Annotated in this window: 63 protein-coding genes and 4 pseudogenes (1 of these 67 running past the window's edge); 51 read left to right on the top strand and 16 right to left on the bottom strand. The window is 33.9% G+C overall.

The window, feature by feature from the left end:
* A protein-coding gene (locus GFJ36_RS18160; RefSeq protein WP_098230511.1) for a DUF4003 domain-containing protein crosses the window boundary here: on the top strand, positions 1 to 723 show its 3' portion. 315 nt of this gene lie to the left of the window's left edge; only the last 723 of its 1038 coding nucleotides appear in the window; its start codon lies beyond the left edge, outside the window; the stop codon is at positions 721 to 723.
* A gap of 83 nt (positions 724 to 806) precedes the next feature.
* On the opposite strand, the gene GFJ36_RS18155 is transcribed toward GFJ36_RS18160, so the two are convergent.
* Positions 807 to 1571, bottom strand: coding sequence for a DUF817 domain-containing protein (locus tag GFJ36_RS18155; RefSeq protein WP_098230510.1), 765 nt, complete (start codon positions 1569 to 1571; stop codon positions 807 to 809).
* 275 nt (positions 1572 to 1846) lie between these two features.
* On the opposite strand from GFJ36_RS18155, the gene GFJ36_RS18150 reads away from it, so the two are divergent.
* The 5 genes from GFJ36_RS18150 to GFJ36_RS18130 all read left to right on the top strand — a co-directional run bounded on the left by GFJ36_RS18150 (position 1847) and on the right by GFJ36_RS18130 (position 5924).
* Positions 1847 to 2881 carry a FecCD family ABC transporter permease gene (locus tag GFJ36_RS18150; RefSeq protein WP_098230509.1) on the top strand — a complete coding sequence of 345 codons (1035 nt, stop codon included), beginning with the start codon at positions 1847 to 1849 and terminating at the stop codon, positions 2879 to 2881.
* Complete coding sequence (locus tag GFJ36_RS18145) at positions 2882 to 3898, top strand: FecCD family ABC transporter permease (protein ID WP_098230508.1); 1017 nt, start codon at positions 2882 to 2884, stop codon at positions 3896 to 3898. It begins immediately after the preceding gene.
* 21 nt (positions 3899 to 3919) lie between these two features.
* Positions 3920 to 4828, top strand: coding sequence for an iron-hydroxamate ABC transporter substrate-binding protein (locus GFJ36_RS18140; protein ID WP_098230507.1), 909 nt, complete (start codon positions 3920 to 3922; stop codon positions 4826 to 4828).
* Positions 4829 to 5045: 217 nt separating this feature from the next.
* On the top strand, positions 5046 to 5597 hold the full coding sequence (locus GFJ36_RS18135; protein ID WP_087984077.1) for a GNAT family N-acetyltransferase: 552 nt from the start codon (positions 5046 to 5048) through the stop codon (positions 5595 to 5597).
* 99 nt (positions 5598 to 5696) lie between these two features.
* Positions 5697 to 5924, top strand: a complete 228-nt coding sequence (locus GFJ36_RS18130; RefSeq protein ID WP_001047302.1) for a coiled-coil domain-containing protein — start codon at positions 5697 to 5699, stop codon at positions 5922 to 5924.
* Between the two features lie 71 nt (positions 5925 to 5995).
* Here the strand turns inward: GFJ36_RS18130 and GFJ36_RS18125 are convergent, their stop codons facing one another.
* Positions 5996 to 7321: an ArsB/NhaD family transporter gene (locus GFJ36_RS18125; protein WP_098146448.1), complete on the bottom strand. Its 1326-nt coding sequence runs from the start codon at positions 7319 to 7321 to the stop codon at positions 5996 to 5998.
* 262 nt (positions 7322 to 7583) lie between these two features.
* On the opposite strand from GFJ36_RS18125, the gene GFJ36_RS18120 reads away from it, so the two are divergent.
* A complete protein-coding gene (locus GFJ36_RS18120; RefSeq protein ID WP_000407039.1) occupies positions 7584 to 7934 on the top strand; it encodes a YojF family protein in 351 nt (116 codons plus the stop codon).
* 15 nt (positions 7935 to 7949) lie between these two features.
* Positions 7950 to 8612: a bacillithiol biosynthesis deacetylase BshB2 gene (gene bshB2 / locus GFJ36_RS18115; RefSeq protein ID WP_046957847.1), complete on the top strand. Its 663-nt coding sequence runs from the start codon at positions 7950 to 7952 to the stop codon at positions 8610 to 8612.
* A gap of 83 nt (positions 8613 to 8695) precedes the next feature.
* Here the strand turns inward: bshB2 and GFJ36_RS18110 are convergent, their stop codons facing one another.
* Together GFJ36_RS18110 and GFJ36_RS18105 are read right to left on the bottom strand one after the other, a co-directional pair.
* Entirely contained in the window at positions 8696 to 9124 is a 429-nt protein-coding gene (locus GFJ36_RS18110; protein ID WP_098230506.1) for a cytidine deaminase, read from the bottom strand.
* A gap of 105 nt (positions 9125 to 9229) precedes the next feature.
* A complete protein-coding gene (locus GFJ36_RS18105) occupies positions 9230 to 9781 on the bottom strand; it encodes a DUF5823 family protein (RefSeq protein ID WP_098230505.1) in 552 nt (183 codons plus the stop codon).
* Positions 9782 to 10144: 363 nt separating this feature from the next.
* On the opposite strand from GFJ36_RS18105, the gene GFJ36_RS18100 reads away from it, so the two are divergent.
* Together GFJ36_RS18100 and GFJ36_RS18095 are read left to right on the top strand one after the other, a co-directional pair.
* Positions 10145 to 11344, top strand: a complete 1200-nt coding sequence (locus GFJ36_RS18100; protein WP_098230504.1) for a multidrug effflux MFS transporter — start codon at positions 10145 to 10147, stop codon at positions 11342 to 11344.
* A gap of 570 nt (positions 11345 to 11914) precedes the next feature.
* Positions 11915 to 13306 (top strand): amino acid permease, encoded by a 1392-nt coding sequence (locus tag GFJ36_RS18095; RefSeq protein ID WP_142314823.1) that lies wholly within the window; start codon positions 11915 to 11917, stop codon positions 13304 to 13306.
* Positions 13307 to 13354: 48 nt separating this feature from the next.
* Here the strand turns inward: GFJ36_RS18095 and GFJ36_RS18090 are convergent, their stop codons facing one another.
* Positions 13355 to 14374 carry a zinc-binding alcohol dehydrogenase family protein gene (locus tag GFJ36_RS18090; protein WP_098230502.1) on the bottom strand — a complete coding sequence of 340 codons (1020 nt, stop codon included), beginning with the start codon at positions 14372 to 14374 and terminating at the stop codon, positions 13355 to 13357.
* A gap of 310 nt (positions 14375 to 14684) precedes the next feature.
* Between GFJ36_RS18090 and GFJ36_RS18085 the strand changes: the two genes are divergently transcribed.
* The 4 genes from GFJ36_RS18085 (at position 14685) to aiiA (ending at position 17511) form a co-directional block, all read left to right on the top strand.
* Positions 14685 to 15014, top strand: coding sequence for a PadR family transcriptional regulator (locus tag GFJ36_RS18085; RefSeq protein ID WP_001102638.1), 330 nt, complete (start codon positions 14685 to 14687; stop codon positions 15012 to 15014).
* Positions 15001 to 15564, top strand: coding sequence for an HAAS signaling domain-containing protein (locus tag GFJ36_RS18080; RefSeq protein WP_098230501.1), 564 nt, complete (start codon positions 15001 to 15003; stop codon positions 15562 to 15564). The genes GFJ36_RS18085 and GFJ36_RS18080 overlap by 14 nt, the downstream gene beginning before the upstream one ends.
* Complete coding sequence (locus GFJ36_RS18075) at positions 15554 to 16423, top strand: DUF4097 family beta strand repeat-containing protein (RefSeq protein WP_098230500.1); 870 nt, start codon at positions 15554 to 15556, stop codon at positions 16421 to 16423. The genes GFJ36_RS18080 and GFJ36_RS18075 overlap by 11 nt, the downstream gene beginning before the upstream one ends.
* A 335-nt stretch (positions 16424 to 16758) precedes the next feature.
* Complete coding sequence (gene aiiA / locus GFJ36_RS18070) at positions 16759 to 17511, top strand: quorum-quenching N-acyl homoserine lactonase AiiA (protein WP_098230499.1); 753 nt, start codon at positions 16759 to 16761, stop codon at positions 17509 to 17511.
* 40 nt (positions 17512 to 17551) lie between these two features.
* Here aiiA and GFJ36_RS18065 read toward each other — a convergent pair whose 3' ends face one another.
* From GFJ36_RS18065 to GFJ36_RS18055, 3 genes are all read right to left on the bottom strand, one after another.
* Positions 17552 to 18046 carry a hypothetical protein gene (locus GFJ36_RS18065; protein WP_142314822.1) on the bottom strand — a complete coding sequence of 165 codons (495 nt, stop codon included), beginning with the start codon at positions 18044 to 18046 and terminating at the stop codon, positions 17552 to 17554.
* 89 nt (positions 18047 to 18135) lie between these two features.
* Entirely contained in the window at positions 18136 to 18600 is a 465-nt protein-coding gene (locus tag GFJ36_RS18060; RefSeq protein WP_000965807.1) for a DMT family transporter, read from the bottom strand.
* 13 nt (positions 18601 to 18613) lie between these two features.
* Entirely contained in the window at positions 18614 to 19060 is a 447-nt protein-coding gene (locus GFJ36_RS18055) for a DMT family transporter (protein ID WP_142314821.1), read from the bottom strand.
* Positions 19061 to 19169: 109 nt separating this feature from the next.
* Here GFJ36_RS18055 and yeiL point away from each other — a divergent pair, with 109 nt between their 5' ends.
* From yeiL to GFJ36_RS18035, 4 genes are all read left to right on the top strand, one after another.
* The gene (yeiL, locus tag GFJ36_RS18050) at positions 19170 to 19862 is read left to right on the top strand and encodes a transcriptional regulator YeiL (RefSeq protein WP_016118364.1); all 693 of its coding nucleotides are present in this window, start codon (positions 19170 to 19172) and stop codon (positions 19860 to 19862) included.
* A 12-nt stretch (positions 19863 to 19874) separates the two neighbouring features.
* Positions 19875 to 20228: a glyoxalase superfamily protein gene (locus GFJ36_RS18045; protein WP_088609571.1), complete on the top strand. Its 354-nt coding sequence runs from the start codon at positions 19875 to 19877 to the stop codon at positions 20226 to 20228.
* Positions 20229 to 20432: 204 nt separating this feature from the next.
* Positions 20433 to 21476, top strand: a complete 1044-nt coding sequence (locus GFJ36_RS18040; protein ID WP_098230496.1) for a flavin-containing monooxygenase — start codon at positions 20433 to 20435, stop codon at positions 21474 to 21476.
* Between the two features lie 265 nt (positions 21477 to 21741).
* Entirely contained in the window at positions 21742 to 21990 is a 249-nt protein-coding gene (locus tag GFJ36_RS18035; protein ID WP_000666938.1) for a hypothetical protein, read from the top strand.
* Between the two features lie 36 nt (positions 21991 to 22026).
* Here GFJ36_RS18035 and GFJ36_RS18030 read toward each other — a convergent pair whose 3' ends face one another.
* Positions 22027 to 23064: a serine hydrolase domain-containing protein gene (locus tag GFJ36_RS18030; RefSeq protein ID WP_098230495.1), complete on the bottom strand. Its 1038-nt coding sequence runs from the start codon at positions 23062 to 23064 to the stop codon at positions 22027 to 22029.
* A 111-nt stretch (positions 23065 to 23175) separates the two neighbouring features.
* Positions 23176 to 23370 (bottom strand): hypothetical protein, encoded by a 195-nt coding sequence (locus tag GFJ36_RS18025; protein WP_098230494.1) that lies wholly within the window; start codon positions 23368 to 23370, stop codon positions 23176 to 23178.
* 133 nt (positions 23371 to 23503) lie between these two features.
* On the opposite strand from GFJ36_RS18025, the gene GFJ36_RS18020 reads away from it, so the two are divergent.
* Positions 23504 to 23785 carry a hypothetical protein gene (locus GFJ36_RS18020; protein WP_087984092.1) on the top strand — a complete coding sequence of 94 codons (282 nt, stop codon included), beginning with the start codon at positions 23504 to 23506 and terminating at the stop codon, positions 23783 to 23785.
* Between the two features lie 29 nt (positions 23786 to 23814).
* Here the strand turns inward: GFJ36_RS18020 and GFJ36_RS18015 are convergent, their stop codons facing one another.
* The gene (locus GFJ36_RS18015) at positions 23815 to 24105 is read right to left on the bottom strand and encodes a DUF3784 domain-containing protein (RefSeq protein ID WP_087984093.1); all 291 of its coding nucleotides are present in this window, start codon (positions 24103 to 24105) and stop codon (positions 23815 to 23817) included.
* Positions 24106 to 24217: 112 nt separating this feature from the next.
* Here GFJ36_RS18015 and GFJ36_RS18010 point away from each other — a divergent pair, with 112 nt between their 5' ends.
* The 8 genes from GFJ36_RS18010 to GFJ36_RS17975 all read left to right on the top strand — a co-directional run bounded on the left by GFJ36_RS18010 (position 24218) and on the right by GFJ36_RS17975 (position 30811).
* A complete protein-coding gene (locus tag GFJ36_RS18010) occupies positions 24218 to 24499 on the top strand; it encodes a MazG nucleotide pyrophosphohydrolase domain-containing protein (RefSeq protein ID WP_087984094.1) in 282 nt (93 codons plus the stop codon).
* 143 nt (positions 24500 to 24642) lie between these two features.
* Positions 24643 to 25416, top strand: a complete 774-nt coding sequence (gene bla2 / locus GFJ36_RS18005; RefSeq protein WP_087984095.1) for a BcII family subclass B1 metallo-beta-lactamase — start codon at positions 24643 to 24645, stop codon at positions 25414 to 25416.
* A gap of 609 nt (positions 25417 to 26025) precedes the next feature.
* Positions 26026 to 27312, top strand: coding sequence for a hydroxylamine reductase (gene hcp, locus GFJ36_RS18000; RefSeq protein WP_098230493.1), 1287 nt, complete (start codon positions 26026 to 26028; stop codon positions 27310 to 27312).
* Positions 27313 to 27734: 422 nt separating this feature from the next.
* Positions 27735 to 28055 (top strand): PadR family transcriptional regulator, encoded by a 321-nt coding sequence (locus GFJ36_RS17995; RefSeq protein WP_000429483.1) that lies wholly within the window; start codon positions 27735 to 27737, stop codon positions 28053 to 28055.
* Positions 28056 to 28130: 75 nt separating this feature from the next.
* Positions 28131 to 28472: a DUF1048 domain-containing protein gene (locus GFJ36_RS17990; RefSeq protein WP_000889650.1), complete on the top strand. Its 342-nt coding sequence runs from the start codon at positions 28131 to 28133 to the stop codon at positions 28470 to 28472.
* Positions 28473 to 28628: 156 nt separating this feature from the next.
* Entirely contained in the window at positions 28629 to 29390 is a 762-nt protein-coding gene (locus GFJ36_RS17985) for an ABC transporter ATP-binding protein (RefSeq protein WP_157349694.1), read from the top strand.
* The gene (locus GFJ36_RS17980; protein ID WP_087984098.1) at positions 29391 to 30140 is read left to right on the top strand and encodes an ABC transporter permease; all 750 of its coding nucleotides are present in this window, start codon (positions 29391 to 29393) and stop codon (positions 30138 to 30140) included.
* 299 nt (positions 30141 to 30439) lie between these two features.
* Positions 30440 to 30811 carry a DUF805 domain-containing protein gene (locus tag GFJ36_RS17975; RefSeq protein WP_087984099.1) on the top strand — a complete coding sequence of 124 codons (372 nt, stop codon included), beginning with the start codon at positions 30440 to 30442 and terminating at the stop codon, positions 30809 to 30811.
* A gap of 187 nt (positions 30812 to 30998) precedes the next feature.
* Here the strand turns inward: GFJ36_RS17975 and GFJ36_RS17970 are convergent, their stop codons facing one another.
* On the bottom strand, positions 30999 to 31958 hold the full coding sequence (locus tag GFJ36_RS17970) for a helix-turn-helix transcriptional regulator (protein WP_098230492.1): 960 nt from the start codon (positions 31956 to 31958) through the stop codon (positions 30999 to 31001).
* A gap of 110 nt (positions 31959 to 32068) precedes the next feature.
* Here GFJ36_RS17970 and GFJ36_RS17965 point away from each other — a divergent pair, with 110 nt between their 5' ends.
* Complete coding sequence (locus tag GFJ36_RS17965) at positions 32069 to 32548, top strand: GyrI-like domain-containing protein (RefSeq protein ID WP_087984101.1); 480 nt, start codon at positions 32069 to 32071, stop codon at positions 32546 to 32548.
* Between the two features lie 143 nt (positions 32549 to 32691).
* Complete coding sequence (locus tag GFJ36_RS17960) at positions 32692 to 32949, top strand: DUF3963 domain-containing protein (protein ID WP_087984102.1); 258 nt, start codon at positions 32692 to 32694, stop codon at positions 32947 to 32949.
* Between the two features lie 284 nt (positions 32950 to 33233).
* Here GFJ36_RS17960 and GFJ36_RS17955 read toward each other — a convergent pair whose 3' ends face one another.
* On the bottom strand, positions 33234 to 33824 hold the full coding sequence (locus GFJ36_RS17955) for a TetR/AcrR family transcriptional regulator (protein ID WP_157349693.1): 591 nt from the start codon (positions 33822 to 33824) through the stop codon (positions 33234 to 33236).
* A gap of 672 nt (positions 33825 to 34496) precedes the next feature.
* On the opposite strand from GFJ36_RS17955, the gene GFJ36_RS17950 reads away from it, so the two are divergent.
* The 7 genes and pseudogenes from GFJ36_RS17950 to GFJ36_RS17920 all read left to right on the top strand — a co-directional run bounded on the left by GFJ36_RS17950 (position 34497) and on the right by GFJ36_RS17920 (position 42540).
* Positions 34497 to 35150, top strand: coding sequence for a CPBP family intramembrane glutamic endopeptidase (locus GFJ36_RS17950; protein ID WP_157349692.1), 654 nt, complete (start codon positions 34497 to 34499; stop codon positions 35148 to 35150).
* A gap of 121 nt (positions 35151 to 35271) precedes the next feature.
* A pseudogene (locus GFJ36_RS17945) lies at positions 35272 to 35394 on the top strand (glycosyl transferase family 2); the annotation flags it as partial.
* 533 nt (positions 35395 to 35927) lie between these two features.
* Entirely contained in the window at positions 35928 to 36650 is a 723-nt protein-coding gene (gene sigI, locus GFJ36_RS17940) for an RNA polymerase sigma factor SigI (RefSeq protein WP_087984105.1), read from the top strand.
* Positions 36640 to 37712: pseudogene (locus tag GFJ36_RS17935) on the top strand (anti-sigma factor domain-containing protein); the annotation flags it as partial. The gene sigI and the pseudogene GFJ36_RS17935, both read left to right, overlap by 11 nt.
* Before the next feature lie 223 nt (positions 37713 to 37935).
* The gene (locus tag GFJ36_RS17930) at positions 37936 to 41283 is read left to right on the top strand and encodes a trifunctional glycoside hydrolase family 18/polysaccharide deacetylase/glycosyltransferase family 2 protein (protein ID WP_098082276.1); all 3348 of its coding nucleotides are present in this window, start codon (positions 37936 to 37938) and stop codon (positions 41281 to 41283) included.
* Positions 41284 to 41530: 247 nt separating this feature from the next.
* On the top strand, positions 41531 to 41797 hold the full coding sequence (locus tag GFJ36_RS17925) for an ArsR/SmtB family transcription factor (protein ID WP_087984108.1): 267 nt from the start codon (positions 41531 to 41533) through the stop codon (positions 41795 to 41797).
* A 362-nt stretch (positions 41798 to 42159) separates the two neighbouring features.
* Entirely contained in the window at positions 42160 to 42540 is a 381-nt protein-coding gene (locus tag GFJ36_RS17920; RefSeq protein WP_087984109.1) for a hypothetical protein, read from the top strand.
* A 230-nt stretch (positions 42541 to 42770) separates the two neighbouring features.
* On the opposite strand, the gene GFJ36_RS17915 is transcribed toward GFJ36_RS17920, so the two are convergent.
* The gene (locus GFJ36_RS17915) at positions 42771 to 44231 is read right to left on the bottom strand and encodes an FAD-dependent oxidoreductase (protein WP_098082277.1); all 1461 of its coding nucleotides are present in this window, start codon (positions 44229 to 44231) and stop codon (positions 42771 to 42773) included.
* 1129 nt (positions 44232 to 45360) lie between these two features.
* Positions 45361 to 45684: a winged helix-turn-helix transcriptional regulator gene (locus GFJ36_RS17910; protein ID WP_073515730.1), complete on the bottom strand. Its 324-nt coding sequence runs from the start codon at positions 45682 to 45684 to the stop codon at positions 45361 to 45363.
* Positions 45685 to 45808: 124 nt separating this feature from the next.
* Between GFJ36_RS17910 and GFJ36_RS17905 the strand changes: the two genes are divergently transcribed.
* The 6 genes and pseudogenes from GFJ36_RS17905 (at position 45809) to GFJ36_RS17880 (ending at position 51060) form a co-directional block, all read left to right on the top strand.
* A complete protein-coding gene (locus GFJ36_RS17905; RefSeq protein WP_137035964.1) occupies positions 45809 to 46342 on the top strand; it encodes an NAD(P)H-dependent oxidoreductase in 534 nt (177 codons plus the stop codon).
* Between the two features lie 132 nt (positions 46343 to 46474).
* Positions 46475 to 47974: a class I adenylate-forming enzyme family protein gene (locus GFJ36_RS17900; RefSeq protein ID WP_097889813.1), complete on the top strand. Its 1500-nt coding sequence runs from the start codon at positions 46475 to 46477 to the stop codon at positions 47972 to 47974.
* A 144-nt stretch (positions 47975 to 48118) separates the two neighbouring features.
* Positions 48119 to 48682, top strand: a complete 564-nt coding sequence (locus GFJ36_RS17895; protein WP_087984112.1) for a GNAT family N-acetyltransferase — start codon at positions 48119 to 48121, stop codon at positions 48680 to 48682.
* Positions 48679 to 49383 (top strand): SDR family NAD(P)-dependent oxidoreductase, encoded by a 705-nt coding sequence (locus GFJ36_RS17890; RefSeq protein WP_087984113.1) that lies wholly within the window; start codon positions 48679 to 48681, stop codon positions 49381 to 49383. The genes GFJ36_RS17895 and GFJ36_RS17890 overlap by 4 nt, the downstream gene beginning before the upstream one ends.
* A pseudogene (locus tag GFJ36_RS17885) lies at positions 49380 to 50149 on the top strand (GNAT family N-acetyltransferase). Before GFJ36_RS17890 ends, GFJ36_RS17885 begins: the two are co-directional and overlap by 4 nt.
* Positions 50150 to 50160: 11 nt before the next feature.
* A complete protein-coding gene (locus tag GFJ36_RS17880) occupies positions 50161 to 51060 on the top strand; it encodes a PhzF family phenazine biosynthesis isomerase (RefSeq protein ID WP_087984115.1) in 900 nt (299 codons plus the stop codon).
* A gap of 33 nt (positions 51061 to 51093) precedes the next feature.
* Here the strand turns inward: GFJ36_RS17880 and GFJ36_RS17875 are convergent, their stop codons facing one another.
* The gene (locus GFJ36_RS17875) at positions 51094 to 51303 is read right to left on the bottom strand and encodes a hypothetical protein (protein WP_000801641.1); all 210 of its coding nucleotides are present in this window, start codon (positions 51301 to 51303) and stop codon (positions 51094 to 51096) included.
* Positions 51304 to 51478: 175 nt separating this feature from the next.
* Here GFJ36_RS17875 and GFJ36_RS17870 point away from each other — a divergent pair, with 175 nt between their 5' ends.
* From GFJ36_RS17870 to GFJ36_RS29800, 9 genes and pseudogenes are all read left to right on the top strand, one after another.
* Positions 51479 to 52318 carry a phosphotransferase family protein gene (locus GFJ36_RS17870; protein WP_087984116.1) on the top strand — a complete coding sequence of 280 codons (840 nt, stop codon included), beginning with the start codon at positions 51479 to 51481 and terminating at the stop codon, positions 52316 to 52318.
* Between the two features lie 27 nt (positions 52319 to 52345).
* Positions 52346 to 52906 carry a DUF7010 family protein gene (locus GFJ36_RS17865; protein WP_087984117.1) on the top strand — a complete coding sequence of 187 codons (561 nt, stop codon included), beginning with the start codon at positions 52346 to 52348 and terminating at the stop codon, positions 52904 to 52906.
* A gap of 25 nt (positions 52907 to 52931) precedes the next feature.
* On the top strand, positions 52932 to 53756 hold the full coding sequence (locus GFJ36_RS17860; protein ID WP_087984118.1) for an MBL fold metallo-hydrolase: 825 nt from the start codon (positions 52932 to 52934) through the stop codon (positions 53754 to 53756).
* 17 nt (positions 53757 to 53773) lie between these two features.
* Entirely contained in the window at positions 53774 to 54340 is a 567-nt protein-coding gene (locus GFJ36_RS17855) for an SGNH/GDSL hydrolase family protein (protein WP_087984119.1), read from the top strand.
* Positions 54341 to 54697: 357 nt separating this feature from the next.
* Positions 54698 to 55093 carry a transcriptional regulator SpxA gene (spxA, locus tag GFJ36_RS17850; RefSeq protein ID WP_000236196.1) on the top strand — a complete coding sequence of 132 codons (396 nt, stop codon included), beginning with the start codon at positions 54698 to 54700 and terminating at the stop codon, positions 55091 to 55093.
* A gap of 30 nt (positions 55094 to 55123) precedes the next feature.
* A complete protein-coding gene (locus tag GFJ36_RS17845) occupies positions 55124 to 55258 on the top strand; it encodes a BA3454 family stress response protein (protein WP_000573513.1) in 135 nt (44 codons plus the stop codon).
* Positions 55259 to 55452: 194 nt separating this feature from the next.
* Positions 55453 to 55866: an Rrf2-family transcriptional regulator SaiR gene (saiR, locus tag GFJ36_RS17840; protein WP_001083471.1), complete on the top strand. Its 414-nt coding sequence runs from the start codon at positions 55453 to 55455 to the stop codon at positions 55864 to 55866.
* Positions 55867 to 55990: 124 nt separating this feature from the next.
* Positions 55991 to 56326, top strand: a complete 336-nt coding sequence (locus GFJ36_RS17835; RefSeq protein ID WP_000987459.1) for an IDEAL domain-containing protein — start codon at positions 55991 to 55993, stop codon at positions 56324 to 56326.
* 1156 nt (positions 56327 to 57482) lie between these two features.
* Positions 57483 to 57671 (top strand): annotated as a pseudogene (locus GFJ36_RS29800) (septum formation initiator); the annotation flags it as partial.

Below are 57671 nucleotides of genomic sequence, written 5' to 3'. Positions count from 1 at the left end.
AAAGCTTTTCGGAAGTTTTTAGATTTATATGAACAATTAGTCGCTGGTGGTTTTAGCCGGAGTATATTTACTTATCTCGCAGCAGCTGTGCTTTTAACAGAAGAAAATGAACAGCATGGCACGCACATTCAGCGTTCGATGCAAGTATATAAACGGATGAAAGAGGATCATCTTTTTCTTACAGGTACAAATGATTATCCGCTCGCGGTTTTACTAGCAGGACAATTAGAGAATGTAGAAACACTTATGGACCGAGTGGAACGTCTGTATCAGAAACTAGCGAAAGCTGGTTTGCGTAAAGGGAATGATCTTCAGTTTTTAAGTCACATTCTTTCACTAAAGAAGGATGTCCGTGAAGAAATGTTAGTTGCAACATGTACAAACATATGGAATTCGTTAAAAAAAGAAAAGGTAAAAGTGAAACAGATGCATTATCCAGCAGTTGGGCTACTAGCGTTACTTGAGGATGGAGAAAAAGAGATTCATTCTATTAAAGCATTGATTGAAAAGTTGCAGGGGGAGAAATTATTCCGTTGGCATACAGATGCGAATATTCTTATTGCTATTCAATTGTTCGTAAGTCAGAAAGGTGAGGAAAGTAAAGCTACCAACACAGGTTTACAAACTATGATAGAAGTCCTCATACAAGCACAACAAGCAGCTATGATGGCAACGATTGCCGCTTCATCTGCAGCGACATCTTCTGCTAGTAGTAGCTCATAATGTGTAACTCCTTTAATAAGGAAGGTAAAAAAGCCCATCACTTTTTAATGAGTGATGGGCTACCTGTTTTTACATAATCAGCGTTATCTTTTCAACGCCTTCAAATGTTTAAGTTGTGTAACAATCATAATGCTAATAACAACGAGTAAAAACCAGGAGCTAATTTTGCTTAAGTGAACGAGATTCCACGCTTCCCGCTGATTTGGATATTGCCATGCTCCGAAAAATGTTGCGATGTTCTCTGCAATCCAAATAAAGAAACCAATAAGGAAAAAGGAGAGAACGAGTGGCATTTTATATGTAACGCCTCGTAATGAAAATTCCACAAATGTCCGAAAGAAAACGATGAATAATAGTAAAGTTAATACCCATCTAAAGTCATATAGAAAATGATGTGTGAAAAAATTAAAGTAAATCATTGCTCCTAAAGGTATTGCAAAAATAGCCCTTGGCCAATGATGCATTTGTAAATGCAATCTTCTCCACGCTTGGCATATGTAACTGGCAACACTTGCATACATAAAACCACTGTAAAGCGGAACTCCAAAAACTTTTGAATATGCTTCTTCCGGATAACTCCATGAACCGAAATGTACTTTATATATTTCTAGTAGAAGGCCGATGAGATGGAAGACAGTAATTACTTTTAATTCGTCTTTTGTTTCAAGTCCAGTTTTGTACATAATCCACTGCATAAGAAGACATACGATGAGTATGAAATCGTAGCGGTATAATCCTGGGATAGAAATGATTTTTGATAGGGCTAGTGTTAAAAAAATAACGACTGGGAATAAGCAAGATAACGCTTGCTCGTAAGTGAAGTATAGTAGTTGTTTTATATAGAACATTGTGTCACCTTCGATATTTTTGTTAGAAAACTCAAAATAATGATTAAGTATACTACAATTTTAAAAATAATCCAGTAGTCTATTTTGCATGTATTTGTAAGTTTTGGATAGAAATCGTAATAAGTATTTTAATATTTAACAAAGTAAAAAAATAGTTTGCTATTTAAAAAAAGTGGGGATATAATATCTAAATGAAAATGATAATTATTATCAATAATAATTATAAATTAAAAGTAATTATAAAAAACAACTGAATATAAAGGATGAAATGAAACATGTTACATAAGTCTGCTGTACATGCCGGCAATAATCGCTGGATACATATTAAGTTCATATGTTTCATGAGCTTAACAATTTTATGTTTAATCGGATCTATATTTTTAGCTATTGCATTCGGTGCAAAAGATATCCATTTGCAAACTGTATGGGCAGCGGTTTTTGATTATAATCCGAAAGTAACGCAGCACCAAATTATTTATGAATTAAGGCTCCCGAGGGTAATTGGCGCAGTAGTGGTAGGAGCAGCTTTTGCAGTCGCAGGGGCAGTTATGCAAGGAGTAATGCGAAACCCTTTAGCTGATGCAGGTGTGCTTGGGATAAATGCAGGTGCGATGTTTGTAGTTGCACTTAGTTTTGCCTTTTTCCCGCATATGCCATATTCCTATTTAATGATTGTTTCCTTTATTGGAGCGGTTTTAAGTACAGTACTCATTTTTATTATTGGATCAGCAACATCAGGCGGATTAACACCGATGAGGTTAACGATTGCAGGGGCAGTTATGGCCGCGCTTTTGCATTCGTTAAGTTCAGGTGTCGCGATTTATTATGACTTAAGTCAAGATTTAGCTTTTTGGTACGCTGGTGGTGTTGCAGGGGTTAAGTGGGAACACTTGGAATTTTTAGTTCCTATTATTCTCATAACCATTCTTTTTGCGACAGTGATAGGGCGGTCTATTTCACTCATATCAATGGGGGATGACGTCGCTACGAATTTAGGAGTAAAAACGAACCGAACGAGAATACTAGGGATGATTATAGTAGTCATTCTTGCAGGTGTATCTGTTTCAGCTGTTGGTTCTATCGGATTTGTAGGACTTGTTATTCCGCATATTGCTAGAAAATTAGTTGGTGTGAATTATCGACTCATTATTCCTATGTCAGCGTTATTAGGGGCTATGTTATTAGTTTTAGCTGACTTAGGGGCAAGAACAGTAAATCCTCCTAAAGAACTTGCGATAGGAATTATGGTAGCTCTTGTTGGAGTTCCGTTCTTCCTCTATATAGCACGTAAAGTTGGGAGGGAGCTATAAGTGAAGGATCTTTTGAACACAGATAAAAAGAGAGCTATTACTGTAACTACAATTTTTGGTTGTATTAGTATCGCTGTCATTTTAATTAGTTTAAATACAGGGACACTAAGCATAGCACCGCTTAAAGTAATTCAAACACTTTTCGGTTATGGTGATTTTGAGAGTGCAACAGTGCTATACGATTATCGTATGCCAAGAATTATAATCACAATATTAGCTGGTATTGGGCTTGGGATTTCCGGTGCGATTTTACAAGGATTATCACGTAATGCACTTGCAGACCCTGGTATCTTAGGATTACATTCAGGTGCATCTTTCGGGCTAATTATATTCGTTACTTTCTTTCATTCGATTAATGAGAATGCATCGATTTTAATACCGTTATTTACATTTGGTGGGGGAGTAATAGCTGCATTTTTAATTATTATACTTGCGAGTGATCGATCACAAGGCTTACTTCCTATTAGACTTATTCTCGTTGGTATTGCTGTTTCAGCTGGCTTTAGTGCGATTTCGTTATTTTTCTCCCTCAAGTTAAATGATGAGACATATACATTCGCTTCTAGATGGTTAGTTGGTAACGTGTGGGGAAGGGATTGGATTCATGTCCTAGCATTATTACCTTGGATTTTCATACTAACCCCGTATGCATGGCTAAAATCTAAAACGTTAAATGCATTGTCACTAGGTGATAGTGTGGCAGCAGGACTTGGTGTTTCTGTTCAAAAAGAACGGTTACTTCTTTTAGCTACAGCGGTTGGATTATCTTGCGCGAGTGTATCGATGGCAGGGGGAATTGGGTTTATCGGTTTAGTTGCTCCGCATATTGCAAGAAAGTTAGTAGGTAGTACCTATCAACATTTCCTTCCACTAGCTGGCATTATCGGAATGATTATTTTAGTACTAGCAGATACGATAGGTCGTTCTATATTCGAGCCAAATTCTATTCCAGCTGGTGTAGTAGTGGCAGCTTTAGGAGCACCGTATTTTCTTTATTTACTTACAAAAACAAAATAAATACTTCAAAGAGGAGAACATATGAAAAAGAAACTTACTATTTTATTTAGCATGATGTGTATTTTAGTATTAGCAGCATGTGGTCAAACGAAATCTAATGAAGAGGCAACGAAAAAAACTGAAAAAAGTAATAATCCGAAAATCGCTTCTATGTCCATTCACTTAACGAATAATTTACTGGCATTAGGAATTACACCTGTAGGCTCTGTTATTGGTGGAGATTTAAAAGATTTCTTACCACATGCAAAAGAGCAGTTGAAAGATACGAAGAAACTTGGTGTTGTAACGGATCCGAATATGGAAGCATTACTTCAATTGAAGCCAACTGACATTTATGTGGATGAAAAATACGCGGGAAAAGATTTAGCGAAATACGAAAAAATTGCAAAAACACATTCTTTCAATTTAGATGAAGGTACGTGGAGAGATCAGTTAAAACAAGTTGGTAAACTTGTAAACCGTGAGAAAGAAGCGGATACATATATTCAAGATTACGAAGAGCAATCAAAACGAGTAAAAAGTTTAATAGATAAAGAATTAGGTAATAACGAAAAAGTAATGGCAATTCGTGTTACTGCAAAAGAATTACGTGTATTTAGTACGAAAAGACCGATGGGACCAATTTTATTCCAAGACTTAGGATTACAACCTGCAAACGGTGTAGAGAAAATTGATGGAAACCGTCCTTTCGAAATTATTTCACAAGAAGTATTACCTGACTTTGATGCAGATGCTATTTTCGTTGTTGTAAATAGAGATGATAAGGCAAAAGCTGCATTTAAACAACTTCAAGAAACACCAATTTGGAAAGACTTAAAAGCTGTTAAAGATAAGCACATATACATTATTAATGACCAACCATGGCTTGACTATTCTGCTTTAGGTAACAAAATGGCAATGGATGAAGCGGAGAAAATGTTTACGAAATAATATCGATTCGTCGTTAGGAAGATCCTCTAAATTTTGAGGGTCTTTTTTTATTGTTAGAATAAATGAAAAATTATACAATGAATGTAATTTAATGTAGAGGAGATGTGCCAATGTCAGCGCTTATTGTAAGTATCCCGTGTATAAATCAGTTTATAGAACAAGGGGATAAATAGGCTAGAATAATTATCCCCGTTACTTAATAAAGGGGGAGTTTGAAATGACAATGAATCTTTTTCAAAATAAATCAATTAAATTATCAGCTATGAGAGAAGCTGATGCTGCAGTAATGGCTATGTGGCAAGAAGATAGTGAGTATTTAAGGAATGTAGATACAGATGTAGCATTCCCGCAATCGATACAACAAATAGCAAGTGATGGTCTATTAAAGGGGCGAAGATCGAATAGTGTTTCTTTCATGGTAAGGACAGTTCAAGATGATCGCTTAATTGGTTTTGTTGCAATTCATGGTATAGAGTGGAATAACAGAACGGGTTTATTAGCAATTGGTATAGGAGATGCGAATGATAGGGGGAAGGGATATGGAAGAGAAGCGATCTATCTTATCTTAAAATATGCTTTTTATGAATTGAATTTACACCGCGTCGGTCTTGATGTTATTTCTTATAATAAAGCTGCTATTGAGTTGTATAAAAAGATGGGTTTTCAGATGGAAGGCTGTATGAGAGAAGCGGTTCAAAGAGATGGGAAGTGTTTTGATCGTATCATTATGGGGATATTGCGGGATGAATGGATTGAGCTGCAAGGTTAGAAAGTACATTCAAAATTATATATGTAGTATGCAGGAGATATAATGATAATTGGCGAATTTTTACAATGTACTGATTGAACTTATAAGGAGTCATGAAAAATGAATTTAGAAAAAGCAAAACCAGTAAATGAAGAAGTCGCTGAATTAAAGGAACTAATTAAAGAATTACACGGAAGTGTACATCAACTGCAAAGTGAAGTGCAGCAACTAAGGCACGAAAGACCGGTTGTTGAAGTAAGAAAAGGTGTTCAATTATCACCAGCAATCGTTGGACAAATTGGTGGTATGATATTAGGTGGATTAGCAATTATAGGTATATTTTGGTGATAAAAAAAGGTTTGCAGCATAGTGCTGCAAACCTTTTGTATTTGACGATATAATTTTACGCACTACAACTTTTACATTAAATAACGTAAATATATATAAGCGTGTGATAACAATAGCGCAATAATTGTTAACGGTAAACCAATTTTTAAGAAGTCCATATACGAGAATCCATGTCCTTCACGTTTTGCAATACCAGCAACGACTACGTTTGCGGATGCTCCGATTAATGTTCCGTTTCCGCCTAAGCAAGCTCCAAGTGATAACGCCCACCATAGTACTTCGATTTGTGGAGAGTCTACAGATAGTCCGAGTCCTGTAGCTAAATCTTGAATAAGCGGAATCATCGTTGCGACAAAGGGGATATTATCAATTGTCGCAGATGCGATGCCTGATACCCATAAAATAAGTACCGCAGCGAAACCGATATCGCCATTTGTTACGTCGAGTACTTCTTTTGCGAGTGAAGAAATAAGCCCGATATCAATTAACCCGCCAACGAGAACGAATAGTCCAGCGAAGAAGAAAATAGTTACCCATTCAACGTGGGCAAATACATCTTCAATATCGTGTTCTTTTACTCCAATTAGCATAAGAATTGTAGCGCCTGTCATCGCGATAACGGCAGCGTCTACATGAATAATCGAATGAAGTACAAAGCCTAAAATAGTTAGTCCTAAAATTGAAATGGATTTTAAAAGGAGGCTTTGATCTTTAATATAATCTTTTTCGTTCAATGCCATTAATATTTTAATTTGCTCAGTTGTTGTTTTTAGTTTGTTACGATACATGAAGTAAATAATGCCAAGTGTAACGATAGAAATAATAATTACGATTGGAGCTAAGTTTAGTAAAAAGGCATTAAAATCTAAATGTTTATTTGCTGATCCAATCATAATATTAGGTGGATCACCGATTAATGTTGCTGTTCCGCCTATATTTGAAAATAGCACTTCTGAAATCAAATAAGGAACAGGGTTTACTTTTAAAATACGTGTAATGGATAGTGTAACAGGTACGATTAGTAAAACGGTCGTTACGTTGTCCAGAAAGGCAGAACCGACAGCAGTTAATAGGGATAGTAATAATAAAATGCGGATTGGTTTTCCGCCAGCTGCTTTTGCCGCTTTAATGGCTACAAATTCAAATACGCCTGATTGACTCGTAATATGTACGAGAATCATCATCCCAATTAAAAGGGTAATCGTTTCCCATTGAATATGTGATGTGAAAGCAGTATGTAAATCTACAACGCCAAAAATAATCATAATAGCAGCGCCGAATAGTGCGATTACAGCACGATTCAATTTCTCAGAAATAATAAATCCGTACGTGATTAAAAATACGGCAATTGCAAAATAATATTGCCAATTTGCTACTTCATGTGCTGATTGTTCCAATCATGTCACCTTCTTTAAAGTATGTATTCAATTGTCAAAATATATCTCGCTGCATAAATACGGGATAAAATATATTGTAGCAAATTCAAAAAAGAAAGAAAACTATTTAACAAAGTGAAGGAAAAAATGATGATTTTACATATGATATAAAAAAATAAAGAAACACAGTGCAAATTATTAGGAAAAGTGGGCGCTGTCCTCTAATATAGAGATAGCAATTTACATTATTTTTGCGTAAAATGGTTTAAAGAGGTGAATTCCGATGGAAATAGTAAAAGATAGTTCTCTTATTCAAAATGAAATTGAACGTTTTGTAAATAAAGATGTATATATTCATTTAGAAACAACGAACGGAGCGTATGCATCACACTTTAACGAAAAGATGATGACAGTTGGAGCATTCATTCGAAATGCAATTATTCGCTTTGAACGTGGGAAGATTACTGGAACAAATCCATACCGAGTTGGTTTAAAAATGGATCATGGCTGGGTATATGCAGAAGGTATTACGCACTGGGAAGTAGACGATAAAGAGCGTTTATTACTTGCAGGGCATGATAACCAAGGCCGCTTAGCAGTTGCACTTGAGTTAAGCTTAACGCCATTTAAGTAAGAAGGAGGGAAACTTATGGAGAGACATGTACTTGTTGTATTTCCGCATCCAGATGACGAAGCATTTGCGGCGGGAGGAACAATTCGCTTATTAACAGATCAAGGAGTACCTGTAACGTATGCATGTGGTACTTTAGGACAAATGGGACGTAACATGGGGAAAAACGTATTCGCTAACCGTGAAACGATTCCAAATATCCGTGAAAAAGAATTAAAAGATGCATGTGAAGCGATGGGGATTCAAGATTTAAGAATGCTTGGTTTCCATGATAAAACATTAGAATTTGAAGATGTTGATTTCGTTGCAGATAAAATTGAAGCAATCATTCAAGAAGTAAATCCGTCTCGAATTATTACATTTTATCCAGAGCACGGCGTACATCCAGATCATGATGCATTTGGCCGCGCAGTTGTTCGCGCTGTATCACGTATGTCAAAAGAAGAACGTCCAGTTATTCATGCAGTTGCGATTACGAGAAATCGCGAAGCTGTATTAGGTGAGCCGGATGTTGTAAATAATATTAGTGAAGTATTCGAGCATAAGCTAGCTGCACTAGGCGCGCATCGTTCCCAAACAGAAGCGATGCTAGAAGAAACACACGCAAAAATTAAAAACAAAGATGCAGCAACATTAAAATGGCTGCAACTTGAACAATTTTGGACTTATAAATGGGAGTAGGCTAGAAGGGAACCTTCTAGTAGCTCTTACATAGAAAAAGCACCGTCATTTGTGACGGTGCTTTTTAGTGAACAGTTATCACGTTATCTCGTACTCCATTCTTTCACGAATTCATCATGATATGCTTTGCTCCAATGATATGGCTGTAATTCTTTTAACGGTTTGAAAACAATATCTTGTTTAGGATTTGTAATGGCGCATAGTACTTCTGGTCCCCAATAAAATAAACGTTCTTGGCATACACCACAAGGTGATAACACTTTTAATTCAGAATGCTCATTTTCCCTTGCAAGACAAATAGAATGTGTAACTTTCTTATGAAATTTATGTGCTTCTAAAATTGCACCTGTTTCCATACAAAGTTCTGTTGAAGCGTTTATTACGTCAGGGGCCACACTTGTATAAATGGATCCATCTTCTACACGAATTGCTGCAGCTCCGCCCCAACCGTGTGGGTATCTTTGGTCAATTAAACTTTTCACTGTATCATATAATTGTTGTTCAATGCTCAATTGTATTTCCTCATTTCTGCTTAAATTTCGATTCAATGACTGTTATTTTTTTAGTTACACGGCTAAAAAGAATAGACACTCAATTTCAAACTATAAATGCAAGAATTACTCTTCATCTGCATACTTTTCCTCTAAAGAAATTAATAGAGCAATGAATCCGAGTACTACAATAATTAAAGTGGCTATAAAAGATTTAGAAAGAGAAAAAGAACCTGCAATGAAAGGTGATAAAAACTTGAATGAAAGTATACTAGCTAGTAAGGACACTACTAAAATGGTAAAAAGAGCTACATTTTTATTACTAATAGATGATTGTAAAAAGTCTTTAATAAAGCCAATAGAGACAAATATAGTTAGTATGATAAGGGAAATAAAATAATGTGTTACATTTGTCATACTAATAGTAGGATCGTCTATTATGTAGGCAAGTAACTTAGATATTAACATACCACCAAATAATAGAATGATAAAAGCGAGTAACTCTGTTGACATATAAGTGCTAAAATTGACTTTCTTTTTAAAGAGCTTATAGCTTAGTGTAGCCTGGATTATTTGCATGATAAAAAGAGCGATAATCCACACATAATAGACAATTGGTAATTCTCCTGAGAATAGAGAAATTAGGAAATTTACTATTGTCTTTAAAATTTCAATCATTACGAAAGGCCTCCTGTTTGCAAGCTTTACGACACTAAAAATGCTAGTCTATCGCTTTATAATTAGAACTGTTAATTCAAACTATTTCTAATTATTCCATAAAAAGGTGGTAGCTTCAAGTTATCTTTTTAACAAAGATTCCAAGGCTCAACACTAGAAAAAGAAACGCAATATGTAATATAATTGAAAAAGTATATATTAAAATTAATGTTAATATTACCCTCCTATAAGTATTAACATACGTAATTGAGGTGTTTTCTTTGTTGTTTTATGATCGAATTTCTATAATGGCCCCTCCTGTTCCGTAGCTAAGGAAAGTCTTTTTATTTCTGAGATTTTCAAAGTTATAGGAGGGTATGAAAAATGAAAAAAGTCTCAGTACCATCACTTTTGTTAATGATCATTCTTGTCGCATTTCCGCAAATTAGTGAAACGATTTACACACCGTCTTTACCTGATATTTCAAAGGCGTTACATGTAAGTAATAATGAGGTACAGTTAACACTTAGTGTGTATTTTGCTGGATTTGCTTTAGGTGTATTTTTTATTGGATGGTTATCAGATATAATTGGCCGTCGCCCGGCAATGTTATTTGGAATTGTCGTATATGGCGTTGGGAGTTTCTTATGCTTTATTGCAAATTCCATTGAAGTTTTATTGCTAAGTCGTTTTATTCAAGCGTTTGGAGCAAGTGCTGGCTCTGTTGTTACACAAACGATTTTACGTGAAAGTGTAGAAGGGCATAAGAGGCATGTTATGTTTGCTCAAATCTCGGCAGTCATTGCTTTTACACCAGCGATAGGGCCGTTAATTGGTGGTTTTCTTGATCAAATGTTTGGATTTAAAATCGTATTTTTAAGTTTAGTAGTTATGAGTGTCGGAATTTTGCTGTATACGTTTGTTTCCCTTCCGGAAACAAAAACGGACTCAGTAACGAATAAAATAAATGTGTTTTCTGTTTTAAAACGATTGATTACAAATCCTAAAGTAGTAACATATGGGGTATTAATTGGAGGAGCGAATGGTGTTTTATTTAGTTATTATGCAGAAGCACCGTTTATCTTTATTGAATACTTTCAATTATCGCCTAGTATGTATGGACTTCTAGGAATTGTTGTTGCTTCCGCTTCTATTATTGGAGCGAAAGTTTCGAAACGATTGCTTGCCACGTATAAACCAGAGAAAATTATATATATTGGTTGTCTTGTAATGACAGGGGGAGCTATTCTTTTATCTGTTATTACGTTTGTTGGATCAAATCCGAATGTAATATATATGATTTTATTTTTAATAGCGATGTTTATATTGCTATTAGGAATTGGGATAGCGTTACCTAACTGTTTAAGTTTAGCATTAGTAGATTTTCAAGATGTCATTGGTACAGCCGGAGCGTTGTTTAGCTTAGGGTACTATGTAATTGTGACGATGACAGTTTGGGGAATGAGTCAACTTCATACGGGCTCGTTACTGGTGATGCCACTTTATTTTTTGGCTATTGTAGTTATCATGATGGTGTTTACTAAAGTGTTGATTTTAGGTAAACGAACTTCAAAAATGATTTAAATATAAAAGGGGCTCATTAAAAATGAGCCCCTTTTATATTTTATCCTGCTGTTTTGAGGCAGTAAGATTCCTACCTCAAAATTGGGCTGGACTAAAGAACTTAGTAGTTTATTAATATATTAAATTTCTGATTGGTATATGAATCGGACGTGTGGGGAATTACGTTAACTATTATAAAGATTGAAGTACATGAGATGTGAAACTGAGGAAGGAATACTCTCCTCGGTTATTTATATTGTAATAATATTCATGCCGGAATCATATTGAATAGATGTATTTTATTGTTAATTCAGTTAAAAATTAAACGTAATCATGCATATTAATTTATTGAAAAAATAATTGAATTTTTCAGATTAATGAATTAATATAAGGTAAGTAATTTTAAGATTTAAAGAATATTGGAAGATGAAAGGTTTTGAGAATTTTATAAGAAGCAAAAAACGATTTTAGGATAGCTTTAAAGTTAGTCTAAAATGACGTTTGCTTCATCATTTTCAGGGCCGAAAGGAATTAGGGGAAAGCATCTTGTATTAAAATGCGGCTATGAATCATCTAAGAGGGGGAAATGAAGTGGCAAACAAGGAATTGAAAAGGGGCTTAGAAGCACGTCATATTCAAATGATCGCTTTAGGCGGAACGATTGGTGTTGGTTTGTTTATGGGGTCGGCCAGCACGATTAAATGGACAGGTCCGTCAGTAATGCTTGCGTATGCAATTGCAGGTATTTTTATTTTCTTCATTATGCGTGCGATGGGTGAAATGTTGTATATGGAGCCGAGTACAGGTTCATTTGCGACGTTCGGTCATAAGTATATTCATCCGCTAGCTGGCTATATGACAGCGTGGAGTAACTGGTTCCAGTGGGTTATCGTTGGGATGTCAGAAATTATTGCTGTTGGAGCATATATGAAATATTGGTTCCCTGACTTACCAGCTTGGATACCAGGTGTAATCGCAATGGTTATTCTTGGCGCAGCTAACTTAATTTCTGTTAAGTCATTTGGTGAATTTGAATTTTGGTTTGCGATGATTAAAATTGTTACGATTCTATTAATGATTATTGCGGGATTTGGACTTATTTTCTTTGGAATTGGTAACGGCGGAGAAGCGATTGGTATATCAAATCTTTGGTCAAATGGCGGTTTCTTTACAGGTGGTTTTTCAGGATTCTTCTTTGCATTATCACTTGTAGTTGGTGCATACCAAGGTGTGGAATTAATCGGTATTACTGCTGGTGAAGCGAAGGATCCGAAGAAGACACTTACAAAAGCGATTCAAAGTACAATTTGGCGTATTTTAATTTTCTATATTGGTGCTATTTTCGTTATTGTAACTGTGTATCCGTGGGATCAATTAAGTACAATTGGTAGCCCATTCGTAGCAACTTTTGCGAAGGTTGGTATTACGGCTGCTGCAGGACTTATTAACTTCGTTGTTATTACAGCGGCGATGTCTGGTTGTAATAGTGGTATTTATAGTGCAGGACGTATGCTTTACACGTTAGGTGTAAATGGACAAGCACCGAAATATTTCACGAAACTTTCTGGAAATGGTGTACCTTTATTCGGTACAGTTGGCGTACTTATCGGTTTAGCGGTTGGTGTTGTATTAAGTTATATTGCTCCGAAAAACTTATTCGTATATGTATATAGTGCGAGCGTACTTCCTGGTATGGTACCATGGTTCGTCATTTTAATTAGTCAAATTAACTTTAGAAAAGAAAAAGGGGCAGAGATGAAAGATCATCCGTTCAAAATGCCATTTGCTCCTGTTACAAACTATTTAACAATTGCCTTTTTAATTATGGTATTAATCGGAATGTGGTTTAACGATGATACGCGTATTTCACTAGTTGTAGGGATTATTTTCTTAGCTATCGTTACAATTAGTTTCTATGTTTTCGGAATAGGGAAACGACCTCCGTTAGATGTTCCAAATGATCAAGAGATTTCAAGTAAATAAAGATAGTAAAAAGTCCGATTTCTCATTTGGAAATCGGACTTTTTGTTATTAAAACTTTTCTAAAACGATTTTCCCAATTGTACTTCCGCTTTCAAGTAGTGCATGTGCTTTCTTTATGTTTTCAGCGTTAATTGGTGTGAATGTTTCATTTAGAGTAGTCTTTAAAATGCCTTCATCTAATAATTCACTTACTTTATTTAATAATTCGTGCTGCGTAATCATATCACCAGTTTCATACATCGCTTTTGTAAACATAAACTCCCAAACGAATGTAGCACTTTTACTTTTTAAAATCCCCATCTCAAGAGGATGTTCATTTTCTACGATAGAGCAAATTTTCCCTTGTGGTTTAATAAGCTCACATATTGCTTGCCAATGTTGATCTGTATTGTTTAAGCAGAAAATATAATCTACATCTTTTAGCCCAAACTCTAATATTTGATCTTGTAAAGGTTGGTGATGATTAATAATATAATCGGCACCAAATTTTTCAACCCAATGTATCGTTTCATTGCGGGATGCAGTTGTGATTACATTCAGTCCAGCCCATTTTGCCAATTGAATTGCAATCGAGCCAACACCACCAGCACCGCCAATAATTAAAATGTTTTTAAATGTATTTGTATCCTTCTTATTATAATCAATGCCTAAACGTTCAAATAAACCTTCCCAAGCCGTAATAGCTGTTAACGGAAGTGCTGCAGATTCAGCATCACTTAACGTTTTAGGTTTTTTACCAACGATTCTTTCATCAACTAAGTGGTATTCACTATATGTACCTTGTCTCGTAATGCTTCCAGCGTAAAACACTTCGTCGCCTTCTTTAAATAACGTACAACCTTCGCCAGTTTGCACGACAACACCAGTAGCATCCCAGCCAAGTATTTTCGCTATATCTTCTTTTTTATCTTTCGGAGAGCGAACTTTTGTATCAACTGGATTAACGGAAATAGCGTTAATTTTAACGAGTATATCTCTTCCTGTAGCAACAGGCCTTTCAACTTTGATATCAATTAAACTATTTTCTTCTTCAATAGGTAAGTATTCATGTAAACCAATTGCTTTCATGTGTATTCCCTCCATTAAAATAAGAGTCATTTACTCTTTTATTATAGTAGGTAAAGCGTCATTATGTAAAAAAGTTGAGTTCTTTCCATTTTGTAAAAGAGCTGTTTCAACTTCATTTAGAACTTTGTAACTGGCGAGCAACATCCATCACTCTGATTTTATAAGCGTCGGATGAGAGGTATACTTATTTTTCCAGTGTACCTTGCAATGAACAATACCAAGTGTTATATTATACTTGTAGTTATTAGTTATAAAACAGTACTAAATAATAAATGGTAGTGGATATCAATTAGAATAGGGTGAATGAATATTGAATGTACAATTTAAAAAAGGAGTTTTAGAACTTTGTGTTCTTGTCTTACTGGATAAGCAAGACCGTTATGGATATGAATTAGTTCGAAATATTTCCAATCGAATTGAAATATCAGAAGGGTCTGTTTATCCTCTTCTTCGAAGGCTAACTAAGGAAGAATATTTTACAACGTATTTACAGGAGTCTTCAGAAGGCCCTTCAAGAAAGTATTATACACTGACGGATAAAGGTAGAACGTATTTGTATCAACTTTTGGAGGAATGGAATGAGTTTTCACAAGGTGTCAATCAATTAATTAAAGAAGGTGTAGGTAATGACGAAAGATAAATTTTTACAACAATTAAATGTATCTCTAAAAAGGTTATCTGATAAAGAGCGTGCAGATATTTTAAAAGATTATGAAGAACATTTTACTTTCGGATTAGAGGAAGGGAAAAGTGAAGAAGAAATCGCAACTTCATTAGGCTCTCCAGCTCAAATCGCCAAAGAGTTATTAGCAGATTATCATATTGAGAAAGTAACAGCAAGTGCAACAACAGGAAATGTTTTTCGGGCAATTTGGGCAGTAATTGGATTAGGTTTTTTTAATTTGTTAATCGTGCTTGGACCTGCAATTACATTAGCGGTATTAATTTTTTCAGGATGGGTTCTAGGTATATCATTTTTAGGCGCACCATTACTTGTTTTAGTTGATACGATTATACATCCAAATACATTCTTGCTATTTAATCTTTTTGTTTCTTTAGCACTTTGTGGACTTGGATATTTCATTGTTATTGCTATGTTATTTTTAACGAAGCTAGCAAAGAATGGATTTGTTCGTTATTTAAAGTTCAATATAGCATTAGTAAAAGGTGGTTTAAAGCATGATAAATAAAAAGAGTCTTTCAATCATTGCAGGTATTATTTTCATTATTGGTATTATCGGAAGTTTATTCACTTATCGTTCAATTGCTGCAGTACCAATTTCAGAAGAAAAGGTCGTTAATAATAATAATAATGTGTCAAGCGTCATTATTGATACAAATAACGTTCGTGTTAATATCAATCCTACAAAAGATAGTAACGTGAAAGTAAAATTAGATGGCGAGGTTAATCCAAACGTAAAAAGAACATTAGCTACGGATGAGGAAGATTCAACGCTTCTCATTTCTTATAAAGAAAAACAACAGAGCTGGTTCAACTTTAATATTTCTGAAGTATTGGCTCCATTAACATTAAATGTGTATCTACCCGAAAAACAATATGATTCATTAAAAGTTTCCAATAATAATGGCTACGTTTCTGCTAAAAAACTAAACGCAACACATTTTAATATAAATACAAGCAATGGACATGTTGAATTAAGAGAAATCAATTCGCCAAAAATTATCGCAGAAGCAAACAATGGAATTATGGATTTCAAAGATGTATTGGCACAAAATATTCATGTGAAATCGAACAACGGACGAATAATGTTAGACCATGTTGAAGGTGAAATAGAGGGGCAAACTAAAAATGGAAGTCTTACTCTTAAAACGAATGAACTGGATCGAAATCTCAATTTTATGACTCATAATGGGAAAATTAATATTGAAACCGAAAAAGAACCAACTAATGTTCAATTTAATGTTTCTGTCGACAACGGCAGCGCGAATATCCTGAATAAATATAACGGGAATACGGTTATTGGAAAGGGAGAAAATATAATTAAATTAAACACACATAACGGAAATATTACAGTGAAAAACCAATAGCATATTACCTTTTATAATCTCAGCTCGTCGCACATAAAGAGCAATAATAAATAAAAAAGAATCGACTCCTTTTTTCAACATATAGGTAGTCGGTTTTTTTTATGTAACCTTCGTTTAAGTGTGTATCCTTTTCGTATTTCAAAATACAAACAGTGGATTTATTACCCTGGATTCTTAGAAAAATAACGAATAATAATTAATAGTGTAAGGAGAATTTGTGAATGACTCAAAAATAATAGCTGAAACAATGAAAAGTGAGAAGGAGTTTATTTCTAGCAAGAGGAATTCTTTACTGTATTGTTTTATTCAAAACTAAATTTAAAGGTGGATACATAATGACAGTAAAGAAGCTTTATTTCGTCCCAGCAGGTCGTTGTATGTTGGATCATTCGTCTGTTAATAGTACATTAACATCAGGAGAATTATTAGACTTACCGGTTTGGTGTTATCTTTTAGAGACTGAAGAAGGACCTATTTTAGTAGATACAGGTATGCCAGAAAGTGCAGTTAATAATGAAGGTCTTTTTAACGGTACATTTGTCGAAGGGCAGGTTTTACCGAAAATGACTGAAGAAGATAGAATCGTGAATATTTTAAAACGGGTTGGTTATGAGCCGGAAGACCTTCTTTATATTATTAGTTCTCACTTGCATTTTGATCATGCAGGAGGAAATGGCGCTTTTATAAATACACCAATCATTGTACAGCGTGCTGAATATGAGGCGGCGCAGCATAGCGAAGAATATTTGAAAGAATGTATATTGCCGAATTTAAACTACAAAATCATTGAAGGTGATTATGAAGTCGTGCCAGGAGTTCAATTATTGCATACACCAGGCCATACTCCAGGGCATCAATCGCTATTAATTGAGACAGAAAAATCCGGTCCTGTATTATTAACGATTGATGCATCTTATACGAAAGAAAACTTTGAAGATGAAGTGCCGTTTGCGGGGTTTGATTCGGAATTAGCCTTATCTTCAATTAAACGTTTAAAAGAAGTTGTGATGAACAAGAAGCCGATTGTTTTCTTTGGACATGATATAGAACAGGAAAAGGGATGTAAAGTGTTCCCTGAATATATATAGTACAAAAAGTCATGAGCTTATTCGCTCATGACTTTTTCGTTTAAATGATTTTTTTAAATAAGTTATAAACTTTTTTAGAACTATCTTCATTTAATTGATAGTACGTAAGGTTTACATCATCAGGAGTATCTTGCTGAGCAATCATCACTTCGTTACTGTGATGGTCAACTACCCATATAAAATATTTTTTATAAGTTCCATCCTCGAAAGTAATCCACATATCACAGTCTATTAAATCTGATCCTTCTTCATCTAATGTTAATTTTCCTTTTTGGGCGGTATCCATACTGTTAATAAATGTTTTTAATTCATCTGTTTTTGTGAGAAACATATCCTTTTTTGTTTTAATTGACTCGACATGTATATCTTTTATTTCCTGTTTTCCTAAAAAGACAGGGGGCTCATTTGGATCTCTTTGAGTTGAAATAATAGTAGCTTTCTTCTTTGGCTTATTTGCTGTATAGAAGTCTTGAATAGATTTTCCAGAGTTAAAAAACCATACGATACCCAAAATAATCAATGCACTACCGAGCAGTAAAATGATTTTCTTAATAGAATATTCTCCTCTCTATCACTTCGTATGAAGAGCTTTTCTATTAATATATGATAGGGAAGCATAAAGTATTATAATTGAACTTGGTTATTCTGCACAGTTTTAACAGGGCGATCTACGAGTAAATTGTAAGTGAGTCCGATTAGTACGAAAATGCCACCGACAACCTTTCCTATAGAGAGTTCGTGTGACAAGATGAAATCAATGATAGTCCCCGCAAATAATTGTCCGATAAAGATGAGTAACGTTAAATAAAATGCTGATATTTTAGGTGTAATATAGTTCGATAACGAGATGACGATAACGCCTACTAATCCGCCTAAGTAAACAGCGATAGGAATAGATTGCAACGTATGACTAGGAATGTACATTGAATCTGAACTGAAAATTAAAAATAACATAGAGAAAAATAATCCAGTAATATAATTAAAAAACGTACCTTCCCAATTACCGATTTTCGCTGCTAAATTTGCGTTAATAATTCTAGCAACAACGATAGAAACACCAGCTAAAATAGCGATAGTAATATATAACATTTTCTTGCCCCCATTAATAAATTGTCATGATTATAATTCCGGAAGAGATGAAACATAATCCAATTAGTTTTTTCTTTTCAAACTTTGCAACTTTCATTCCTAATAAGCCGAAATGATCAATAACGATGGAAGCAATGGATTGACCAAGTAAACTTAATGCGATCGTAATAGAGGCACCAAGGACGGAGAAACTTATATTATTAAAAAGGACAGTGAATACCCCAATCGCTCCAGCGCTATATAAAAAAAGTGGAATGCGTTTATCAAAATAAATTTTATTTTTGTTTATGATTAAAACGAAAATAACTGCAATTAAACCGACAAGGTGAATGACAACGCTTGCTGTATACTTGCCAATTAATTCAGATAAAATCCCATTCAATGGAAGCATAACGGCAATGAGCACACCAATAAAGACAGAAAGAAAGTTGTACAATGTAATATCCCCTTTAATTTTCATATTTGTAATGACTGTATCATGCTGAAATTGTGAATTACTATGACATATGTCATAGTGGAAGGGGAAAATTTTGATTACAATGGGGAGTAGTTGTAAAGGCGGGGGAACTATGAAGAAAATATGTAATTCTATTAAATTAACAAATTATATGAAAGAAAATAATATTGACTCCTTTTTTAGTAATGATATGAAACCATATATGGAACTAATATTTTTTAAAAAGAATGAGTTTATTTGTAGAGAGAATGAAGAGATAGATTATTTATTTTTCTTCGTTGAAGGAAAAGCGAAAGCGTTTAATACATTAAGTAACGGGAAATCTGTATTGTTATGCTTTTATGATAGCTTGCAGCTGTTAGGAGATGTGGAGTTAATTCATTCTCAAAAGACAGCTTCAAACGTACAAGTGATGGCAGATTCATATTGTGTTGGTTTGCCTTTAGGGAAAGTGAGAAATCAATTATTTCATGATGCAAAATTTTTACGATGTATTTGCGGATCGTTAGCACATAAGTTAAATCGACTTTCAAAAAATAGTACAATTAATTTACTATATCCACTTGAAAATAGACTTGCGAGTTACATGTTAGCAGCAGGGGAACGAGCGGTGCAGCATGGAAATAGAATTGTGTTTAGTGGGAATTTAACGGAAACAGCTGAATTGTTAGGAACGAGTTATCGACACCTATTACGTACATTAAATATTTTTTGTGATAAAGAGATTATAAAAAAGAACAATGGTTGCTTTGAAGTAGTAAACTTGGATGTTTTGAGGGAATTGGCGGCAGATGTTTATAAATAGGAGGAGATTAGAATGATTACACCTATATTTAGAATTTTTGATGTTGAAAAAGCAAAGCTATTTTACATAGATTTTTTAGGGTTTAAAATGGATTGGGAACATCGGTATGAGGAACATATGCCATTATATATGCAAATTTCGTTACATGATGCTGTAATACATTTATCAGAACATCATGGGGATGCTTCGCCAGGCGGTGCGATTCGGGTGAAAATAGAGGATTTAAAAAGTTATTATGCTATTTTATCAAGTAAGGATTATGCTTATTCAAAACCTGATATAGAGAGCACACCGTGGGATACGATGGAATTAACTGTGATTGATCCGTTTTCAAATAGAATTATATTTTATGAGGAAAAATTGTAGAAATGGAAGGGGTTCATATACAAGTTTTCCTAAATTGAGTAGTGTAATTACGTGTTAAATGAATGGAATGAAGAGTAGTTCATAAAGTAGTGAACTACTCTTTTTCATTTTGTTAAACAAATTGAATTATTGATAAATAAATCGTATCATAAAACATATGAACGAATGAGTATATGTTCATACGTTTTGGGAAGGAGGAAAAAAATGTTAGATGCAATTATCGTTGGAGCTGGTCAAGCTGGATTAACAATGGGATATTACTTGAAGCAAGAAGGTTATAATTTTTTATTACTTGAGGCAGGAAACCGAATTGGGGATTCATGGAGAAACAGATATGATTCTTTGCAACTCTTTACACCGAGGGAATATAGTAGTTTACCAGGTATGATAGTAAAAGGAGAAGGAAAGGGATTTCCGTGTAAAGATGAAATGGCAACGTATTTAGAAGAATATGCAAGGTACTTTAAATTACCGGTCCAATTGCAAACCGAAGTTTTAAAAATAAAGAAAGAAAAAGAGATATTCAAATTACATACTCCTACAGAAATTTTACAAGCAAAAAAGGTTGTTATCGCAACAGGTGGTTTTCAGCAACCATACATCCCCTCATTTTCACAACATCTTTTATCACATGTTTTTCAAATACATTCATCACAATATAAATCACCATCACAAATTCCTAAGGGGAATGTACTAGTAGTAGGTGGCGGGAATTCAGGAATGCAAATTGCAGTAGAACTTGCAAAAACTCATGAAGTTACAATGTCTATCAGTCATCCTTTAACATTTTTACCGTTACGTCTTTTTAGAAAAAGCATTTTTTATTGGTTAGAAAAATTGGGTTTATTGTACGCCGAAGTAAATACTAAGAGGGGAAAATGGTTTCAGAAGAGAAAGGATCCTATTTTTGGTTTTGAAGGCAAAGAACTTATTCGTAATGGAGCAATTAAACTAGAGGAAAAAGTGGTTAGTGCATCAGAAAATAATATTATGTTTCAAAATGGTGGCACGTATAGTGCAGAAAGCATTATATGGTCAACTGGTTTTATTCAGAACTATAAATGGATTGAACTAGAAAAGGCAGTGAATGAGAATGGATTTCCTAATCATGTAAAGGGAATAAGTCCCGTGAGAGGATTATATTATATCGGTTTGCCGTGGCAATCTCAAAGAGGATCTGCACTTATTTGTGGTGTAGGAAAGGATGCATCATATTTACTTTCTGAAATCAAAAAAATAGATCAGTAGCAGCGACTACTGATCATCCATATGTACATGAATTAGGAGAGGTCAAACATTTATTAACTTTATTATAATAGATTTTCATAAGAATAAAAACTGAAAATTCTAATTTTATGTTGAGAAAGTTTTTTGTATCGAAATATATAAAAGAATAGGGGTTTTTAGTAAAAAGAAATATGATATTTATATTTTAATAAATTATGATATAGTTTATAAAGAATAGATTACATAAAATGTTATTTTATTACATATTTAGGAAGGGGGGATTGTTATGAAGTTTGATGATCAACGCCTACTAGGAGTACGATTAGGTTCTATACTTGTAACAGAGGAAAATCAATATTTAGTAATTAAGAAAAAAGATCATTATGCACTTTTAAATATACATAATTTAGAATGCACACATGTTGAAGTGCAGCTAGAACATATTGAAGAAATGTTGCAGGAAGATTTTCAAGAAAGTATAACGGAGATTATCGCACCAGAACATATAAAAATTGTTGCGAAAAATGTAATATAAAGAAAGAAGCTGGAAGGAACAGCTTCTTTCTTTTCGTTAAAAGGATAACGTTTTTAACACGTCACCAATAATCCCTTCCATTTGATGAACGCCTAAGTCAGCGTTCGTCATTATAACAGCACCATTACCTCGGTATGGATAGCATATCATCATACATTGAAATCCAACGCCCCATCCAAGTGAATACATTTGTAAGTCTTTATTCGAATCATCTAGAAACACACCTAATCCAGTCCATTTTGAGCAACCTTGAGGAGAAATCATATCTTGTACTAATTTTTGAGAAAGTTTTAGTTTGCCCTTTCCTTGTAAGGAATGAATGATTTCAATTACTAAAGTTGATAAGTCTGTTGGTGTTGTCCAAATACCTGAAGCGGCTGCGAATGGATAAAATGGATACTTCTCATTTGTAACGGTGCTATCTTTATTATGCCCACAAGCAAAGGCCTCCATTTTATTTATATCTTTAGTAGAGAATAGCATGCTATTTTTCAGTTGGAGTGGCTGAAAAATATATTCTTCAAGTAAAAGGTTGAATGATTTTCCTGTTATATCTTCAAGTAGTAGTTCAATAATACAAAAGTTTGCATCAGAGTAGTGAAATTCACTTTCTGGCTTATAAGTCACTTCAATAGGTACGGAGCAATATGATGTTTTACCAGCAAGTAGCTCAGCCATTTTTGGTCGCCTTTGTGCAAGTGTATAATGTTCAAAACTATTAGGAGGATCAATAATTCCAGATTGATGGCTTAATAAATTTCGTAACGTAACTTTTTTCTGTGAGGTAAATAGATTGGTATGTATGTTCCAAGATGAGAGTGTATTATTTACGTCTTCGTCTAAATGCACGATTTCTTGATCTGATAACGTGAGTATGAGCATTGTAGTAATGAATTTACTAATTGAACAAGAATTGAATATAGAATTCGTAGTGACAGTTCTAGTTGTTCCAGATTCAAGTGTTCCAAAAGCAATCGCTTCGTCTAGTTTGCCGTCACGTATAACGGTAAGACTTAACCCTGCAACGGAATATTGGCTCATTTTCTCATATATATTGTTACTTTTTAAGTTCATAGTGACTCCTTCCTTCTAAAAGATAGAATGTTAGTTCTATTATACAGTAGTAAATAGAGAGAATAAGAGAAAAAGAAAAAACTTCATCTTTTATCGATGAAGTTTTTTTAGTTAATTCGAAGTGAATGTTTTAAAAAATTTGTCTCGGTACATGTACATTAGCCAGAAAGCTGTTATAGAGGAAATACTCATTTCTTTGTTTTGAATTGGCGCATTGAAAACAAGCCAGCCAACGATATCAAATAATAAATGTAGTGCAATTGAAAGTACTACAAATTGTAGTAACGTCTTAAAAAATCTTTTCATAAAGTGCCCCCTTAAAATAAAAGGTTTTATCAACAGTGTTGTATATTACTATTATACATTAAATGTGTTTCATGGTAAAATTTACATAAGTTGGTGAAATAAAACAAATGAAAGCTAATGAGGGGGAATAGTCATGGAATTTTGGATGATCATACCGATAGCGGTCTTTGGGTTTATTTATATCGTTGAAAAATTAAATAGAATCGAAAAGAAAACGGATGCACGTTTAAAGAGGATGGAAGATAGATTACAGCTAATTTCGAAAGAAATGGGAATTATAGATAGAGAACCTGAAATTAATAAAGAGTTGCGTCAGCTTATGGAAGAAGGAAAAACAGTTACAGCAGTTAAGAGAGTAAGAGAGGCTTTTGGTTTTTCATTATTAGAAGCGAAGCAATATGTCGATAAATTATAAAAAAGATCATCCAATTGGATGGTCTTTTTTTATTGAACCATACGTGTATTTACATAGGCAGCTATTATAACGTGTCCAATTATAATGATAGGAAATAAGATTTTGGCATTAGGAGTAGTGAAGACACTACCAATTGTGGCAATAACACCGGCAGTTAAATTATAAAGACCAACTATTTGTGATAACTTACCTTTATCTGGCACACGGCGTTCGTTGAATCCTGATAAGAGCCAAGTGTATTGTTTTACTCCGATGAAATAAGCTAATGCAAATGAAATGATTGCTAATATGAATAATGATGGGGAAGCGAAGAGAGTCATTGAAAACACCTCCGTTAAAGGGTTATAAATAAATTATAGTATGAATGTTATAATTTAACAAAATATAAGTGTAATAGAAAAACGGAGTATTTATCATGAAGGGGGATTAAGTATGAATATTGTAGAATTCCAGAGATATGTATCAAATTTCAGTAAAGAAAAAGGATTTCAAGATACAACCATTGAAGAGCGTACAATGTATACGATGGCGGAATTGGGTGAATTAGCGGAAATTATATTAAAGCGTGATAAAATACAAGATTCGAAAAGAGAGATTGGTTTAGAAATGTTTGATGTCATTTGGAATGTATGTGATTTAGCAAACAAGTTAGAAATTGATTTAGAGAAGGCATTTGAAGAAAAAATGAGGATTAATAAAAAACGTGAATGGTAAAAGGAAAGTTAAAAAGCGTACAAAATTTTGTACGCTTTTTATTAATGAGATGAAAAATATGTAAGAAAAGATGGAACAAACTGTTAAGGTGAATTGTCTATTATAGGTAATAACTATTTCGTTTGAAAGAAAGGGTGGAGAAAATGAAAAAGAATACATTATTAAAAGTAGGGGTATGTGTTAGTTTGCTAGGAACAACTCAATTTGTTAGTGCTGTTTCTTCTGTGAAAGCGGAACAAAAGCTAGAGCAAAAAATAATAAAAAATGAGACAGGAACTATTTCAATTTCTCAGTTAAACAAGCATGTATGGGTTCATACGGAGTTAGGTTATTTTAACGGAGAAGCAGTTCCTTCGAACGGGCTAGTTCTTATTACTTCTAAAGGGTTAGTGCTTGTTGATTCTTCTTGGGATGATAAGTTAACGAAGGAATTAATAGAGATGGTAGAAAAGAAATTTAAGAAACGGGTAACGGATGTCATTATTACACATGCGCACGCTGATCGAATTGGCGGAATAAAAACATTGAAAGAAAGAGGCATTAAAGCGCATAGTACAGTATTGACTGCAGAACTAGCAAAGAAAAATGGATATGAGAAACCGCTTGGAGATTTACAAACCGTTACAAATTTGAAGTTTGGAAATATGAAAGTAGAAACGTTTTATCCAGGGAAAGGACATACAGAAGATAATATTGTCGTATGGTTACCGCAATACAACATTTTAGCTGGAGGCTGTTTAGTGAAATCTGCGTCCGCGAAAGATTTAGGAAACGTTGCTGATGCTTACGTAAATGAATGGTCTACATCGATTGAGAATGTGCTGAAGCGATATGGAACTATCAATTCAGTAGTTCCTGGTCATGGAGAAGTTGGGGATAGAGGTTTACTTTTACATACATTGGATTTGTTGAAATAAGAAACAGTGGGAATAAAAAAACGAGGAGAAACAAATTTCTCCTCGCTTTCTTCTAACTATATTTAAATGCGAAGCCTGCATACGTTACTGAGATTTTAATTCCAAGTATACAAATACCAGTACCGTCATAATTGCTATAACAACGTAAGTAGCATCAAGCATTATAAGTGTTTTTAAAGTTTCAGTCATCCTCATTCACCCCTGATATGAAAATATAACATAATCTCTTGTTAATTAAATCAGAGATTATAAAGATAACAATGTACATGAAATTTATTAAGTAGTTTCTATATAAATATATCATATAAATAATGTAAACAATGTTAAGATAATGTAAATGTATTGTAAATGAAGGACTTTCCCATAGAATTTTTAATCAAAAAAATTGCTAGTTGCTAATAGTTCTTTAAATCTATTAACTAGCTATTTGAAAGTACCAACAAAGATGTACATTTTTCAGTAATGTTTTTAGAGTCAATAAAAATATTATGTCAACAATATGAACTGTCACAAATTTATCTATATTATTGTGATTGATATCACATCCTTTCATCTCACCAGATATTATGCTTAGTTTGTAAGGAATGATTGGGAGAGGGTGGGATGATAATGTTTTGTTATCAATGTGAACAAACGCCAACAGGCGGATGTAAAGTAATCGGTGTTTGCGGTAAAAATGAAACAATTGCAAGTTTACAAGATACGATTGTGTTTGGATTAAAAGGAATTGCGGCTTATCGTACGCATGCTGCTCAGCTAGGGTATACTGATGATTTTGTAGATGCTACAACGCAAGAAGCACTGTATATGACATTAACCAATTCTAACTTTAATGAACAAGAACATATTGATATGGCTATGAAAGTAGGGAAATCAGCTTTACGAGTAATGGAGTTGTTAGATGAGGCGCATACGAATCACTTTGGTGTTCCAGAGCCTGTTCAAATTACACAAAACCATGTAGAAGGTAAAGCAATTGTAGTTACTGGTCATAATTTATTTGCGTTAGAAGAATTATTAAAACAAACAGAAGGAAAAGAAATTAATATTTATACGCACTCTGAAATGTTGCCAGCACACGGGTATCCGCAGCTGAAAAAATATAAACATTTAAAAGGAAACATCGGTAAGGCATGGTACGATCAACGACGTCTGTTCGAAAAATTTACAGGTGCCATATTAGCGACAACGAATTGTGTTATGCCAATTAAAGGATCATATTCTGATCGATTCTTTTCATATGATATTGCAGGTTTAGAAGGTGTACAAAAAATTGAAAATGATGATTTCACGCCGTTGATTCAAAAAGCGCTAGAACTTCCAGAAGTACATATGGAGTCGGATGAACAGTTAGTAACAGGGTTTCATCATAATACAGTATTATCATTGGCCCCAGAAATTATTGAGGCAGTAAAAGAAGGGAAGATTAAGCGTTTCTTTGTCATCGCAGGTTGTGATGCACCAGGAAAAGGCGGGGAATATTATCGTGAATTAGCAACGTCACTTCCGCCAGAAACGGTTATTTTAACGACTTCTTGCGGAAAATTCCGCTTTAATGATGTAGAGTACGGTGTTGTACCTGGTACAGAGATTCCGCGTTACATTGATTTAGGGCAATGTAATAATTCAATTTCTACAGTGAAAATAGCAGCCGCTTTAGCAGGTGCTTTTCAATGCGAAGTGAACGAACTGCCAGTTAGTATTGTCCTTTCATGGTTTGAACAAAAAGCGGTTGCCATTTTACTTGGACTATTTAGTCTCGGCATTCAAGATATTCGCATCGGTCCAAAGGCGCCTGAATTTATTTCACCTGGCGTGCTTGATGTATTACAAGAAACATTCGGTTTGAAACTGATTACAAATGCAGCGGAAGATATGGAAATGATGTTATCGTAACAAAAGGATGATCTGTCTTATTAAGAAGAAGAACTAGCCTATAGCGCCCCAAAATAAAAATGTAGAATTTTTGTTTTGGGGTATTTTCTTTTCTTAGCGGGATGGGTAATAGTTGATTTTAGAAAAATATAAAAATCGAGTTGACATTTACAACTACTCAGTCATACAATGTACTTGTAATAGGTAATACTGAGTAGTGCTGTTTCTCAAAATATTTTCAGCAAACGATAGGTAATAGCGGTTTTTAGAAAAATTTTGAAAATCAGTTGACATTCACAACTACTTGGTCATACAATGTAGTTGTAATAAGTAATACTGAATAGTGTAGTTTTACTCAAAAGCTATTCAGTAAAAATTCGCCTTAGTACTCTGTGATACTGAATATAAGTCAGACAGAATAGGGGGTAAAGGAGGATCAGGATATGGAAAATTTAACTGAAATGTTGAAAGGTTCACTGGAAGGGTGTGTACTGGAAATCATCAGCCGCCGTGAAACGTACGGCTATGAGATTACCCGCCACCTGAATGATCTTGGGTTTACCGAAGTCGTAGAAGGGACGGTTTATACTATCCTCGTACGATTAGAAAAGAAAAAGCTTGTGAATATTGAAAAGAAACCATCAGATATGGGGCCGCCTCGTAAGTTTTATTCATTAAATGAAGCAGGCCGTCAGGAACTTGAATTGTTTTGGAAAAAATGGGATTTTGTATCTTCAAAAATTAACGTCTTGAAGTCAAACTAGCCTCATAATATAAAATGTTCCGGCTCATATTTGGAGAGTTTCTTGTTCTGTTTTATAAAAAAGGAGGAAAATAAGATGTTGGAAATATTCAAAAAATTAATTGGTGATAAAAAAGAGTACAGAATGATGATGGCACGTGTTGCAGCACTACCCGAGGACTATCAATTTGTGTTTAAGAAAATTCAAAACTACATGTGGAATTTTTCGACCGGAAACGGTATGGATATGCTGCACATACAGTATGAATTAATCGATTTGTTTGAAGCTGGTGCAGCAGAAGGCAGACAAGTGCTTGACATTACTGGGGAAGACGTAGCATCTTTTGCTGACGAACTAGTGGCAAACGCTAAAACGTATGTTTCCAAGTATCGTGAAGATTTGAATGAAAGTATTATGAAGAAGTTGAGAAAAAAATAAATACAATTAGGAATACCAACTGATTAGCTGGTTACAAATGTGAATTGCCACCATCGCTATTCAGTTATATTTTTAAATCACTACTAAGTATTACAGATTATCAGTGATACTAAATAGAGGGTATAGGTAATCTATTTTGATAAAGGGGGAAAAAGTATGAGTAATGCAGCTGTTTCTGTAAAAGGATTAAAAAAATCTTTTAAAGATAAAGAAGTCTTAAAGGGAGTGGATTTTGAAGTGCAGCGTGGCGAAATTTTCGCGCTGCTAGGCTCAAATGGAGCGGGGAAAACGACAACGGTCAATATCCTTTCGACGCTAATGAAACAGGATGATGGTGAAGTAAGTATTTGTGGATTTAATATCGAACGTCAACCAGATCATGTTCGTCAAAGCATCAGTTTGACAGGGCAGTTCGCAGCTTTAGACGGCATGCTTACCGGGAGGGAAAACTTGATCATGATTGCCAAGTTACGTGGTGTCTCCAATCCTGTTCAAATCGCTGACAATTTGCTTGGAAGATTCAGCCTGACGGATGCGGCTAATCAGAGGGCAGATCAGTATTCAGGCGGGATGAAGCGCCGGCTTGATATCGCGATGAGTTTGATTGGGGCGCCAGCAGTTATTTTTCTTGACGAACCAACGACTGGACTTGATCCTGAAGCGCGGATCGAAGTGTGGGATACAGTCAAGGAACTTGCTGGTGGAGGCACAACCATCTTGCTAACAACCCAGTATTTAGAGGAAGCAGAACAACTGGCAGACCGTATCGCTATTTTGCATGGCGGAAAAATTATTACGACAGGTACTCTTACTGAACTAAAAGAGATGTTCTCGCCAGCAAAAGTGGAGTATATCGAGAAGCAGCCGACATTGGAAGAAATTTTCCTTGCGATTATTGGTAAAAAGGGGGAGATGTAAATGAAAAGCAAAACAGGGGTATTACTAGGGCGCTTAATGCGTAATATTATGCGTAGTCCGGATACAATTATTACAGTAGCGATTACACCAATTATGATGATGCTATTGTTTGTTTACGTATTTGGCGGGGCTATAAAGACAGGAACGGATAACTATGTCAATTATTTATTGCCGGGAATTTTGCTAATGGCTATCGCATCCGGTGTGGCTTACACTTCTGTGCGATTATTTACGGATGTAAAGAGTGGGCTAATGGCACGTTTTATTACGATGCCAATTAAGCGCTCATCGATATTGTGGGCTCACGTTTTAACCTCTCTTGTTGCTAATGTTCTTACTATCGTAGTGGTTATTCTTGTTGCGCTCTTAATGGGCTTCCGTTCCAGTGCTAGTATGCTAGAATGGCTTGCAGTAATTGGAATACTAGGAACGTTTACGCTAGCGCTCACATGGCTAGCTATCATTCCAGGGTTGAAAGCGAAGTCAATGGAGGGAGCGACAGCGTACTCGTACCCACTAATTTTTCTACCATTTATTAGTTCAGCATTTGTACCTACTGAAACGATGCCAAAAATTGTTCGTGCATTTGCAGAGAATCAGCCTGTAACTTCAATTGTGAATGCGATTCGTGCCCTCTTATATGAAGGGACTGTTGGCAACGATATTTGGATTGCACTTGCTTGGTGCGTAGGGATCATGATTATCTCGTACTTTTTTGCTAGTAAAGTATTTAAACGTCAGTTAGGGTAAGTGAATTAAATCATCCGAAATTATATACGTTTTAGAAAAAGTACGGGAAGATTTTCCGTGCTTTAATAATACATTCATACTGCGCTTAATTGTAATAGTTTTAAAGTAAATAGGAGAATAATGAATTGAATACAAATGCCATGAAATATGGTATGTAACGCGGAACTAAAATAACTTAAAAATAAACAGAATATTCTATATAAATATAGAGGTTACAGTTGTGATATGTTATATTTATACTTATAAGGTATATAATGTATAAATTAATTGTTTAGGGGATGGAAAAGGGAGAGATTCAAATGAAATGGTATTTATATGCTCTCAAAAACTATGCGAAATTTAGTGGGAGAGCAACGAGAAAAGAGTACTGGATTTTTACTTTAGTTAATAAGGTTACGTTTTGGTCATTAATATATTTTGCCTCATATTCTCCGTCTGTCTTCTATTTAAGAGCCAATATTACTTTGCTATATATAGCAATTTTTATCGTTCCTACTCTGGCAGTGGAAGCTCGTCGATTACATGATAGTGGAAAAACAGGATGGTGGCAGCTATTAAATTTGGTACCATTTGGAGGAGCGGTTCTACTTGTGTTTTGTATCATTGAAAGTGACGAAGGTGAGAATAAGTATGGACCAAATCCACATTTAAATCTTAAACAAGCAATTTAATGTATGTATAGTAAACTCTAATATAAAAAGGTGTGAACTAAAAGCTAGTTCACACCTTTTTATTGTATTATTCTTAGAAGCTTCGTTTAGCTTTGATAGCAAATACAATGTTTTCCCTAGGAACTTAAAAATATGGACAACTGGTAACGAATTAAATTCAATATTTTCAGGTGCAACCGATCGCTGCTTATGGTGAATATAAACATAACCTCACTTGGAAATCGTTTAATACTTCTTCAGGCATTTCCTTGATTGTAATATCTTTCCCTAAGAAAAGTAGCCAATTTGTCATCTCTGTCAATTCATCGGAATTGTGAACATCGATAAATGTTTTTAAAATAGCTGTAGATTGGTAAGGATTTGTATAAGATATAGAAACTTTGAAAGGATGGTATTTTTTGTACTGGGCAATCGCTTTTGGACCAAGTTCAAGTACAAGGTTAATTGCTTCGTCCTTCTTACTGAGTTTTTCTAAAATCTTTTTCTTATTTAACCTCTTTTTCGTTGTGTACGGTTCGATATTGATGAGGTCATCGACAGGAAACATCATCTTCTTTTCTTCTTTTAAGTCAAATCCTTCAATAATCCAATGACTTTTTTCTTGATAAAGGTGTAATAGGTAAATTGGATAAGACTTGATTTTTTCTTCTTTGACAGTAATCAATAAATGTCTATCCAATAGAAGGATTTGAATGAGTTTTTCTAACATCGGATGGGGGAGGTCAGAAAGCTCAAGTAGATCGGGATTATGGGGGTTAGTCCCTTCAAAAAGTAAGAGTTGATTTAAAAGAACAAGGTCATCTTGTTGAGTTTCAGAAATGAGTCCTAGTAGTTTTTCGGCTAAAGATTGGCGACTCTTTAGATAGGGAAGTTGTTGATTTCTTGTAGCCATAAAGGCAATAAAAAGAGCTTTGACTTCATTATCAGTAAAGCGAACAACGGGCAGGATAGAGTTATGCATAACAAAATATCCACCAGTTCTTCCAACTTCAGCGACAAGTGGCATGCCCATAGTTTCAATTTCTCTTATGTCTCTAATAGCTGTCGATCGTGATATGTTAAATTCTCGTATGATTTCAGTAATTGTAAAGTGGGAGCGATTATTGATATACCGCATAATTGTATTAATCCGTTCAACTTTTTTCATTGGAGTCTCCTAAACAGTATCATTTTTTGACATGATTTAAAGATATTATAAACTTATCAAATGAAAAGATAAATCATTTGATTCAATTTAAAAGAAGGAAGGTTTTGAATATGAAAAATTATACGATTGAAGAAAAAAATAGCTTTATTGTGTTAGGTATTGGAACTGAAATTGAGAGTGACTATACAGACTTTGCTGGAATAAATAAAGAAAAGGAAGACTTTTGGTCAGCTGTTAAACAAGATGGAAGATTGGACGCTTTAAAAGCTTTAGCTACAAACGAATACATTTTTTCTGTGAGTGAAGCGGTGAATAACAAGATGATGTATTATGCTGGTGTTATGACAGAGGCACAAATAGAAGAAGAATCTAGAGTGATACAGTTTCCGAAGGGAGAATACTTAGTAGTGAAAGGGGAAGATAAAACGGCCGAAGAGCTAAGCAATAAGCTGACTGGTATCGCCTTCGGTCAAGCTTTACGAGAAGCAACAGATTTTGCTTATGTTGGTGGGCCAAATACAACAGTTGAGATGGGGCAGAGAGATGGCTTAGTATGTGGTGAAATGTGGATTCCAGTTGTTAGGAAGTAAAGTGATAAAAGGTACGAATATGGAAAGTAGAGGCTAACAATATTGCATTGTTAGCCCTTTTGATATGAATATAATATTCATATGCTGCTACACATTATGTTTTGGTAAAATGGAATAAAAGGAAATTAATGTAAGGTGGTGATTTGAATAAAAAAAGGATATTTGAGCTGTTCATAGTAACGTTGGTTTTTCTATTCCTTCATGTAAGTACATTTACTAATGAAAAATTTAACGGTAAATTTGGATCCTTTACTTTCATTGTGCTACTTCTTATGCTTTCTATTTACACTGCATTTATAGAAAAGTATTTTGATGATATACAAAAGTGGATTCGAAATATCACATTTTGTTTTGCTTTGTTAGTAGTTGCTGTAGTAGCTCTATGGATAGAATATTTTTAGAACCTTACTTCAGGGACAGTTCATTTAGTGCCCAATATTTTGTCTATCTATAGGAAAAGGGAACTAGGTAATTCTTTAAACGGAGAAACCAAAGTGGATATTCTTTTAAATAAAAAGGAGAGGTATGTGAAAAGGAGATTGGTAGTATGCATAATATACAGCATCCCAAAAGCTACATTTGCTAAAAACTAATCCCCCTCTTATAAGCAGTAAATACTTTTTATGAGAGGGGTTTATTCAGTTTAAGTCTATAAAAATTGAATGAAAGCAATGCAAGTTCTCACTTATTTAGAATAAGAGAAAAGATGATGTTTTATTTGTTCTATAAAATACTGATGGTGTACATTATCGTTAGATACTCGACTTGCCATAATAGCGCCCTCCATTGAAGATGCAAGAAAAGAAGCGAGCGATATAATGTCTATATCTTCTTTAAGCTCTTGTTTCTCTATTCCTTCTTTTATGAGAGAAGCCATTAACATTACTGTATCATCATAACCTTTTGCTGCTGCTGTTTGTAATTCTGGGAATACTCCAGTACTTTCAATTGCGCTATTAAGCAATGGACAGCCTCCAGCAATAGGAGGATTATTAGCTGCATCTTGATATACAAGGAAAATTGCAAGGATTTTATCGATTGCTGTCTTTTTATTTTCCATTGCTTTATGAAAATGACTCCACATAATCTCACCACTTTTGTCGTAGGCAGCAAGGACAATTTCTTCTTTATTTTTGAATCTACGATAAATAGATCCTTTAGGTAGTTCAGTAGCTGTCATTATATCCTGGATGGATGTGCGAGTTATCCCATTAGTATTAAATAAATATAAAGATGTTTCAATAATTTTTTCCTTTACCGTATCAACTTTAGTCATGCTTTGTAGTCCTCCTAATAAAACCGAGCTTAATATTCCAGGTAATGTTTATCCTCTATTTTTTTGTAAGTATAAATAAGTGTGAAGCAAAAATATAGTATCAATTCCTATCTTACGGAAACCTCAAATAGTACAGTTTGAACAGAGGTTAATCAAATTGTATTATTTATAATTTTTAAATGAATTTTCTGTCAAAAATAACATGATCAATTGTTTAATTTATTCATGTTAGAAAACTAATTTTACCTAAAATCGTAGAAGATGTAAAAATATATAGTTAATTTGAGTGCATAGACATATGAGTATTATATATAATCTTCATCAATATGTTTAGCTAAAGTGTTTGAACTACTCCCACTTTTACTTCTTATATAATAATATCTCTCGCAGTTCTTGTGGATAAAAGCCTGATCACTTCATTCTATAAAAGAAATAATTAATGAGTACTGGAATGTGATTGTAAATAAGAAACCGAGTTATAAATATATTTGCTTTTTTCTATTTTGTTAATCATTTGTAAAAAGGGTTTAAAAAACTAGAAACTTATAGTATCATTATATTCCGGACCGGACCGTTCGGTCTGTTAACTTGTATGAATATATTTTGGAAGGAGAACTTTATGCAGAAAGAAAAATCAAAGATTGTAGGTAATTTAATTAGGAGGATAATAAAATGAACTTTATAAAAATGAATAAAAAAGAACTTATTATGTTAGTAATCTTTACACTGTTTGTACCATTTCAAATTGGCTTGTTCATATTATTTGGCATATCACTTTTAACTAATGTCAATTTAGTTGAATCAGAATTTCTTCTTAGTGCCATCGGTTTTACTGTATCTGCTATTATAGGAATAATTTTCTTTAGGAAAGAAATCATTCAAAGTTTTACTTATTTTAAAGAGAAAACAATTTTGAAAATAGTGAGTATTCCTATGGTGGTTTTACTTATGATGATTATTGAAAATTCTATTATGCATTTTCTAGCAACTGGTCAGCCAGAGAATCAAGAACAGCTCCTTGAAAGGGGTGGGGAGGTACCTCTTATATTTACATTGCTTGTATTTGGTATTCTGGGTCCAATACTTGAAGAAATTGTGTTTCGTTATATTTTAATAAATCGCTTTTCACATTATATTGGTACTGCTATTGCATCTATCATTTCGATTCTAATCTTTACATTCCTTCATACGAACCAGCTTTCGGATTATGCCATTTATTTACCAGGCGCGGTGATACTTACTATTGCTTATCTAATTTCTAAAAGATCCCTTGCATATGTCATAGCGATACATATGTTAAACAATTGCCTTAGTTTCATATTGTAAGAAGTTAGCCTTGCATCTGTTACAGAGTTAAAAAACTAGAAACGGATATTGATAACTCATTAGATAGTCAACTAATGAGTTATGTAATTCCTTTTGTACGTCGAAAAAACGCACTTCGTGAAGAAAATTTGATATATATGGAGACTGGGACTTACTTAAAAATCCAAAAGTAATATTAGCTTATCTAAAAGGAGATAATCAAAAATATGCAGATAAGACATATTATGGTAATCAAGAAAGGTAACAATAGAGAAAATCGGTAGGAAATAGTGAGAACAGTAGATATTCTTACATATAATGAAAGTCCAACTTAATTTAATAGATATTATAAGAAAACCATTGATTAGCCTTTTTTCAAATCAATGGTTTTTATTTTTTTATAAAAATATTTTTTGACCCCCATAAAACTTTGTATTCCTCCGAATATGTATAGAGAAGAAAAATGATTATGAGAGAATATTGAAGTGTTAATAAAATTGCTAGATTAATTGAGGAAGCCGAAAGAAAAGGCTGAAATTACCAGAAATATAGAGAAGAGTTATTTAAAGATTGCAGATAAAATAGAAAAAGGGCAAGCAAAAAATATAAGAAATGAAAATGCAGATTTAACTTTTATATAAACAGAACAGAATAATCATTAAGAAAACGATGAGGAAAGTCGTTTTTGAAAAATATGAGCAAGAAGACAAGCTCAAAGAAAAGTACTAACAAAATGTGGTTGAATGATCACTTGTTTAGTGACCATTTTGCTATGTGAAGGAGGCTGGGAGATTACAAGTGTTGAGTTTAGTAATGAAGATCTTAAGAAAACCAAAAATAGAAGATATCGTATATAACATACAAAATAACGAGGAAGATAAAGAAGCTTTTATCGTGCAGTATCAGCCGTTTATTAGAAAATCAATCTCGTCTGTCTGCCGCCGATATATTACAGAACAGGATGATGAATATAGTATTGGATTGTTTGCATTTAATGAAGCAATAGAAAAGTATTCATATAAAAAGGGGAAATCTTTTCTAGCGTTTGCTGATCTTCTTATAAAAAGAGATGTAATTGACTATATACGCAAGGAGTCAAAGCATAACCTTGTCTTTTTAAAAGAAGATGAGCAAGAGGAAATGTTAGAAATGCAAGTATCACTTACGGAGTATATGAAAGAGATGGAAAATAGTAACCGTAAGGAGGAAATTCTTCATTTTCAAACTGTGTTAGCTGAGTTTAAAATCACATTTTCAGAGCTTGCTAAAGAATCTCCTAAGCATCGTGATACGCGTGAACACTTAATAGAGATTGTGAAGATTATTATAAAAGAAGAGGAAATGATGGAAGAGCTGTTCCGAAAGAAAAAATTACCGCTTAAACATATTGAACCGCGTGTTAGGGTAAGTCGTAAAACGTTGGAGCGACATAGAAAATACATTATTGCAATGTGTATTATCTTTGCAAACAACTATACATATATTCTTGATTACATAAGAGGGGGGAAGAATGATGAATAAAGGAATTGTAATGGATATAAAAAAACATAACGTAGTTGTATTAACTCCAAATGGAGAGTTTATTACGTTTAAAAGAAAAGCGCACTCTTACATGGTTGGGGAGGAAATCTCGTTTGATGAAGAAGAACAAAGGTCACCGCGTTTTACAATGCCTCCTTTTTTAAAGCCTGCATCAATACTTGTTACTTGTTGTCTATGTGTGTTTCTGTTTTTCTACAACCAACCGGAAGAAAAAGCTTTTGCTTATGTTTCAGTTGATATAAATCCAAGTTTAGAGGCGAGCGTAACGAAGGATCTTCGTGTTATAGATTTGCGAGCTTGTAATGATGATGGAAGGCGTATTTTAAAAGAAATGAAGCAATGGGAAAATAAACATGTGCAAGACGTAATACGTACTATTATAAAGCTGAGTCAAGAAGATAAGTACTTAACGAATGATAAGGAAGTTATGTTAACAGCTGTTGCAAAGGACAAGTTGCTTGAACCACAGTTGGAAAAGGCTATGCAGGAATTAAAGAAAGAGTATGCGATAAAACATGTTACAGTCGTATATCAAACCAGTACGATGCAAGTACGCGAGAATGCCAAGAAAGCAGGAATTGGGACAGGGGTTTATATAAAGCAAGAGAATGAGAAGAATAAACCGCTTACGCCTCCTGCCACGCCGTCTAATCCGGTGGAAAACGAAGAAGAAGTGCAATCACAGCCGGAGTCATCTCCTTATGTATCACCAGATTTGTCTTCTGTAAAAGACAAAAAATATGAGAAGCCAGAACATCAAGAACAAAAGAAAACAGAGGAACAGCCATCTAGGCAAATAAAAGAAAATAATGGACAACAGCAAGGAAATAACGGAAGAGGATCTCAGCAAGAAAATAGAGGATCCCAACAAGGAAATAATGAGAATGAGCAAGGTAACAATGGAAGAGGATCCCAACAGGGGAATAATGAAATGAGCAAGGTAACAATGGAAGAGGATCCCAGAAAGAGAATGTTGGAAACGGGCAAGGGAACAATGGTAGGGGGTCTCAACAAGAGAATAGAGGGCACCAGCAAGGGAATGAAAAGAAGAATTAATAGAAATATGGAAGTGGGAGATTCATTTTAAAGCGAAAAGGAGTTATCTCGCTATTGCGGGCAGTAAAACTCCCATCTCAAAATTTGGCTGGGGCAAAGAAGTTAGGTGGGAGTTGGGCTGCTTATAAATGCCCAATTGGTGAGGGCTAATTAAAGTTGCACTTTATTATTCTATAGTTCTATTAAGAAGGAGTATGTGAGGAATATAATGGAGAAAAACATTCAACAAGAGAAAGATAAATCAAAACCTATTTTTTATGATCCGAAAGGAAGGAGAAACATAGCTTTTATCTCGTTTCTATGTATCTCAATAGTTAGCGTAAGTATTGTATTTTATTTTTTCTTTCAAAGTATTTTTACAACACCAGAAATTCCAAATATGAATCCTACTGTAAAACAAGATACGAAACTTGTACCAATTAATCAAAAGCTTAGTGACGAGCAGTTAAAGAAGGAAGAAGTCAAACCAAGTACCGAAATGAAGGATAATAAAAATTTGGTAAATCCGACGAACGATAGTAAACAACCTAAAGAAGTGTATGGTTTTTATGTAAATTGGGATGAAAATAGTACAGCGTCTTTAAAAGAAAATATTGATTCATTAACGACGTTAGTACCAGAATGGTATCATTTAAAAGAAGATTTAACGATTAGAAGTGAGATAAAACCAGAGATTGTAAAACTAGCGCAAAAAAATCGTGTGAAAATTATGCCGTTACTTACTAACTATACAGAAAAAGCTTCTGGACCTGATAGTGAGCTTATTCATAAGTTATTGAATTCGCCGAATGATGTGAAGACGAAATTTATTAATGATTTAGTAAAACAAGTTGAAAAGAATCAGTTTTCAGGTATTAATATTGACTTTGAGGCCGTACCTGAAAGTGATAGAGAAAACTTAACAAATTTTATGAAAGAACTTACTACGGTCTTTCATAAACATGATTTGCTCGTTACACAAGATGTTCCAGCTAATGATAAGGCTTTTGATTATGGTGCATTAGCAAAAATAATAGATCGAATGATTGTAATGATGTACGATGAGCATTATGGAGCGGGGGAACCAGGCCCAATTGCTTCAAATAAATGGTTCCAACATACGTTAAAAGAACTGAATATTCCGTCTAATAAACTTGTAGTTGCTTTCGGTAACTATGGATATGATTGGGAAGTAAATAGTAAAAAACCTGCGAAGTCTTTAACTTTTTCAGAAGTTATGGCAATGGCTCATGATTCCAATATGAAAATTCAATGGGATAACATGAGTGGAAATCCTTATTTTAGATATAAAACAGGAGAGAAAGATCATACTGCTTGGTTCTTAGATAGTGTTACTCTCTATAATCAAGTGAAAATCGCAATGGAAAACAATGCTAAAGGGTTTGCATTATGGAGATTAGGAGCAGAAGACCCTACAATATGGAAAGTTTTAAAAAATCCGATTGGGGTACAAAAAAATCCTGATGCATTACATAAAATTACTAGTTTAGATGAAGTGAATTATGCTGGACAAGGTGAAATTTTACAGATTGAGAATGAAAGACAAAATGGGTTGAGAGATTTTAAAATAGGAAAAGATGGTTATCTTACAGATGAAGTATATAGATCATTACCATCTACATACGAAGTGCAACGATATGGAAAACCGAATGGGAAACAAGTAGTATTAACATTTGATGATGGGCCAGACCCGAAATATACACCGGAAATTTTAGATATATTAAAAGAGAATAAAATAAACGCTGCTTTTTTTGTACTTGGTGAAAACGCGCAACTAAATCCTAATATTGTGAAAAGAATATACGATGAAGGGCATGAAATTGGCAATCATACTTTCAAGCATCCTAACGTCGCTGATACGTCTTTACTACGAACAAAAGTAGAACTTAATACGACGCAACGTTTAATTCAGGAAATAACTGGACATTCTACGGTTTTATTTAGACCGCCATATGAAGCCGATGCTAACCCAGATTCATCAAATGAAATATTGCCTATTTTGCGTGCACAAAATATGAACTATACAATGGTGGCGGAAAAAGTTGATCCTGAAGACTGGGCAACACCATCAACGAATGAATTAGTAAAGCGTGCTCTTACTCCCATTTATAAGGGAGAGGGAAATATTATTCTTCTCCATGATGCGGGAGGGAATCGTGCCCATACGGTAGAAGCGCTTCCCATTATTATTAAAGAACTTAAAAAAAATGGATATAGTTTTGTAACAATTTCAGATTTAATGAATAAAGAACGAGATGAAATTATGCCTCCTGTTTCTTCTGAAGGAAAGCAATATTTACTTTACAATAAAGCTGTCTTTTCAGGAGCGGGATACTTTAAACATATATTAACAATTATTTTTTATATTGCTATTGGATTAGGTATTTTCCGATTCTTGTTCTTAATTTATTTTGCATGGAAGCAGAAAAGAAAAACGCTATCTCGCTCTATTAATTCGTCCTATCAACCTTTTGTTAGTGTTGTCATAGCGGCATATAATGAAGAAAAGGTTATACCTAAGACGATTCGCTCAATTTTGGATAGTCATTATAAAGAATTTGAAGTTATAGTTGTGGATGACGGATCGAAAGATGATACGTCAAAAGTAATGCAAGAAACATTTAATAAACACCCTAAAGTACGTTTAATCCAGAAAGAAAACGGCGGGAAATCATCGGCAATGAACTTAGGGTTTCAACAATCTCGAGGAGAGATTATTGTCACTTTAGATGCGGATACTATTATTGCGCAAGACGCTATTTCTCTCATGATTAGACACTTTGAAAATCAGAATGTAGCGGCAGTTTCAGGTAATGTCAAAGTGGGAAATAGACGAAACTTGTTAACTACTTGGCAACATGTTGAGTATATTACCGGGTTTAATTTAGAACGTAGAGCTTTTGATGAGTTAAATTGTATTACAGTAGTTCCAGGAGCTATTGGGGCATGGCGTAAAAAAAATGTAGTTGAATCTGGATATTTAAGTGAGGATACGTTAGCAGAAGATACGGATCTTACTATTACATTTTTACGTCAAGGATATAAAATTGTATATGAAGAAAGCGCGTATGCTTATACGGAGTCACCTGAAGATGTGAAAAGTCTCATTAAACAACGATATCGTTGGTCATATGGTACACTCCAATGTCTTTGGAAACATCGAAAAGCAGTGTTTCATACAAAACATAAAACGTTAGGATTTATTGCATTGCCTAACATGTGGTTATTCCAATATGTTTTGCAATTCATTGCTCCTTTAGCAGATATATTAATGATTATGGGGCTATTTAGTAGCAATCCACTAAAAGTTTTAGGGTTTTATTTTGTATTCTTTTTAATGGATCTATTCGCATCTTTATTTGCATTTAAATTAGAAGAAGAGAATCCGAAACCACTAGCATGGTTAATTTTACAACGCTTTATTTATCGTCAATTTATGACTTATGTTGTCATTAAATCTATATTCTCATCAATTCGAGGAGTAGCGGTAGGGTGGAATAAATTAAAGAGAATGGGGAGTGTTAAACATTCCACGGAACATAAGGAGGCATCATAAGAGGGCAGTTTACCTGCTCTCTTTTTTCATTGGTTTTAGTAAGTAATATGTAATATGTAATATAAAGCCTTCGCTTCCATAACAAAATTCCTAATCATTACTGATAGTGAGACGTTATGTTAAGACACTCCTTGAATTTCGGAAAAAATTTTTTTGTTTTTTTTAAAATGACGGACACAAAATCTTATATCCTTTCGAATTATATATATGGATATCAATAATATTTATATAAAAGGGGAGAAAAAATATGAAAGAAATGTATGAAGAAATCACTGAAGTATTGAAAGTATTGGCACATCCTGTCCGTTTATCATTAGTAAAAATAATGCTTGCAAAAGGCCCAATTAACGTAACGACAATGTATGAAACGTTACAAATGCCTCAAAGTACAATTAGTCAACATTTATCTAAACTAAAAGCTACGAAAGTCGTTACAGGTACTCGGAAAGGGTTAGAAATTTATTATGAGGTAACGGACCATCGCACAAAATCAATATTAGCATGTTTAGTTTAAATACTGATTGTCTAGACATTAAGAAGAGGATGCTAAAGTAATTGTCTGACTACAATTTTTAAGATTTTATACAAAAGTAATATGTATAAGTGTATGTGATTTTCTTACTAACATAAGTTGTATGTAGACTGGTTATTAATTTGTTATACATCTTAGTTAGATTATTTTATTTATTTAATAATATTGTATGATCTTCACCTTGTTAAATTTAACAAGGTGAAGGATTATTTATGTACACATGAAATATTTTATAAAGAGTACGACTTTACTCCAAAGTTACATTTTTAGTTTTTTATCTATAGATCTAATACTAAAGGGAAAATAACTGAAATATAAATGTAATTGAAAGGAGTGGAGTAACAATGGAGGTAAGCCTTTTTTTAGGATTTTTTTGGGGGTGGATAACGGTTATCATCTCAGGAATACTTTTTGTGCGACCATCTATACTACGTGAACTGAAAAAGTTAGTGGTAGAAGACAGAGGATTTGGAATTATGTATGGCTTTCTATCAATTTTCCTCGGATTAGGTACAGTTATCCTACATAATGTTTGGACACTTAATTGGCAGGGACTCATTACACTTATTGCATGGCTCGCACTATTAAAAGGGATTTATGTAATTGCATATCCTGAACCATCCAAGAAAACCGATTTTGAAGTAAGAGTGCTATCTACTCGTATAGTGCTTGCTATCCTTTGTGCTTTATCTTTATGGATGCTTATCATACTTTATATGAAATAGAGACAAATATTTTTGATTATGAGAGTATGTAGGTGGGGAGTTTTGGATAGTCCTTTGGAACGGGATTTTATAGTTAACTGTAAATGTAGTATTTCTTTCCTTGTAGATATGTTTTTATAAATAGTGAGATGGATAAAACGAAGAGAGTCCTAAATAAATAGGATTCTTTTCGTTTTATAAAATTGAATTTATCTTGTATCACTAATACAATTGATAATCATTTTTATGGACTATTCGCAGTTATTTACCTTGTTATACTCAATGTCGGCTATGTGACCATCCGGTCGAATCAAAACGGTATCTATATTTTTAAATTTGGAATCTTGTATTTCTCCTATTATCACCTTTATGTGTGAATCAATATTTATTTTATTTATTTTATTTATCTTATCTATATAAGAAGGGTGTATTAATAAGATAAATTTACCATCCTGCATTAATTCAAAGAGTTTATAACTTTTCTTATTTAGAGAAGAAATAGTGAGATTTGTACATCTTTTTCCTATCAATGGATGCCTTTCTGTATCGTGCATCGACGAATACATTATCCCTAAGCCACTTACTCTTTCAGATAAATCGTGATTTATCTCGGGGTATGTAAGTAGGTGCGAAAATAAATCCCTTAATTCCATTCCTGCGTTTGAAAAGTTTATCATTAATTGTTCTTGCGCTTGTACTTCCTTGAAAAATTGTTTTCCTACAGCATGTCTTTCAATATGATAACTTTCTAATAGGCCTTCATATTTTTTTTGTTTTATTGCGAGCCCTAATTTCCAGCCTATATTAAAAGCATCTTGTAGACCTACATTCAAACCTTGTCCTCCAGCAGGGAAGTGAATATGTGCTGCATCCCCTGCTAAGAATACACGCTTATGTTGATAAGTATTTGCTAGTTTGGTTGCATTGCCAAAACGAGAAAGCCATATTGTGCTCTTAATTCGAAGATGTTCACCTGTAATACTATAAATACTATCTATAAACTCTTTTTCTGTAACAGCAACATGAACGGGTATTGTCTGATTCTTAGGATCAACAATTGCAAAACGAAATACATCAGGTGTAATAGGTACCATCATTAATATCCCATTTATATTAGAAGTGGATAAAAATGGAGTATCTGGTATATTTTCTAAAATAATATCACCTAATATAGCAGTAGTTGTTGTGTTTGTTCCATTAAACGGTATATTTGATAATTCACGAACTATACTTCTTGCTCCATCAGCTCCTATTACATATGGAACTTCTATTTTATATATTGTTTCTCTTTGTTCTATTTCTAGTTGTACAAATGTTTCATATTGTTTTAAGTCTTTCACAGTATGCCCGCGTTTAATGACTACACCTAATTCTAATGCACGTTCTTCTAATATTTCTTCTGTAATAGATTGGGGAATAAAAAGTGTATACGGAAAATCAGTATTTAAATTTTTAAAGTTTAATCTTGTATCTAAGGCAGCAAAATGACTTGTATTTAATTTCTTGCCTCTAGCTAAAAATCGATCTGCAATACCTCTCATAGCCATCAATTCTAAGGAGCGGGGGTGTAGTGTGAGTGCTCTAGAATTTCGTACCCGGTCTAATCTTCTCTCTAAAACAACAACTTTTACGCCTTGGATAGCTAATTCACATGCTGCCATAAGTCCAACTGGACCACCACCAACTATCGCTACATCATAATAATTGTCCATATCATGCCCTCCATTTATTTAATTGTTTAAGAGCTAATGTGAAAAATGTAAATAGATTTATAAATGCTATCTATTGTACATATATAATTATACTTGATTTTAGTTTCCTTGGAAACTAAAATCAAGTTTCTAGGAGAAGTCTACATAGTAAGTGTGTAGTTAAAGCTATATAGCGTGTCTGCAGCAGTAGCCATTGGGTAGCATTGATATGTAATGGCATTTGCATTAACGGCTACAGATTCTTCTACTTGTGCTATTTTTGGGTAAAAATGCTACTGCTGTAGTGCCATGTGGGAGTTATAAAGGTCTTTCCGCTATTCGTAGTTTTAATGAAGTAGTAGTGGTTGTAACTCGACTTCAAATAATTCGCTTTCTATTTCATTAAGTGCATACATTGATACAGGATGTGGAGAGGTATTAGATAAGACTTGTGATGAAAGAAGTTCTCCTGATGATGAGTAAAATGTAACAAACACTTGTGAAAATGGAGGGACCATAATGATTACACGGTCAGTTTTTTGTAACGTATTAACCAACTCCAAAATAATATAGTTTTATAAAAATTAAAAAACAATAGATAAATATAAAGATATTATTATGGGTACTTTTCCGATAATGAATTAAGAAAATTAATAAACTCTTTATTTTATTGTAAATAATTTAAGAGCACACAAATATGCGTGCTCTTAGAATAGAAAGGTAGTTTTCTATGAGTAGGGAGTCCCCATATAATAAAATATGCTTGTCCAATTTAAATGTGAGAAGTTTTTTATAAAAATGCTATTTGGTAAGTCTATGTGAAAAAACACCTTGTACAGGAACTCTTTGCAAAGTATTTTGTCTGCAGTCATGATTATTAAAGTTGATGAGAGCTGTTAATCCACTAATAAAACCACATCTTAAATTGTTGACTATATGTCTAACAACTAGGATGCGGTTCAATTAATAAAAAGTATAGGATATTTTTGTTATAAAGAGTATTTATAGATGAATGTTATTGGTTTTTACTTCTTAAAGATTTGGCGTTCTAAATTACGAGTTGTTGGAGTACCTCTAATATAAAATTTCAGTAGAAATATTGAACTACTAATATGAATGTAGAAGATTTAATAAAGACGGTAATGTTCTTTTAGTCATGTAATCTTTTCATTTGATGATCTTTTCCCCATTCACATAGTTCATCCATAATTTGCATTAAAGATTTCCCGTATTCGCTTATTGTGTACTCAACCTTTGGTGGTACTTCTTGATATACAGTACGATGGATAATCCCATCAGCTTCAAGTTGGCGAAGTTGTTGAGTTAGAACTTTTTGCGTAATGTTTGGGATTTCTCGTCGGATTTCATTTGTTCGCATTTTTCCATCCATCAAAACACATAAAATATGAACTTTCCATTTTCCGCCGATTACATCGAGCGTCGTTGCAATTGGGCAGTCTTCATTTTGATTCATATAACACCTCCACAGGTACTTTAAGGTTCCTATAGCACTTTAAAGTACGTACTTTTCAATTATATGTGACTCACTCATACTAATACGTAAAGGATTGAATAATTTAAAAAGGGGATGGAAGATGATGAGAACACTTGTAATTGTAGCACACCCTGATATTGAAAAATCAAAAATTAATAAAAGATGGATCGAAGAACTTGAGGAACATTCGGATGAAATAACGGTGCATGAATTATATAAAGCGGCACCGAATTGGGAGTTTAATATTGAGGAAGAGCAAAAGCTATTAGTAGAACATGACAGATATATATTTCAATTTCCGCTTTATTGGTACAGTTCACCACCATTATTAAAAAAATGGTTTGACGATGTATTAACATATGGATTTGCGTACGGATCAAAAGGAGATAAAGTGAAAGGGAAAGAATTTGGTCTAGCTATTTCTATAGGTGGATTAGAAAAAGACTATAAAAATAGCGGAATTACAATGGATGAGTTAACGAAACCATTTCAAGCTACGTGCTTATATACAGACATGAAATTTATACCTTCATTTTATTTATATGGTGCCGAATATAAATTAAGTGATGAAGAGATTAATAAAAGTGCACCGGAGTATGTGCGCTATGTGATGAATAAGGAGTATTCTAATATATAAGAGGAATAGCCATCTACTTGTTAAGTAGATGGCTATTTTTATTGATTTTATATTCACTAAGTGTAATCTTTAGTAAATTAATAGTTAATCTGGTAAAATAAAAAACCTAATATATATAAAGGGGAGTTTTACTTGAGAACGATGCAAAAATTATTACAAAAAAGAGCAATGCAATCACCAAATTTGGAAGCGCTTGTAGGGGGAGAGAAAAGGTATTCGTTTCAGCAGTATAATGAACGAGTAAATCAGCTTGCACACTATTTGTTACAAAGCGGTGTGCAAAGAGGAGATCGTATTGGAATACTATGCAAAAATAATCATCCGTTTCCAAGCGTTATGATGGCAAGTTTAAAAATTGGAGCTGTATGTATTCCGTTAAATCATCAGCTTACTGCTTATGAGTTAGAAACGATTGTAAAAGAAGCAAAATTAAAAGTGTTAGTTATTGATGAAGAATTTCATGAAGCTGTAAAGATTGATGCTGTTAAAGAAATTCCTTTTGTAATTAAAACGACAAAAGAAGGCTTTGGTTCATTTGAATTAATATTACAAGAACAGTCAATGACAGAACCGAACGTAGAAGTTCATGAAGATGATGATGCGATTTACTTATTTACTTCAGGAACGACTGGACAGGCAAAAGCATGTGTAATTGGACATAAAAACTTACATCATTATTTTTCTGAGATTGCGGGCCAAAGAGAATTTCCAGCAGGTGAACGCTTTTTATCCGTGCATCCATTATTTCATATGAGTGGAGTGCTTTCTATTTTAAATTGTATTTATCATGGTGTTACGATGATCTTTTTAGCTGATTCGAATCCTGCTCTTATTTGGGATAAGATTGAAGAAGAGAAAATTACTACGATGCTTGCATTCCCAGCTGTTTATAGCTACATGCTTGAGGAGCTAAATAAAAAAGAACGTAACATTTCAACTTTTAAAGTAGCACAAAGTGGTGGTACAAAAGTGCCAGAAACACTTATTCAAAAATATATGGAAAAAGGAATATATATGGTGCAAGGATATGGGAGTACAGAAGGTTGGGTTGTCACTTCATGGCATCCAATGATGGGAAAAGAAAAGATGTCTTCTGTAGGGAAAACTTTGAAACATGTAGAGTTAAAAATTGTTCATCCAGAAACAGGTGATGAACTAACAACAAATGAAGTTGGCGAGATTCATGTAAGAAGTCCATACATGTTTAAAGGGTATTGGAATAATGAAAAGGCGACAAAAAAGGTAGTAAAAGATAATTGGTTTAACATGGGCGATGCTGGCATGATAGATGATGATGGATTCCTGCATATTATGGGAAGATATAAAGACGTTATTATACGCGGTGGTGACAACGTATATCCAGATCAAGTAGAAGATGTTATTCATGAAATACATGGTGTTTTAGAAGTTGCAGTAGTTGGAGTTCCAGATGACTTTTGGGGAGAGATTCCGACAGCGTATATTGTAAAAGATATGCAAACGTCTTTAACGGAAGAAGAAATTATACGGCATTGTAAAGAGAAACTAGCAAGTTATAAAATACCAGACGTTGTATTTATGGACAAATTACCGAAAAATGCTTTAGGGAAAGTGTTGAAGAGGGAATTAAGAGAAGGTGTACTTGTAAAATAAAAAACGATTAGATGATGAGGAATCCAGTTATGTACAAAGCATAACTGGATTTTTGTTTGTAAAGAACATAATAATTTACTAGATTTTGTATTTCTTGTAAGATAATAAAGAATATTCAATCATTAATTAAAGGAAGAGATATAAATGAAGCTGCCGCTATTGCAAATAGAGACAGAGAGACTTATGATTCGTCCGTTCCAAAATGATGATTATGAAAGTTGGTTCGATGGATTTCATAAGAGGTTACCATCGCAGTATAAATATGACGATGGCTATCAAGTTATGGCATCATCGACGAAAGAATGGTTCACGGAATGGATTAGAGGGTTTGATGAAGCAGCACATCGAGATGAGATGTATGTATTAGGTATTTTTCGTAAAGAAGATGGGGCTAATATTGGGAAGCTAGAGCTTATAAAAATTTTACGTATGGACTATCAATGGGCGGTGATGGGGTATTCCATACATAATCAATACTGGAAAAATGGATATGGTATTGAAAGTGTGAAAGCTGCGTTATCGTTATTTTTTAATAGTCTTCATTTCCATAGAATTGAATTACATATACATGTTGATAATGAGCCATCCGTTCGTCTTGCGGAAAGAACAGGTTTTTCACTTGAATGCAAGAGAGAGGCGTTTTCTTTAGAGAATGGTAAATGGATGGACTTTCTTATTTATTTTAAAAATAAGGAGATGGATATATGAGAGTTCTAATTACAGGGGGAAATCGCGGGTTAGGGTTACAGTTAGTAAAAGTATTTCATGAAAATGGGCACATCGTTTATCCGTTAGTTAGAACTGAAGTTGCGGTAACGCAATTGAAGCAAATGTTTAGTTGTAGATGTTTTCCTATATTGGCAGACTTATCACTTGATGAGAGTACGGAGCAGATTAAGAATCAGCTCGAGGGATATACAGAGTATATGGATCTAGTTATAAATAACGCTGGAATTACTGGAAAGGAGACTGAGATTTTACATATAAATTCAGAAGAGTTAACGGACTTATTTAATATTCACTGCTTAGGCGTAATTCGAGCTGTAAAAGGTACATATGTGGCTTTAGCTAAATCGGATCAGCCGAGAATAATAAATGTGTCCTCTCGGTTAGGATCACTACATAAAATGGCGAACAAAGAGTTTCCGCAAGGACAGTTCTCATATTCCTATCGAATTGCTAAAGCTGCGCAAAATATGTTAACACTTTGTTTACAACAAGAGTTTGAGAATAAAGGAATTCGTGTAACGGCAATTCACCCAGGAAAATTAAAGACTGATATCGGTGCCTTTGATGCGAATATGACTCCGGCTGAAGGAGCGCAAAATATATATGATTGGGTAATTGATTCAAATGAGGATGTTTCAGGAAAGTTTATTGAGCCAGGGATAGGAGAATTAAAGTGGTGATATACGATCTTACAATCATTCAGAATCTATTTGGTCCCTCTAAAAAAGTATTAAATGGTTTACCAAATGCAGTAACGATTGAAGAGATAGAAGAAGATGCCTTTTATAACGTACAAACTTATAAAGAAAAGATAAGTAGATTTGAAGAAATTTGTTTTAACTGGGGGTTGAAAAGAGCGAGTATTGTATTAAATAAAAGGTTTAGTAGTTATAACTCAAGTGCGAGAGTGTTACTTGATGCGGATTTTTCTTTACATGCAGCAAAGATAGAAGTGTGTAGAGAGTTAGACGATATAGAGGCGCTTGAAAAACAATTTACATACCGTTCAATAGGAGAAACGTTATCGGCAAAAGATTTTAAATACATTTGGGAGCAATGTATGTTGAACTCAGGAAATCAAACTTCCATTTTAAATATTGATGAGCATTTTCATTCAGTGCAAACTTAGGTAAAGGCTGGGAGAAGTCATGCATTGTTTTTTATGATAAAAATGAGCCAATTGGTTTGTCCATACCGCATATAGAGACTGGAACAGAAAGTGAAGGACGATTATTTTACTTTGGGGTAATGCCTCATTATCGCGGGAAAGGAATCTCTTCGCAACTGCATCTTCAATCTTTACATATGTTAAAGGAAATGGGCGCTACTTATTACATCGGAAGCACACATACTTCAAATGAAAAGATGCAGAAGATATTTTGGAGAAATCATTGTTCGGTGAAAACAGAGATAGAGCTTTATTATAAAATTTTTAAAGAAAGTTAGGAGAAAAGAAAATGAAGAACATAAACGTATTTCATTATGACGCATTCACGAATAAACCGAATATGGGGAATCCAGCAGGTATTGTATTAGAGGCGGATGGATTAACGGAAGGAGAAATGCAGCGTATTGCTGAAAAAGTTGGGTTTAATGAAACATCCTTTGTTCTTTCTTCAAAAGAAGCAGATATAAAGATTCGCTATTTTACTCCCGGTCATGAAATGGATTTATGTGGTCATGCGACAGTAGGGACTATATATGCGCTTCATGAAAGGGGATTATTAGAAGGGAATCATAATTTAACAATTGAAACGAAGGCAGGGATTTTGCCGATACATATAGGTGCGAATGAAAGTGGAGAAACTTTTATTAAAATGAGACAAGCAACACCACAGTTTCAAGATTTTACAGGTTCTCAAGAGGCATTAGCACACAGTATTGGTCTTGAAGTAAATGATTTAGATGGAAAATTACCAATTGTATATGGAAGTACTGGTATTTGGACTGTAATTGTACCTGTTAAAAATCTAGAAGCATGTGAGAAAATGAAACCTAATAATAATGAATTTCCATTTGTGCTAAAAGAAATACCAAAGGCCTCTATTCATCCGCTTTGCACAGAAACATATAATGCAGAAGCACAAATGCACGGTCGTCATTTTTCATCACCTTACTCTGGAACAATAGAAGATCCAGTGACAGGAACAGCTTCAGGTGTAATGGGAGCGTACTATGCGACGTATTTGGAGAAAGATTTTGATCATGAAATGGAATTAGTCGTTGAACAAGGACAGGAAATGAATAAAGATGGTCGTGTAACGGTATATGTAACGAAAGATATAGAGAATGAAAAGTTACAAATAGATATTGCGGGAACAGCGGTGTATGTGAAAGAATTTAAAGTTTTGATATAAAAAAAGAAAGCCCGGAATACATCCGGACTTTCATTATCTGTTCAACACTTCAATATACGAAGCATCTCCAGTTGTTCTTAAAGCAGAGCGGAAATTGTTGTTTTCTAACGTTTTAGCGACTTGTTGTAACTGCTGTGCATCATCATGATGGATAAGTAAGCTGTCCGCACCGCTTTCTTCTATATGAATGTGCTCAATATTTCCAATAGCATCATGTACTGCTTTTAAAAATTCAGGTTTCATAGTGACCTCCTATATGTGTGTAACGTTGTTGTTATTATTTCCTTATTTTTGAAATTTAAAAGTAAATGAATTTTTGTTATATTAAGATTTTTGAAGGGGTTTCCTATTTGTTTGTCAAATAATAGTAAAGTTGTCTTTTAAGTTGAGGGAATCTTCGGAATTGAAGGGTGAGGGAATGGACATTTCAATAATTGCTGCACAACTAGTTAAAGAGAAAGTTATTTCACATGCTCCAAATAGCGTAAAAGCGTTGAACGGAGGAACGACAAGTACTGTATATTTGTTGGACGAAAAATATGTAGTAAAGCTGAATGAAGCGGAAGTAATACGTGAAGAAGCTCATTTTCTTTCTTTTTATGAGGGGAATACTTTATTTTCAAAGCTTTTGTATAAGGAACCTTTACATACATATTTCGTGTATTCTTTCCTGGAAGGTAATACTTCGTGTAAACAAGGATATAAACGAAGTACGCTTCGTACACTTGTAAAAGAAGTTATCAATAAGTATAAAATGGTTCCAGAGGCAGAAGGCTGGGGATGGAAAGAAAGTCCGGTTCAATCTTGGAATGAATTTTTAACTGCAAATGTGATGGAAGCTTATGAAAATGTAAGATGTTACATAAGTGAAGAAGAATATAGAACGGTTCTTAAACTAGCAAATAGGGAAGCCGGAGTAAATCACCCCTTTTTATTACATGGTGATTTCGGATTTCATAATTTTATATTCCGGCAGAATAAGTTACATGGAGTAATTGATCCGTTACCAGTCCTTGGAGATCCTTTATATGATTTAATTTATGCGTTCTGTTCAACTCCTGAAGATGTAACGAAAGAAGCAATTGATTTTGCGATGAAGCAATGTGTATTTCATAAAAAAGAACGAGATTTGTACGAGGAGATAGTCATAGGATTATATTTGCGTATAGATACATGTTTAAGACACCACCCGAAAGATTTAGAAGATTACTTAGTAGCTTGGCGTTATTGGATGGACGAAATTGAGCCGGCTTTATAGTACAAATAGTTTGGGGGAGATAGTGAAATGAACATTCTAGAAGCAAAAAGAGATTTAGCACAAAGAACGAAAAGAGGATTTCCAGTTATAATAGCTGGTATTTTATTTTGGATTGTAGCAAGTGTAACGGGTATTCTTCTTTCAGAAAAACAAGTTGTGTGGGTGTATTTAATTGGTATGGGTTGTGTATTTCCTTTTGGCTTAATGATAGCTGCTATATTGAAAATTGATATGTTTGCGAAAGGAAATCCGCTAGGAACTTTAGCTGGATTAGTTGGCGGGATAAATGTATTAAATATTCCGTTTGTATTACTTGCCTATTTTCAATTTCCAGAGTGGCTACCTTTTGTAGTAGCGATGTTAATAGGGGTTCATTTTGTACCGTACGTATGGATTTATGAAAGTAAAAGTTATGGTGTATTGTCAGTAGGGACTGTGCTCGTAACGTCAGTTTGCGGGATTCTTTTTGCAGACAATGGATTTACTGCCATTCCATTGGCAGTTACAGTTGTCTACTTACTGACTCTAATCGGTTTATTAATTGAAAATAAAAAAGTAGATCATTATCAACAAAAATCAGCTTCATAAAAATATAGGGATAGGGGGAATTATTATGAAAAATTTCGTTTGTACAACGTGCGGCGTACAGTATGCAGCGAGTGTGGAAGAACCGGTAAGTTGTGTTATTTGTGATGAGGAGAGACAATATGTGAATCCGAAAGGGCAGTCTTGGACGACTTTAGAAAACTTGCAATCGAGTGGTACATATAAAAATGAAATGATAGAAGAAGAAAATGGGCTTTATAGTATTACGACAAAACCGACATTTGCAATTGGTCAAACGGGATATGTAGTAAAAACGGAAGCGTATCGATTACTATGGGATTGTATTACTTATTTAGATGAAACGACAATTGAGAAGATAAAGGAGTGGGGCGGGTTAGATGCGATAGCACTATCTCATCCTCATTATTATTCAACGCAAGTAGAATGGGCAGAAACGTTTGATGTACCAATCTATATACATGAAGACGATAAAGAGTGGGTAGTACGCCCGAGTAGTCGTATTATTTATTGGTCTGGCGAGTCTTTACAATTAGCGGACGGAATTACTATTCATCGTCTCGGAGGACATTTTAGCGGCGGTTCTGTATTACATTGGGAAGAAGGAAATGGTGGGAAAGGTATTTTATTAACAGGTGATATTATTCAAGTCGTAGCGGATCAGCAGTGGGTGAGTTTCATGTACAGCTATCCAAACTTAATTCCATTACCAGCGAGAAAAGTGGAGGAAATGGCGAATCGAGTGAAGCCGTTACAGTTTAATCGTTTATATAATGCTTTTCACCGAGTAGTGAAAGAGAATGCCAATGAGGCAGTGGAACGTTCTGCTGAAAGATATATTAAGGCGGTAGAAGGAAAGTTATTTCATACGTAAAAGGAGATTTAGTTTTTATGAATACGTTAGTATGCTTTGGTGATAGTATTACAGCTGATGAAACGTTTTTTGATGAAACGCCGAGGTTAACACCGCGTTTGCGGGAGATGTTTCCAAATTGGAAGGTGGTAAATGCGGGGGTTCCGGGTGATAATACGTTCGATGCGTTACATAGGATTGAAGATGATGTACTATCACATAAACCAGACTTCGTAACAGTTTTTCTTGGTACGAATGATTCGGTATTATTTGATCAAGTACCATTGCAAGTATACAAAGACAATTTAGGGAAGATTGTAAGTATGATTTCGCCAGAAAAGATATTACTTATTAGTCCTGCGCCAGTTGATGAAGAACGCCAGCATAATAGAACAAATAAAGTACTTGGTCAGTATGCAGACGTAGTAGAGGAAGTGGCGAAGGAAACAGGAAGTTATTTTCTAAATTTATATGCTGAAATGATTCAAGAGCCTCATTATAAAAGATTAGTAGAAGATGATGAAAAAGACGGTTTACATTTTGGCCGACAAGGTTATGAATATGTAGCGGAGTTAATTGGTAAAAAGTTAAAAGGGATTTTGTAAGAAGCAAAGTGTACGCGCTTTGCTTTTTTTGTCCGCGTATTTCTTCCTACAATGCTGCTGTGTTCAATGCAGTAGCTTTTATTATGCTAAACATGTCGGGAAGAAATGAATAAAGTGGAATATAATTTATTTCGCTAATGGAATGCATCCAAGACTTAACAGTTGATTAATAGAACTGTAAAGTTTAAAATTACAGTATAGTTTTTAGAAGTGAGTTGCTATTGTTTGTAAAAAACAGATAAATTAAATATTGTCGAATAAAAAATATAACGTGTATTTCATTCTAAACTGTAATTTTTTTAATACATTTCAATAATCTATATAATAATTTAAAAAGTAAAGGAGTGTGTGTAAAATATGGTGATTTTATATACGACAGCAAGCTGTAGTTCGTGCCGAAAAGCAAAAGCATGGCTTGAAGAACATCAAATTGATTATACCGAAAAAAATATCGTATCAAATTCGCTTACAGTTGATGAACTTAAATCCATTCTTCGTTTAACTGAAGATGGTGCTACCGAAATTATTTCAACTAGATCTAAAACTTTTCAGGAATTAAATATAAATATTGAGGCGCTTTCGCTTAATGAGTTTTATAAATTAATAATTGAGTATCCTCAAATGTTACGTCGTCCAATTATGCTGGACGAAAAAAGATTACAGGTTGGTTTTAATGAGGAAGAAATTCGCAAATTTTTACCGCGTAGCGTTCGAACATTTTTGAATATTGAATTGCAAAAAATGGCTAATTAATAAGTAATATTTTGAAAGGAGGAAACAGAAGTGATTGAAGTATGTGTTACAGTTAATTATAAAGATAGAAACTATCACACAAATGTTATTGTGAGTAAAGATACGATTTGGACAAAAATTAAACAATTGGCAGAAGAACAAGTTAAGAAACAGTGGACTGTTTAAATTTATTTGCAACTTAAAAAGCTACATGAAGTTAGGAGATATAGGGGAGTTCTGATAGAATATAAAGGGATTTATTTTTTCATGCTAAGCATGATTCTTATATATTTTAACGTTTGACTAACCTATCTGTAATATTTATGGCTACAGTATGTTACTAAGCGAGAAATCATATTTTTTATCGTAGGAGGACAACAATGAACAGCGACTTTACCTTGGCCATTCACAGTTTAACTTATTTAGCTTTACAGCCAGATCGGATGTCAACAAGTAATGCTATTTCAGAAAGTGCAGGTGTTCATCCAGTACGCATTCGCAAAGTGCTAAGTTTGTTAAAAAAACATAAGTTTATACAATCAAAAGAGGGAACTGGTGGAGGTTTTATTTTTGCCCGTGATTTAAGTGAAATTAATCTTTGGAATATGTATCAAATAACCTCTGAAGGTGCATTGCAGCCGAAGTGTCCAGAATCAAATGATCAGTGTATTGTAGGTTCGAACATGCGGAAAGTTCTTTTTGCTATTTTCTTAGGTGCGGAAGAACATCTAGGTGAATATTTAAAGAATTATACAATGAAAGAAGTTGTTGACCTTATTAATCAAGAACGTTAAACGGCTTAATTATTATGTAGCCGTGAGTTCTTAAAAAACAACTGTAATAAAAAGGATTACAGTTAAAGTTAGTTTTTATATCTTTTTTATCGTTACAAAAAATATTTATAAGAAGGTGAAAAGTATGATGTCAAATAATAATCATGTTTTAAAAGTGGGAGATTGGGTTCGTGGAATATCAAATGAGGGTGAATTCATAGTTGGTTACATTGTATCACTTGATGAAGTGGAAGATGTAGTTACAGTTAGCATTGTGAAACGTGACGACAAGTACACAATGAACGAAGCGATTTTACTCTTTAGTAAACACGTTAACAAACTCCCTGAATCAAAAGTAATAAATAAGGAGCAAATCCTTTATCTTATAGACCTTGCATTATTAACAGGGGATGAAGAGTGGTTTATTGAGCTTTCTGCAAAATTAAACTTGATAAAAGAGCTAGTTAATGAGGGGTTTTAAAGATTACATTACTTGCTTTTAATAGGATGAATCGTGTAATAATCAATAATATCGTCTAAAAGTAAATGAACTAAAATCCATTCATTACAAACATAGAAATATCCCTGAAGAAGATTTGAAAAAACTAAAATTAAGATGACATTGAAGTAATTCGTTTGCCTACACCTAACAATGATAATGATGTAAATAAGCTGTCCATATATGGACAGCTTATTTTATTTTTTCGTTTAGCGAAGATTTTTGCGAAATGTTAGCGGTGCTCTTATTGTCATCAAGTTAAAATATGTATTTTCCTAAAAATGTATATGAATGCAATATTGATAATATATAACCTAAAAATTGGTTTATGCATTTAAAAAGAAATTTCTTTTTAACCACGTTAATTATTTATTAGAATATCTTTTTAAAATCAAAATAAAATTTTTAGATAAAGAAGAATATAAAAAATTTTAAAATGAGTATCTTGAATAAACAATATTTTACTGTGTTTTTTGCTGATTAATTCCGTTATAAGCGATAGGAACAAGGGTTGCATGCTAACTGTAAATTATTATCCATGTAAAATTATATCTATTGAATATTTCTGAAAATATAAAAATATTAATTTTATAAATATACACGTTATAATGAGGGCGTCGAGAGAAATTTTATGATCTCTGGAGAAAATATAAAAAATGCGATTAATAGAAAGAAAGGCGTGTGATTAGAGGCGAAATGTATGTAAAGTGCTTCAGTGGCTTGTGTAATCAATACCATAAATGCTGCCGAAGTTATGAAAGTGATGTATAGAATTGAGAAAGAAATGCCTCATAAATGAAGAGAGGCCGGTTTATCTAAAATTACTGTTACAAGTAAGTAAGAGAAACCATTAAAGTAACACACTGTTATTAGAAATGTTGTAACGTATTTATGAAGTCTATTCAATATTGTTCTCTTAAGCGGTCTTTATATAAAGAGCGGATAGTACGAGTAAACTTTTTTGTGAACGCTAACATTTATGTTAGGACGCTAACTAGCGAATGTTTCAATTTGGATTCATTATGATGAAGGACATACAATGTGGGGCAACTTGTAAGGAATTTATTTTCCGAAAAAAGGGAATGTTCGTTAGCTATAAAGAGATACGCAAGAATAGGATACAAGGGGGAGTTATTATATGAACGGGAATACTGCAAAGAAAATAGAAGTTCAAGCTGAAAATATCGCACTAGAAAATGAGCAATATGCAGATCCGAAAAAGTGGCATAAGCAGGATACTACATGGGCATTGAGCCTATTTGGAACTGCAATTGGAGCAGGGGTGCTCTTTTTACCGATTAATGCAGGTTCAGGTGGTTTATTATCA

Source organism: Bacillus sp. EE-W1 (assembly GCF_009760835.1).
GTDB lineage: Bacteria > Bacillota > Bacilli > Bacillales > Bacillaceae_G > Bacillus_A > Bacillus_A wiedmannii.
Note: the sequence above shows the minus strand (reverse complement) of the source record. Positions and strands in the feature narration are given on the sequence as shown.

Bases quoted from the DNA above. Each gene is read 5' to 3' on its own strand.
- GFJ36_RS18080 (WP_098230501.1), top strand. From the start codon at position 15,001: ATGACGAAAGATAAATTTTTACAACAATTAAATGTATCTCTAAAAAGG.
- aiiA (WP_098230499.1), top strand. From the start codon at position 16,759: ATGACAGTAAAGAAGCTTTATTTCGTCCCAGCAGGTCGTTGTATGTTG.
- GFJ36_RS17915 (WP_098082277.1), bottom strand. From the start codon at position 44,231: ATGGACAATTATTATGATGTAGCGATAGTTGGTGGTGGTCCAGTTGGA.
- GFJ36_RS17875 (WP_000801641.1), bottom strand. From the start codon at position 51,303: ATGAAACCTGAATTTTTAAAAGCAGTACATGATGCTATTGGAAATATT.
- GFJ36_RS17990 (WP_000889650.1), top strand. From the start codon at position 28,131: ATGTTGGAAATATTCAAAAAATTAATTGGTGATAAAAAAGAGTACAGA.
- GFJ36_RS17995 (WP_000429483.1), top strand. From the start codon at position 27,735: ATGGAAAATTTAACTGAAATGTTGAAAGGTTCACTGGAAGGGTGTGTA.
- GFJ36_RS17965 (WP_087984101.1), top strand. From the start codon at position 32,069: ATGAAAAATTATACGATTGAAGAAAAAAATAGCTTTATTGTGTTAGGT.
- GFJ36_RS17930 (WP_098082276.1), top strand. From the start codon at position 37,936: ATGGAGAAAAACATTCAACAAGAGAAAGATAAATCAAAACCTATTTTT.
- GFJ36_RS17865 (WP_087984117.1), top strand. From the start codon at position 52,346: ATGAACATTCTAGAAGCAAAAAGAGATTTAGCACAAAGAACGAAAAGA.
- GFJ36_RS17955 (WP_157349693.1), bottom strand. From the start codon at position 33,824: ATGACTAAAGTTGATACGGTAAAGGAAAAAATTATTGAAACATCTTTA.
- GFJ36_RS18035 (WP_000666938.1), top strand. From the start codon at position 21,742: ATGAAGTTTGATGATCAACGCCTACTAGGAGTACGATTAGGTTCTATA.
- GFJ36_RS17870 (WP_087984116.1), top strand. From the start codon at position 51,479: ATGGACATTTCAATAATTGCTGCACAACTAGTTAAAGAGAAAGTTATT.
- GFJ36_RS17860 (WP_087984118.1), top strand. From the start codon at position 52,932: ATGAAAAATTTCGTTTGTACAACGTGCGGCGTACAGTATGCAGCGAGT.
- spxA (WP_000236196.1), top strand. From the start codon at position 54,698: ATGGTGATTTTATATACGACAGCAAGCTGTAGTTCGTGCCGAAAAGCA.
- GFJ36_RS17920 (WP_087984109.1), top strand. From the start codon at position 42,160: ATGGAGGTAAGCCTTTTTTTAGGATTTTTTTGGGGGTGGATAACGGTT.
- GFJ36_RS17835 (WP_000987459.1), top strand. From the start codon at position 55,991: ATGATGTCAAATAATAATCATGTTTTAAAAGTGGGAGATTGGGTTCGT.
- GFJ36_RS17970 (WP_098230492.1), bottom strand. From the start codon at position 31,958: ATGAAAAAAGTTGAACGGATTAATACAATTATGCGGTATATCAATAAT.
- yeiL (WP_016118364.1), top strand. From the start codon at position 19,170: ATGAAGAAAATATGTAATTCTATTAAATTAACAAATTATATGAAAGAA.
- GFJ36_RS18055 (WP_142314821.1), bottom strand. From the start codon at position 19,060: ATGAAAATTAAAGGGGATATTACATTGTACAACTTTCTTTCTGTCTTT.
- GFJ36_RS18060 (WP_000965807.1), bottom strand. From the start codon at position 18,600: ATGTTATATATTACTATCGCTATTTTAGCTGGTGTTTCTATCGTTGTT.
- GFJ36_RS17980 (WP_087984098.1), top strand. From the start codon at position 29,391: ATGAAAAGCAAAACAGGGGTATTACTAGGGCGCTTAATGCGTAATATT.
- GFJ36_RS17910 (WP_073515730.1), bottom strand. From the start codon at position 45,684: ATGAATCAAAATGAAGACTGCCCAATTGCAACGACGCTCGATGTAATC.
- GFJ36_RS17975 (WP_087984099.1), top strand. From the start codon at position 30,440: ATGAAATGGTATTTATATGCTCTCAAAAACTATGCGAAATTTAGTGGG.
- GFJ36_RS18155 (WP_098230510.1), bottom strand. From the start codon at position 1,571: ATGTTCTATATAAAACAACTACTATACTTCACTTACGAGCAAGCGTTA.
- GFJ36_RS17905 (WP_137035964.1), top strand. From the start codon at position 45,809: ATGAGAACACTTGTAATTGTAGCACACCCTGATATTGAAAAATCAAAA.
- GFJ36_RS18150 (WP_098230509.1), top strand. From the start codon at position 1,847: ATGTTACATAAGTCTGCTGTACATGCCGGCAATAATCGCTGGATACAT.
- GFJ36_RS18105 (WP_098230505.1), bottom strand. From the start codon at position 9,781: ATGATTGAAATTTTAAAGACAATAGTAAATTTCCTAATTTCTCTATTC.
- GFJ36_RS18015 (WP_087984093.1), bottom strand. From the start codon at position 24,105: ATGACTCTCTTCGCTTCCCCATCATTATTCATATTAGCAATCATTTCA.
- GFJ36_RS18130 (WP_001047302.1), top strand. From the start codon at position 5,697: ATGAATTTAGAAAAAGCAAAACCAGTAAATGAAGAAGTCGCTGAATTA.
- GFJ36_RS17985 (WP_157349694.1), top strand. From the start codon at position 28,629: ATGAGTAATGCAGCTGTTTCTGTAAAAGGATTAAAAAAATCTTTTAAA.
- GFJ36_RS17890 (WP_087984113.1), top strand. From the start codon at position 48,679: ATGAGAGTTCTAATTACAGGGGGAAATCGCGGGTTAGGGTTACAGTTA.
- GFJ36_RS17880 (WP_087984115.1), top strand. From the start codon at position 50,161: ATGAAGAACATAAACGTATTTCATTATGACGCATTCACGAATAAACCG.
- GFJ36_RS17855 (WP_087984119.1), top strand. From the start codon at position 53,774: ATGAATACGTTAGTATGCTTTGGTGATAGTATTACAGCTGATGAAACG.
- hcp (WP_098230493.1), top strand. From the start codon at position 26,026: ATGTTTTGTTATCAATGTGAACAAACGCCAACAGGCGGATGTAAAGTA.
- GFJ36_RS18045 (WP_088609571.1), top strand. From the start codon at position 19,875: ATGATTACACCTATATTTAGAATTTTTGATGTTGAAAAAGCAAAGCTA.
- GFJ36_RS17925 (WP_087984108.1), top strand. From the start codon at position 41,531: ATGAAAGAAATGTATGAAGAAATCACTGAAGTATTGAAAGTATTGGCA.
- bla2 (WP_087984095.1), top strand. From the start codon at position 24,643: ATGAAAAAGAATACATTATTAAAAGTAGGGGTATGTGTTAGTTTGCTA.
- GFJ36_RS18030 (WP_098230495.1), bottom strand. From the start codon at position 23,064: ATGAACTTAAAAAGTAACAATATATATGAGAAAATGAGCCAATATTCC.
- GFJ36_RS18135 (WP_087984077.1), top strand. From the start codon at position 5,046: ATGACAATGAATCTTTTTCAAAATAAATCAATTAAATTATCAGCTATG.
- GFJ36_RS18120 (WP_000407039.1), top strand. From the start codon at position 7,584: ATGGAAATAGTAAAAGATAGTTCTCTTATTCAAAATGAAATTGAACGT.
- GFJ36_RS18090 (WP_098230502.1), bottom strand. From the start codon at position 14,374: ATGAAAGCAATTGGTTTACATGAATACTTACCTATTGAAGAAGAAAAT.
- GFJ36_RS18025 (WP_098230494.1), bottom strand. From the start codon at position 23,370: ATGAAAAGATTTTTTAAGACGTTACTACAATTTGTAGTACTTTCAATT.
- GFJ36_RS17895 (WP_087984112.1), top strand. From the start codon at position 48,119: ATGAAGCTGCCGCTATTGCAAATAGAGACAGAGAGACTTATGATTCGT.
- GFJ36_RS18010 (WP_087984094.1), top strand. From the start codon at position 24,218: ATGAATATTGTAGAATTCCAGAGATATGTATCAAATTTCAGTAAAGAA.
- saiR (WP_001083471.1), top strand. From the start codon at position 55,453: ATGAACAGCGACTTTACCTTGGCCATTCACAGTTTAACTTATTTAGCT.
- GFJ36_RS18140 (WP_098230507.1), top strand. From the start codon at position 3,920: ATGAAAAAGAAACTTACTATTTTATTTAGCATGATGTGTATTTTAGTA.
- GFJ36_RS18040 (WP_098230496.1), top strand. From the start codon at position 20,433: ATGTTAGATGCAATTATCGTTGGAGCTGGTCAAGCTGGATTAACAATG.
- GFJ36_RS18020 (WP_087984092.1), top strand. From the start codon at position 23,504: ATGGAATTTTGGATGATCATACCGATAGCGGTCTTTGGGTTTATTTAT.
- bshB2 (WP_046957847.1), top strand. From the start codon at position 7,950: ATGGAGAGACATGTACTTGTTGTATTTCCGCATCCAGATGACGAAGCA.
- GFJ36_RS17950 (WP_157349692.1), top strand. From the start codon at position 34,497: ATGAACTTTATAAAAATGAATAAAAAAGAACTTATTATGTTAGTAATC.
- GFJ36_RS18075 (WP_098230500.1), top strand. From the start codon at position 15,554: ATGATAAATAAAAAGAGTCTTTCAATCATTGCAGGTATTATTTTCATT.
- GFJ36_RS18100 (WP_098230504.1), top strand. From the start codon at position 10,145: ATGAAAAAAGTCTCAGTACCATCACTTTTGTTAATGATCATTCTTGTC.